The 56,438-nt window shown below is 63.9% G+C and carries 56 protein-coding genes and 1 tRNA gene (1 of these 57 running past the window's edge); 29 read left to right on the plus strand and 28 right to left on the minus strand.

All coding sequences use genetic code 11. The features are described from left to right. The first annotated feature begins 101 nt into the window (after window positions 1–101). Window positions 102–176 (plus strand) — tRNA-Gly (locus LIG30_RS09610). Between the two features lie 149 nt (window positions 177–325). After that, the gene (gene trmB, locus LIG30_RS09615) at window positions 326–1,090 is read left to right on the plus strand and encodes a tRNA (guanosine(46)-N7)-methyltransferase TrmB (protein ID WP_038711638.1); all 765 of its coding nucleotides are present in this window, start codon (window positions 326–328) and stop codon (window positions 1,088–1,090) included. Window positions 1,091–1,250: 160 nt separating this feature from the next. Here trmB and LIG30_RS09620 read toward each other — a convergent pair whose 3' ends face one another. From LIG30_RS09620 to LIG30_RS09630, 3 genes are all read right to left on the minus strand, one after another. Continuing rightward, on the minus strand, window positions 1,251–2,081 hold the full coding sequence (locus LIG30_RS09620) for an undecaprenyl-diphosphate phosphatase (protein WP_038711639.1): 831 nt from the start codon (window positions 2,079–2,081) through the stop codon (window positions 1,251–1,253). 76 nt (window positions 2,082–2,157) lie between these two features. Further along, the gene (locus tag LIG30_RS09625; RefSeq protein WP_038711642.1) at window positions 2,158–2,739 is read right to left on the minus strand and encodes a DUF1439 domain-containing protein; all 582 of its coding nucleotides are present in this window, start codon (window positions 2,737–2,739) and stop codon (window positions 2,158–2,160) included. Further along, window positions 2,736–3,068, minus strand: coding sequence for a YkgJ family cysteine cluster protein (locus LIG30_RS09630; protein ID WP_038711644.1), 333 nt, complete (start codon window positions 3,066–3,068; stop codon window positions 2,736–2,738). Before LIG30_RS09630 ends, LIG30_RS09625 begins: the two co-directional genes overlap by 4 nt. Window positions 3,069–3,217: 149 nt before the next feature. On the opposite strand from LIG30_RS09630, the gene hemN reads away from it, so the two are divergent. From hemN to LIG30_RS09650, 4 genes are all read left to right on the plus strand, one after another. After that, window positions 3,218–4,600 carry an oxygen-independent coproporphyrinogen III oxidase gene (gene hemN, locus LIG30_RS09635; protein ID WP_038711645.1) on the plus strand — a complete coding sequence of 461 codons (1,383 nt, stop codon included), beginning with the start codon at window positions 3,218–3,220 and terminating at the stop codon, window positions 4,598–4,600. A gap of 74 nt (window positions 4,601–4,674) precedes the next feature. Next, window positions 4,675–4,932 (plus strand): hypothetical protein, encoded by a 258-nt coding sequence (locus LIG30_RS09640; RefSeq protein ID WP_038711647.1) that lies wholly within the window; start codon window positions 4,675–4,677, stop codon window positions 4,930–4,932. Between the two features lie 102 nt (window positions 4,933–5,034). Next, window positions 5,035–5,688, plus strand: a complete 654-nt coding sequence (locus LIG30_RS09645) for a protein-L-isoaspartate O-methyltransferase family protein (protein ID WP_038711648.1) — start codon at window positions 5,035–5,037, stop codon at window positions 5,686–5,688. 10 nt (window positions 5,689–5,698) lie between these two features. Then, on the plus strand, window positions 5,699–6,022 hold the full coding sequence (locus LIG30_RS09650) for a rhodanese-like domain-containing protein (RefSeq protein WP_038711649.1): 324 nt from the start codon (window positions 5,699–5,701) through the stop codon (window positions 6,020–6,022). 83 nt (window positions 6,023–6,105) lie between these two features. Here LIG30_RS09650 and LIG30_RS09655 read toward each other — a convergent pair whose 3' ends face one another. Further along, window positions 6,106–7,434, minus strand: coding sequence for an aspartate aminotransferase family protein (locus LIG30_RS09655; RefSeq protein ID WP_038711728.1), 1,329 nt, complete (start codon window positions 7,432–7,434; stop codon window positions 6,106–6,108). Between the two features lie 321 nt (window positions 7,435–7,755). On the opposite strand from LIG30_RS09655, the gene urtA reads away from it, so the two are divergent. The 18 genes from urtA (at window position 7,756) to LIG30_RS25220 (ending at window position 23,501) form a co-directional block, all read left to right on the plus strand. Next, window positions 7,756–9,063, plus strand: a complete 1,308-nt coding sequence (gene urtA, locus LIG30_RS09660) for an urea ABC transporter substrate-binding protein (RefSeq protein WP_038711651.1) — start codon at window positions 7,756–7,758, stop codon at window positions 9,061–9,063. A 97-nt stretch (window positions 9,064–9,160) separates the two neighbouring features. Further along, window positions 9,161–10,777 (plus strand): urea ABC transporter permease subunit UrtB, encoded by a 1,617-nt coding sequence (gene urtB, locus LIG30_RS09665; protein ID WP_083493975.1) that lies wholly within the window; start codon window positions 9,161–9,163, stop codon window positions 10,775–10,777. Between the two features lies 1 nt (window position 10,778). Next, window positions 10,779–11,966, plus strand: coding sequence for an urea ABC transporter permease subunit UrtC (urtC, locus tag LIG30_RS09670; protein ID WP_038711654.1), 1,188 nt, complete (start codon window positions 10,779–10,781; stop codon window positions 11,964–11,966). Next, the gene (gene urtD / locus LIG30_RS09675; protein ID WP_038711656.1) at window positions 11,963–12,832 is read left to right on the plus strand and encodes an urea ABC transporter ATP-binding protein UrtD; all 870 of its coding nucleotides are present in this window, start codon (window positions 11,963–11,965) and stop codon (window positions 12,830–12,832) included. The genes urtC and urtD overlap by 4 nt, the downstream gene beginning before the upstream one ends. Before the next feature lie 4 nt (window positions 12,833–12,836). Continuing rightward, complete coding sequence (gene urtE / locus LIG30_RS09680) at window positions 12,837–13,529, plus strand: urea ABC transporter ATP-binding subunit UrtE (protein WP_038711657.1); 693 nt, start codon at window positions 12,837–12,839, stop codon at window positions 13,527–13,529. A 252-nt stretch (window positions 13,530–13,781) separates the two neighbouring features. Further along, complete coding sequence (locus LIG30_RS09685; protein ID WP_038711659.1) at window positions 13,782–14,867, plus strand: type IV toxin-antitoxin system AbiEi family antitoxin; 1,086 nt, start codon at window positions 13,782–13,784, stop codon at window positions 14,865–14,867. Next, window positions 14,855–15,724 carry a nucleotidyl transferase AbiEii/AbiGii toxin family protein gene (locus tag LIG30_RS09690; protein WP_038711660.1) on the plus strand — a complete coding sequence of 290 codons (870 nt, stop codon included), beginning with the start codon at window positions 14,855–14,857 and terminating at the stop codon, window positions 15,722–15,724. The genes LIG30_RS09685 and LIG30_RS09690 overlap by 13 nt, the downstream gene beginning before the upstream one ends. A gap of 35 nt (window positions 15,725–15,759) precedes the next feature. Next, a complete protein-coding gene (locus LIG30_RS09695; protein WP_038711662.1) occupies window positions 15,760–16,641 on the plus strand; it encodes an urease accessory protein UreD in 882 nt (293 codons plus the stop codon). A 212-nt stretch (window positions 16,642–16,853) separates the two neighbouring features. After that, window positions 16,854–17,156, plus strand: coding sequence for an urease subunit gamma (gene ureA, locus LIG30_RS09700; RefSeq protein ID WP_006406310.1), 303 nt, complete (start codon window positions 16,854–16,856; stop codon window positions 17,154–17,156). A 10-nt stretch (window positions 17,157–17,166) separates the two neighbouring features. Next, complete coding sequence (locus LIG30_RS09705) at window positions 17,167–17,472, plus strand: urease subunit beta (RefSeq protein WP_038711665.1); 306 nt, start codon at window positions 17,167–17,169, stop codon at window positions 17,470–17,472. A 26-nt stretch (window positions 17,473–17,498) separates the two neighbouring features. Next, window positions 17,499–19,205, plus strand: a complete 1,707-nt coding sequence (gene ureC, locus LIG30_RS09710) for an urease subunit alpha (protein WP_038711666.1) — start codon at window positions 17,499–17,501, stop codon at window positions 19,203–19,205. An 18-nt stretch (window positions 19,206–19,223) separates the two neighbouring features. Further along, entirely contained in the window at window positions 19,224–19,865 is a 642-nt protein-coding gene (gene ureE / locus LIG30_RS09715) for an urease accessory protein UreE (protein ID WP_038711668.1), read from the plus strand. Further along, window positions 19,852–20,532 carry an urease accessory protein UreF gene (locus LIG30_RS09720; RefSeq protein WP_038711669.1) on the plus strand — a complete coding sequence of 227 codons (681 nt, stop codon included), beginning with the start codon at window positions 19,852–19,854 and terminating at the stop codon, window positions 20,530–20,532. The genes ureE and LIG30_RS09720 overlap by 14 nt, the downstream gene beginning before the upstream one ends. A gap of 17 nt (window positions 20,533–20,549) precedes the next feature. Further along, window positions 20,550–21,197, plus strand: coding sequence for an urease accessory protein UreG (ureG, locus tag LIG30_RS09725; protein ID WP_038711671.1), 648 nt, complete (start codon window positions 20,550–20,552; stop codon window positions 21,195–21,197). 147 nt (window positions 21,198–21,344) lie between these two features. Beyond that, complete coding sequence (locus tag LIG30_RS09730; RefSeq protein ID WP_038711673.1) at window positions 21,345–21,830, plus strand: Hcp family type VI secretion system effector; 486 nt, start codon at window positions 21,345–21,347, stop codon at window positions 21,828–21,830. Window positions 21,831–21,843: 13 nt separating this feature from the next. Beyond that, window positions 21,844–22,362 carry a DUF2778 domain-containing protein gene (locus LIG30_RS25215; RefSeq protein ID WP_083493977.1) on the plus strand — a complete coding sequence of 173 codons (519 nt, stop codon included), beginning with the start codon at window positions 21,844–21,846 and terminating at the stop codon, window positions 22,360–22,362. A gap of 265 nt (window positions 22,363–22,627) precedes the next feature. Beyond that, window positions 22,628–22,900: a hypothetical protein gene (locus LIG30_RS09740; RefSeq protein WP_038711676.1), complete on the plus strand. Its 273-nt coding sequence runs from the start codon at window positions 22,628–22,630 to the stop codon at window positions 22,898–22,900. A 325-nt stretch (window positions 22,901–23,225) separates the two neighbouring features. Then, window positions 23,226–23,501 (plus strand): hypothetical protein, encoded by a 276-nt coding sequence (locus LIG30_RS25220; protein WP_083493976.1) that lies wholly within the window; start codon window positions 23,226–23,228, stop codon window positions 23,499–23,501. A gap of 197 nt (window positions 23,502–23,698) precedes the next feature. Here the strand turns inward: LIG30_RS25220 and waaA are convergent, their stop codons facing one another. The 4 genes from waaA to LIG30_RS09760 all read right to left on the minus strand — a co-directional run bounded on the left by waaA (window position 23,699) and on the right by LIG30_RS09760 (window position 28,608). Further along, window positions 23,699–25,048, minus strand: a complete 1,350-nt coding sequence (waaA, locus tag LIG30_RS09745; RefSeq protein ID WP_038711679.1) for a lipid IV(A) 3-deoxy-D-manno-octulosonic acid transferase — start codon at window positions 25,046–25,048, stop codon at window positions 23,699–23,701. A gap of 37 nt (window positions 25,049–25,085) precedes the next feature. After that, entirely contained in the window at window positions 25,086–25,970 is an 885-nt protein-coding gene (locus LIG30_RS09750; protein WP_038711729.1) for a Kdo hydroxylase family protein, read from the minus strand. A gap of 74 nt (window positions 25,971–26,044) precedes the next feature. Beyond that, complete coding sequence (gene waaC / locus LIG30_RS09755; protein ID WP_038711730.1) at window positions 26,045–27,040, minus strand: lipopolysaccharide heptosyltransferase I; 996 nt, start codon at window positions 27,038–27,040, stop codon at window positions 26,045–26,047. Between the two features lie 173 nt (window positions 27,041–27,213). Further along, on the minus strand, window positions 27,214–28,608 hold the full coding sequence (locus LIG30_RS09760) for a phosphomannomutase/phosphoglucomutase (RefSeq protein WP_038711680.1): 1,395 nt from the start codon (window positions 28,606–28,608) through the stop codon (window positions 27,214–27,216). A 268-nt stretch (window positions 28,609–28,876) separates the two neighbouring features. Between LIG30_RS09760 and LIG30_RS09765 the strand changes: the two genes are divergently transcribed. From LIG30_RS09765 to LIG30_RS09785, 5 genes are read left to right on the plus strand one after another with little or no spacing between them, the layout of a single operon-like run. Continuing rightward, window positions 28,877–30,133, plus strand: coding sequence for a membrane protein (locus LIG30_RS09765; protein WP_038711683.1), 1,257 nt, complete (start codon window positions 28,877–28,879; stop codon window positions 30,131–30,133). Further along, the gene (locus tag LIG30_RS09770) at window positions 30,130–30,966 is read left to right on the plus strand and encodes a glycosyltransferase (protein ID WP_038711685.1); all 837 of its coding nucleotides are present in this window, start codon (window positions 30,130–30,132) and stop codon (window positions 30,964–30,966) included. The genes LIG30_RS09765 and LIG30_RS09770 overlap by 4 nt, the downstream gene beginning before the upstream one ends. Before the next feature lie 32 nt (window positions 30,967–30,998). Next, complete coding sequence (locus LIG30_RS09775; RefSeq protein WP_038711686.1) at window positions 30,999–32,135, plus strand: glycosyltransferase family 4 protein; 1,137 nt, start codon at window positions 30,999–31,001, stop codon at window positions 32,133–32,135. A gap of 15 nt (window positions 32,136–32,150) precedes the next feature. Further along, window positions 32,151–33,173, plus strand: a complete 1,023-nt coding sequence (gene galE, locus LIG30_RS09780; RefSeq protein ID WP_038711688.1) for a UDP-glucose 4-epimerase GalE — start codon at window positions 32,151–32,153, stop codon at window positions 33,171–33,173. Between the two features lie 27 nt (window positions 33,174–33,200). After that, the gene (locus LIG30_RS09785) at window positions 33,201–34,319 is read left to right on the plus strand and encodes an MraY family glycosyltransferase (RefSeq protein ID WP_038711690.1); all 1,119 of its coding nucleotides are present in this window, start codon (window positions 33,201–33,203) and stop codon (window positions 34,317–34,319) included. Window positions 34,320–34,582: 263 nt separating this feature from the next. Here the strand turns inward: LIG30_RS09785 and LIG30_RS09790 are convergent, their stop codons facing one another. The 20 genes from LIG30_RS09790 to LIG30_RS09895 all read right to left on the minus strand — a co-directional run. Beyond that, the gene (locus LIG30_RS09790; RefSeq protein WP_038711691.1) at window positions 34,583–36,529 is read right to left on the minus strand and encodes a polysaccharide biosynthesis protein; all 1,947 of its coding nucleotides are present in this window, start codon (window positions 36,527–36,529) and stop codon (window positions 34,583–34,585) included. 2 nt (window positions 36,530–36,531) lie between these two features. Then, window positions 36,532–37,089 (minus strand): hypothetical protein, encoded by a 558-nt coding sequence (locus LIG30_RS26180; RefSeq protein ID WP_152986055.1) that lies wholly within the window; start codon window positions 37,087–37,089, stop codon window positions 36,532–36,534. 178 nt (window positions 37,090–37,267) lie between these two features. After that, window positions 37,268–37,819, minus strand: coding sequence for a sugar transferase (locus LIG30_RS09800; protein WP_038711692.1), 552 nt, complete (start codon window positions 37,817–37,819; stop codon window positions 37,268–37,270). Next, window positions 37,803–38,738 carry a UDP-glucose 4-epimerase family protein gene (locus LIG30_RS09805; protein ID WP_038711694.1) on the minus strand — a complete coding sequence of 312 codons (936 nt, stop codon included), beginning with the start codon at window positions 38,736–38,738 and terminating at the stop codon, window positions 37,803–37,805. Before LIG30_RS09805 ends, LIG30_RS09800 begins: the two co-directional genes overlap by 17 nt. Further along, window positions 38,735–39,496, minus strand: a complete 762-nt coding sequence (locus tag LIG30_RS09810) for a glycosyltransferase family 2 protein (RefSeq protein WP_038711696.1) — start codon at window positions 39,494–39,496, stop codon at window positions 38,735–38,737. The genes LIG30_RS09805 and LIG30_RS09810 overlap by 4 nt, the downstream gene beginning before the upstream one ends. A gap of 3 nt (window positions 39,497–39,499) precedes the next feature. After that, window positions 39,500–40,474, minus strand: a complete 975-nt coding sequence (locus LIG30_RS09815) for a hypothetical protein (protein ID WP_038711697.1) — start codon at window positions 40,472–40,474, stop codon at window positions 39,500–39,502. A 404-nt stretch (window positions 40,475–40,878) separates the two neighbouring features. Next, window positions 40,879–42,015: a CgeB family protein gene (locus tag LIG30_RS09830; RefSeq protein ID WP_038711699.1), complete on the minus strand. Its 1,137-nt coding sequence runs from the start codon at window positions 42,013–42,015 to the stop codon at window positions 40,879–40,881. A gap of 120 nt (window positions 42,016–42,135) precedes the next feature. Then, the gene (locus tag LIG30_RS09835; protein WP_051994945.1) at window positions 42,136–43,173 is read right to left on the minus strand and encodes a hypothetical protein; all 1,038 of its coding nucleotides are present in this window, start codon (window positions 43,171–43,173) and stop codon (window positions 42,136–42,138) included. After that, on the minus strand, window positions 43,170–44,312 hold the full coding sequence (locus LIG30_RS09840) for a CgeB family protein (RefSeq protein ID WP_038711701.1): 1,143 nt from the start codon (window positions 44,310–44,312) through the stop codon (window positions 43,170–43,172). The genes LIG30_RS09835 and LIG30_RS09840 overlap by 4 nt, the downstream gene beginning before the upstream one ends. A gap of 2 nt (window positions 44,313–44,314) precedes the next feature. Further along, window positions 44,315–45,796, minus strand: a complete 1,482-nt coding sequence (locus LIG30_RS09845) for a glycosyltransferase family 2 protein (RefSeq protein WP_051994946.1) — start codon at window positions 45,794–45,796, stop codon at window positions 44,315–44,317. A gap of 50 nt (window positions 45,797–45,846) precedes the next feature. After that, window positions 45,847–46,512 carry an acyltransferase gene (locus tag LIG30_RS09850; RefSeq protein ID WP_051994947.1) on the minus strand — a complete coding sequence of 222 codons (666 nt, stop codon included), beginning with the start codon at window positions 46,510–46,512 and terminating at the stop codon, window positions 45,847–45,849. A 141-nt stretch (window positions 46,513–46,653) separates the two neighbouring features. After that, window positions 46,654–48,078 carry an FkbM family methyltransferase gene (locus tag LIG30_RS09855; protein WP_160326689.1) on the minus strand — a complete coding sequence of 475 codons (1,425 nt, stop codon included), beginning with the start codon at window positions 48,076–48,078 and terminating at the stop codon, window positions 46,654–46,656. A 16-nt stretch (window positions 48,079–48,094) separates the two neighbouring features. Next, the gene (locus LIG30_RS09860; protein WP_038711702.1) at window positions 48,095–48,985 is read right to left on the minus strand and encodes a hypothetical protein; all 891 of its coding nucleotides are present in this window, start codon (window positions 48,983–48,985) and stop codon (window positions 48,095–48,097) included. Window positions 48,986–49,018: 33 nt separating this feature from the next. Further along, complete coding sequence (locus LIG30_RS09865) at window positions 49,019–49,771, minus strand: ABC transporter permease (RefSeq protein WP_160326690.1); 753 nt, start codon at window positions 49,769–49,771, stop codon at window positions 49,019–49,021. 34 nt (window positions 49,772–49,805) lie between these two features. Next, a complete protein-coding gene (locus tag LIG30_RS09870) occupies window positions 49,806–51,221 on the minus strand; it encodes an ABC transporter ATP-binding protein (RefSeq protein WP_160326691.1) in 1,416 nt (471 codons plus the stop codon). A 5-nt stretch (window positions 51,222–51,226) separates the two neighbouring features. Next, on the minus strand, window positions 51,227–52,330 hold the full coding sequence (locus LIG30_RS09875; protein ID WP_038711706.1) for a DegT/DnrJ/EryC1/StrS family aminotransferase: 1,104 nt from the start codon (window positions 52,328–52,330) through the stop codon (window positions 51,227–51,229). Then, a complete protein-coding gene (locus LIG30_RS09880) occupies window positions 52,323–52,691 on the minus strand; it encodes a sugar 3,4-ketoisomerase (protein ID WP_038711707.1) in 369 nt (122 codons plus the stop codon). The genes LIG30_RS09875 and LIG30_RS09880 overlap by 8 nt, the downstream gene beginning before the upstream one ends. 108 nt (window positions 52,692–52,799) lie before the next feature. Further along, complete coding sequence (gene gmd / locus LIG30_RS09885; protein ID WP_268760696.1) at window positions 52,800–54,098, minus strand: GDP-mannose 4,6-dehydratase; 1,299 nt, start codon at window positions 54,096–54,098, stop codon at window positions 52,800–52,802. 406 nt (window positions 54,099–54,504) lie between these two features. Further along, window positions 54,505–55,482: a GDP-L-fucose synthase gene (fcl, locus tag LIG30_RS09890; RefSeq protein ID WP_038711709.1), complete on the minus strand. Its 978-nt coding sequence runs from the start codon at window positions 55,480–55,482 to the stop codon at window positions 54,505–54,507. Further along, window positions 55,479–56,438 carry the 3' portion of a mannose-1-phosphate guanylyltransferase/mannose-6-phosphate isomerase gene (locus LIG30_RS09895; RefSeq protein ID WP_038711711.1) on the minus strand. It continues 495 nt past the right edge of the window, so the window shows 960 of its 1,455 coding nt (coding positions 496–1,455); its start codon lies beyond the right edge, outside the window; the stop codon is at window positions 55,479–55,481. The genes fcl and LIG30_RS09895 overlap by 4 nt, the downstream gene beginning before the upstream one ends.

The following is a 56,438-nucleotide window of genomic DNA, read 5'->3' on the forward strand; positions in this document are numbered from 1 at the left end:
AACGCGACCTGCCCGGGCAGGCGACGTTTGCGTATTTTGCGGCACACCCCGGACGCACAGATTGCACGAATGACCGAATTCCCTGTAGAATTATCCGTTCTGCGGGCGTCGTATAATGGCCATTACCTCAGCTTCCCAAGCTGATGACGTGGGTTCGATTCCCATCGCCCGCTCCACTTTCTTCAGGCTGCCTCGCAGCCGCGCGCAAGCCGCCTCGTCGAAGGCGGCTTTTTTGTACCGGGCGCCGCATCGCGCGCCGCCCCGGCCGCGCGGCATGCGACACGCGCACCGGGCTCTCGCCCGCAACCGAGCCTTTCTGTCACCGATGATGCACGATCCGAACGAAGCCGGCCTGCCGCCGCACGACGACGCAAGCCCTGACGAAGCCGCCGCCGGCAACGACGATGTCAATCCGCTGCACCACCGCCGCATCCGCAGCTTCGTCACCCGCGCCGGCCGCGTATCGACCGGCCAGCGCCGCGCGCTCGACGATCTCGGCCCGCGCTTCGTCGTGCCCTACGCACCGGAAGCACCCGACTGGCAAGCGGTGTTCGGCCGCCAGGCGCCGCGCATCCTCGAAATCGGCTTCGGCATGGGCGCGTCGACCGCGGAAATCGCCGCGCACCGTCCCGGCGACGACTTCCTCGGCGTCGAAGTGCACGAGCCGGGCGTCGGCGCGCTGCTGAAGCTGATCGGCGAGCAGGATCTCACCAACATCCGCATCATCCAGCACGACGCGGTCGAAGTGATCGAGCACATGCTCGCGCCAGAAAGCCTCGACGGCGTGCACATCTTCTTCCCCGATCCGTGGCACAAGGCGCGCCATCACAAGCGCCGGCTGATCCAGCCGCCGCTTGTCGCGCTGCTCGCATCGCGCCTGAAGCCCGGCGCATACCTGCACTGCGCGACCGACTGGCAGAACTATGCGGAACAGATGCTGGAGGTGCTCGGCGCCGATCCGTCGCTCGAGAACACCGCCGACGGCTATGCGCCCCGCCCCGATTACCGGCCGGTCACGAAGTTCGAGCGGCGCGGCCTGCGGCTCGGCCACGGCGTCTGGGATCTCGTTTTCCGGAAGCGCGCCGGCTGAACGCCGCGCAACGGCGCCCGACGCAACGGCGGCCGGCAACACGGCCGCCCCGTCCCGAGCCTGTTCACGCCAATGACAGACAAAAACACAACGGCCCGACCGGCATCCCTCTGCCGATCGGGCCGTCTGCTTTTCCGCACCGGGCTGCGCCCGCTCCACCTCAACCCCAGTCCAGCCAGCCGCTGTACCCGACGAGCAGCACGAGCAGGCCGAACCCGATCCGGTACCACGCGAACACGGTGAAATCGTGCGCGGCGACGTAGCGCAGCAGCCAGCGCACGCACCCGAACGCGCTGACGAACGCCGCCGCCAGCCCGAGCCCGAACAGCCCGAGCGAATCGACCGAGAACGCATGCCAGTCCTTGACCGTCTCGTAGAGCGTCGCACCGAAGATGATCGGAATCGCCAGGAAGAACGAGAATTCGGTCGCGACGCGCCGCTCCAGCCCGAACAGCATGCCGCCGATAATCGTCGAGCCGGAGCGCGACATGCCCGGAATCAGCGCGAAGCACTGCGCGAGGCCGACTTTCAGCGCGTCGGCGGGCGTCAGCGCATCGATCGACTGCACGCGTGGCGGCTCGCCGCCCTCGCGCTGCCGCGCCTCCGCCCACAGGATCACCGCGCCGCCCGCGACGAGCGCGAACGCCACCGGCACCGGCGAAAACAGCACCGCCTTGATCTTCTTCTCCAACAGCAGCCCGAGCGCGACCGCGGGAATCGTCGCGATCACCACGTTGAGCGCGAAGCGCCGCGCATCCGGGCGGCTCGGCAGGCCGGTCACGACCGACGCGATCCTGCGGCGGTATTCCCAGCACACCGCGAGGATCGCGCCGAACTGGATCACGACGTCGAAAGTCTTCTCGTGCGCATCGTTGAAATCCAGCAAACTGCCCGCGACGATCAAATGGCCGGTGCTCGACACCGGCAGGAACTCCGTCAGGCCCTCGACGACGCCGAGGATCAATGCCTTGCAGATCAGTATCCAGTCCATCCGTGGCCCAGTTTCGAAGTGGTCGGAAATGGGCCGCATACGTGCCGCGGCCCGCCCGGCCGCGCGCGGCGCGACGTCATTTCTCGACGATCGCCACGCGTATGCCGTTTGTAAGGATGGTGATTGTACCGGGTTCGTAATTCACGCCGGCGAATTGAAGCTGTTCCGGCTTGAACGTGTAGACCGGGTAGTCGGTCAGCAACTGGGTGGCGATCATGCCAGCCGCCGCGCCGACCTGCTGCGCGAACGCCTGCGCGTCGCCGTCAAGGGTCAGGCCGTCGACCGACGGCGACTTCAGCACGACGGAGCGGCTCGGTGCGTCGTACGCGAGCTGGCCGGACACGGTGAACTTGCCGGTCACCGGCGCGCGCAGGAACGGGCTCGCGAAATGCGCGTCGAGTTGCACCGCGACGCGGTTCTGCTCCGGCTGCAGGCCGACGACCGGATTCGCGAGCGCGACGTCGACGAACTGCGCGACGGTCTTCTGATACGGGAACTTGCGCCCGACCGCCTTTTGCACGTCGCCGCGCGAGAACGTGTAGTGATCGGGGATGAACGGGAACGTCGACGCGCATGCGCCGAGCGAGACGGCGACGCCGGCAGCGGCGGCGCAGGTGACGAGAAAGCGGCGCCGGCTGAGCGTGCGACGGATGGTCATGCGGATTCTCCTGCGAACGGGCGCGACGGTTGCGTCGCGGTTTCGAGCCGGGTGAGCCACGCGAGCGCGTCGGCGCGCGACGCGCCGCACATCGGCTGCTGCGGCTGCAGCCCCGAGCAGCACGCGGGACGCTCGGGCCGGCCGAAGATCAGGCAGCGCAGGTCGTCGCCGAGCTGCGCGCAGCGCACGCCGGCGGGCTTGCCGCCGGGCATGCCCGGGATCGGGCTGGAAATCGACGGCGCGATGCAGCACGCGCCGCACCCTTCGCGGCACGCGTGCGGCGACGGTTCGCCGCCCGACGCCCGCTGGGCAAGCTTTTCTTCAGACACTCGACTCTCTCGAACGGATCGCGGCACCGCACACCGCGTCCGGCCGCCGCACCCGCATTGTGCCATCGCCGGCTGCGACGTTATTACACAATCCATAACAATCGGCCATTTATATACTCGAAAGTATCTAGAAAACGCGCGAGCCCGCGATGACCTCTGCCGACACCCTGTTCCGCCCCGATCTCCTCGCGAAATACAGCACGAACGGGCCGCGCTATACGTCGTATCCGACGGCCCTGCAGTTCACCGACCAGTTCGATCCGGCCGATTACGTCCGCGCGGCGGTCGATCCGGGCGCGTCGTCGAGCGAGCTGTCCCTGTACTTCCACATCCCGTTCTGCGCCACCGCGTGCTTCTACTGCGGCTGCAACAAGATCGCAACCAGCAACAAAAGTCGCGCGCGCCCGTACCTGGAGCAGCTCAAGCGCGAGATGAAGCTGCAGGCGTCGCTGTTCGACCCGGCGCGCACGGTCACGCAGCTGCACTGGGGCGGCGGCACGCCGACCTTCCTGTCCGACGACGAGACAGCCGAGCTGATGGCGGCGACCCGCGAGCACTTCTCGCTCGCGCCCGACGCCGAAGCCGAGTTTTCGATCGAGATCGATCCGCGCACGGTCACGCCGGCCACGCTCGGCCACCTGCGCACGCTCGGCTTCAACCGGCTGAGCCTCGGCGTGCAGGATTTCGATCCGGTCGTGCAGCAGGCGATCAACCGCATCCAGCCGCTCGAAATGACTGCCGACCTGTTGAGCGCGGCGCGCACGACCGGCTATCAGTCGATCAGCGTCGACCTGATCTACGGCCTGCCGCACCAGACGGTGGCGGGCTTCGGCCGCACGCTCGAGAAGATCGTCGAGCTCGCGCCGGACCGGCTGTCGGTGTTCGGCTACGCGCACATGCCGCACCTGTTCAAGATGCAGCGGCAGATCGACGACGCGACGCTGCCGCCGCCCGCGACCCGCCTCGCGCTGCTCGGCCTCGCGATCGAGACGCTCACCGCGGCGGGCTACGTGTACATCGGCATGGACCATTTCGCGCGGCCGACCGACGAGCTGGTGCGCGCGCAGCGCAACGGCACGCTGCAGCGCAACTTCCAGGGCTACAGCACGCGCGCGGACACCGACCTGATCGGCATCGGCGTGTCGTCGATCGGCAAGATCGGCGATGTCTACGCGCAGAACGAGAAGGATCTGCCCGCGTACGGCGCGGCGCTCGATTCGCACCGGCTGCCGATCGCGCGCGGCGTGCGGCTCACCGCCGAGGACCGGCTGCGCCGCGACGTCATCACGCAGCTGATGTGCAACCTCGAGCTGCCGTTCTCGCATTTCGACGCGGCCTACGGCATCCGCTTCGCCGATCACTTCGCACGCGAGCTGGAAACGCTGCGCGAATTCGAGCGCGACGCGCTGCTGACGGTGTCGGGCGACCGCCTCACGATCCACCCGGCGGGCCGGATGTTCGTGCGCAACATCGCGATGGTGTTCGACGCGTACCTCGCCGGCGCGCAGCAGCGCTACTCGCGCACCGTCTGAGCCGCGCCCGGCCGCGCAGGCCGGGGCGGTTGTTGGTACAGTGTCGCCTTGAGCCTCCCTGCCGGATCCGCACGATGCGCACCACCAAAGCGACCCACGCGGTCGAACGCCTGAAGACCCGCTCCGGCAACCCGCACTTCGCAGCGGTCGCAATGCCGGGCGGCCTGTTCTATCTGGTCGACCGCTCAAGCGGCACCGCGGACAAGCGCTGCGACCCGCTGCCGCTCGACGATTTCGTCGCATTCGTCGACGGCTTCGGGCCGAAGAAACCCCGCAAGGCCAGCAAGCTCGACCTCGCATTCGAGGCGCAGATCAAGAACAGCAAGCGATAAGGTGCTTTGCAGGCTTCCCGAAGGCATCCCGCGTGCCCCGTTTGATACAATTGGAAAGTTTTTCTATCCATCGCTGACGGCCGATCCGGCTGCATGACTACCATGAATATCGAACAAGCGCGTTTCAACATGATCGAACAGCAGATCCGTCCGTGGGACGTGCTGGATCAGGAGGTCCTCGGCCTGCTGTCGGTCGTCAAGCGTGAGAATTTCGTGCCGGCCGCGTACCGCGACCTGGCGTTCGCCGATCTGGAACTGCCGCTGCCGGGCGGCCACAAGATGATGTTCCCGCGCGTCGAGGCCCGCATCCTGCAGGAACTCGCGGTGAAGAAGCACGAAAGCGTGCTCGAGATCGGCACGGGCGCAGGCTACATGGCTGCGCTGCTCGCACATCGCGGCCATCACGTCACGACGGTCGAGATCGATCCGGCGCTGGCGAAGCTGGCTGAAGAGAACCTGCGCAACAACGGCCTGACGAACGTCGAAGTCGCGATCGGCGACGGTTCGCGCGGCTGGCCGGCGAAGGCGCCGTACGACGTGATCTGCATGTCGGGCGGCCTGCCCGTCGTGCCGCAGGAACTGCTCGAGCAGCTGAAGATCGGCGGCCGTCTCGCGGCGTTCGTCGGCGGCCGTCCGGTGATGAAGGCGCAGATCATCACGCGCATCGACGAGAAGCAATACCGCGTCGCCGACGTGTTCGAAACCTACGTCGACCATCTGGTCAACGCGATCGAGCCGTCGCGCTTCACGTTCTGAGAGCGGCACGATGCAGATCCTGACCGCCGCGATGCTCGCGGCATGGCTCGCTGACGGAAACCGCCCCGCGCCCGTCGTGCTCGACGTGCGCGAGCCGTGGGAAGTCGACACCGCGAAGATCGCGGGCAGCGTATCGATTCCGATGCAGCAGATCCCCGCGCGCAGCGAGGAGCTCGACGACGACGCGGAAATCGTCTGCGTGTGCCATCACGGCATGCGCAGCGCGCAGGTCGCGATGTTCCTCGAATCGCGCGGCTTCACGAAGCTCTACAACCTGCAGGGCGGCATCGACGCGTGGTCGCGCGACGTCGATCCGTCGGTTCCGCGTTACTGAGCCTCGGCAGCCGCACCTCGCCGGCCTGCCACACCTGACCCGCCACACGGGCGCGCGATGCGCGCCCGTTCCCGGCTCCCGCGTTACTCCGTTTCCTTCAGCACGTCGGCAACCGTCGAGAACAGCTCGACGATCTGCGCCTCCTCGACGATGAGCGGCGGCGAGAACGCCAGGATGTCGCCGGTATAGCGCACCATCACCCCTTTCTGGAAGCACTTGACGAACGCGTCGTACGCGCGCGCGCCCGGCTTGCCGTCGCGCGGCTTCAGCTCGACGCCACCGACGAGGCCGAGGTTGCGCACGTCGATCACGTGCCGCGCGTCCTTCAGCTTGTGGATCTCGCGCTCGAACACGGGCGCCATCTGCGCCGCGCGCGCGAACAGCTGCTCGCGCTCGTACAGGTCGATCGTCGCGCAGGCCGCCGCCGCCGCGAGCGGGTGGCCGGAATACGTATAGCCGTGGAACAGCTCGATGCCGGCCGGCGCACCGTCGACGATCGCGTCGTGGATCGCGCCGCTCGCCGCGACCGCGCCCATCGGCGCCGCCGCGTTGTTGGTGCCCTTCGCCATCGTCAGCAGATCCGGCGTGACGTTGAAGAACTGCGCGGCGAACGGCGCGCCGAGCCGCCCCCAGCCGGTGATCACCTCGTCGAAGATCAGCAGGATGCCGTAGCGGTCGCATAGCGCGCGCAGGCGTTCGAGATAGCCCTTCGGCGGGATCAGCACGCCCGTCGAGCCGGCGATCGGCTCGACGATCACCGCCGCGATCGTCGATGCGTCGTGAAGCGCGACGAGCCGCTCCAGCTCGTCGGCAAGATGCGCGCCCCATGCAGGCTGGCCCTTCGAGAAGGCGGCTTCCTTCAGGTTCAGCGTATGCGGCAGATGATCGACCGACGGCAGCAGCGCGCCGGAAAACGCCTTGCGGTTCGGCGCGATCCCGCCGACCGAGATGCCGCCGAAGCCGACGCCGTGATAGCCGCGCTCGCGGCCGATGAAGCGCGTGCGCTGCCCTTCGCCGCGCGCGCGGTGATACGCGAGCGCGATCTTCAGCGCGGTGTCGACCGCTTCCGAGCCGGAATTCGTGAAGAAGATGTGCTTGAGGTCGCCCGGCGTATGGCGGGCGATCTGCGTGGCCGCCTCGAACGCCACCGGATGCCCCATCTGGAAGGTCGGCGCGAAATCCATTTCGCCGGCCTGCGCGCGCACCGCGGCGACGATCTCGTCGCGTCCATGCCCGGCGTTCACGCACCAGAGGCCCGCGGTGCCGTCGAGAATGCGCCGGCCGTCGTGCGACGTGTAGTACATCCCCTTCGCGGCGACCAGCAGGCGCGGCGCCTCCTTGAACTGGCGATTGGCGGTAAACGGCATCCAGAAGGCGGACAGGTCGGGCGTGCTTGCTTCGTGCGGGCTCATGGCGGGCTCCTCGGAACGAACGGTCGACGCGGCGGTGCGGCGGTGCGGCGGTGCGGCGGTGCGGCGGTGCGGCATCGTAGAGCGCAAGTCGAATACCGAGTGTAGGCACCGCAACGGGGATGCACAACCGTGCACCACGGTGCCCCCGATACTGCACCGCAACGGACCATGTGCGCCGCACGCCGCGCCGCACGCACCGCCGCTCTGCCCGTGCCGGCACGCGTCGGCGACGATTGCCGCGCAACTGGCACATGCCTTGCGTAACCCCTTCCGGTCCGCGCCGTTTCGGCGCACTCATCCAACAACGTCAAGGGGAACTCGATGAATCGTCGCAGTCTGTTGAAGTTCGGATCGATGGCCGGCGCGCTCGCGCTCGCGGGCAAGACCCCGTTCGCCCGCGCCGCGGACGCCGGCACCGGCCCGATCAAGGTCGGCATTCTGCATTCGCTGTCCGGCACGATGGCGATCTCCGAGACGTCGCTGAAGGACACGGCGCTGATGACCATCGCCGACATCAACCGCAACGGCGGGGTGATGGGCCGCAAGATCGAGCCGGTCGTCGTCGATCCCGCGTCGAACTGGCCGCTGTTCGCCGAAAAGGCGCGCCAGCTGCTGACCCAGGACAAGGTCGCATGCGTGTTCGGCTGCTGGACCTCGGTGTCGCGCAAGTCGGTGCTGCCCGTCTTCGAGGAACTGAACGGCCTGCTCTACTACCCGGTGCAGTACGAAGGCGAGGAAATGTCGCGCAACGTGTTCTACACGGGCGCCGCGCCGAACCAGCAGGCGATCCCGGCCGTCGAGTACCTGATGAGCGCGGAAGGCGGCGGCGCGAAGCGCTTTTTCCTGCTCGGCACCGACTACGTGTATCCGCGCACGACCAACAAGATCCTGCGCGCGTTCCTCAAGTCGAAGGGCGTGAAGGATGCCGACATTCAGGAGGTCTACACGCCGTTCGGCCACAGCGATTACCAGACCATCGTCGCGAACATCAAGAACTTCGCGCAGGGCGGCAAGACCACCGTGATCTCGACGATCAACGGCGATTCGAACGTGCCGTTCTACAAGGAGCTCGGCAACCAGGGGATCAAGGCGACCGACGTGCCCGTCGTCGCGTTCTCGGTCGGCGAGGAGGAGCTGCGCGGCATCGACACCCGGCCGCTCGTCGGGCATCTCGCCGCCTGGAACTACTTCATGTCGGTGAAGAGTCCGGCCAACACGAAATTCAAGGAGCAGTTCGCCGCGTGGGTGAAGGCGAACAACCTGCCCGGCGGCGCGAAGCGCGTCACCAACGACCCGATGGAGGCGACCTTCGTCGGCATCCATATGTGGAAGCAGGCGGTCGAGAAGGCGAAGAGCACCGACGTCGACAAGGTGCGCGCCGCGATGATCGGCCAGAGCGTCGCCGCGCCGTCGGGCTTCACGCTGACGATGGACGGCAACCACCATCTGCACAAGCCGGTGATGATCGGCGAGATCCGCGGCGACGGGCAGTTCAACGTCGTGTGGAAGACCAAAACCGCGGTCCGCGCGCAGCCGTGGAGCCCGTTCATCGCGGGCAACCAGGGCAAGCCGGACATCGTCAGCTCGATCCCGGCGTTCCTGCGCCGCTCGCGCGCGGCGCTCGTCTGACGGCCGGGGGCCGTTCGCCCGCGGACGCCGCGCGACGTGCGGCGTCCTTCCCGCGCGCGGTGCGCCGCGCGCCCTTCCCGCCCGCGAGGATCGATCGATGCCCAAGCCCTTTCGCCGCGCCGCCGTCATGCTCGCCACGTGCTGCGCGCTGGCCGGCCTCGCGCCGCCCGCCTTCGCGCTGACGGCCGCCGACACCGCCGCGCTTGCCGGCGACGATTTCGACGCGAAACTCGCCGCGGTCGGGCGGCTCGCCGCCGTCGGCGACGCGCCGTCGGTCGCGTTGCTCGACGCGCTGTCGAGCGGCGATGCGCTCGCCGCCGCCAACGGCCGCCTGCTGATCCAGACCGGCGACACCGCGCGCGATGCGCTGACGCAGGCGCCCGTGCCGGCCGGCGACGCGCAGCCGGTGATGCTGAACAACCTGTTGCGCGCGAAGATCGCCACCGCGCTGTCCGGCCTCGCGCTCGCGTCGCCCGACCCCGCCGCGCGGCGCGACGCGATCGACGCGCTGCTGAAGTCGCCCGATCCGGCGCTCCAGCCGATGATCGACCGGGCCCGCGCGAAGGAAACCGACCCGGCCCTCAAGCGCCGCCTCGACGCGCTGTGGGCGATCGCCGCGCTGCACGATCCCGATCCGGCGAAGCGGCTCGACGCGGTGCGCGTCGTCGCCGCGCGCGACGACCTCGACATGATCGAGCAGCTGCGCCCGCTCGTCGCGAAGAATGCCGACGGCAGCTTCGCGGAAACCGATCCGCGTGTGCGCGATGCGGCGCAGCGCGGACTCGACGCGCTCCATGCGCTGCAGCGGCGCGGCGAGATCGCCGGCACGCTGTTCGCGGGGCTGTCGCTCGGCAGCGTGCTGCTGCTCGCCGCGCTCGGCCTCGCGATCACCTACGGGCTGATCGGCGTGATCAACATGGCGCACGGCGAGTTCCTGATGATCGGCGCCTACGCGACCTACGTCGTGCAGACGCTGTTCCAGCGCTACGCGAGCGGCGCGTTCGACTGGTACCCGCTCATCGCGATTCCCGCGTCGTTCGCCGCGGCCGCGCTGGTCGGCGCGGTGCTCGAACGACTCGTGCTGCGCCATCTGTACGGCCGGCCACTCGAAACGCTGCTCGCGACGTTCGGCGTCAGCCTGATCCTGATCCAGGCGACGCGGATGCTGTTCGGCGCGCAGAACGTGCAGGTCGTCAACCCGTCGTGGATGAGCGGCGGCGTGACCGTAATGCAGAACCTGATCCTGCCGTACAACCGGCTCGCGATCCTCGCGTTCGCGCTCGCCGTCGTCGGCATCGCGTGGGCCGTGCTGACGAAGACGCGCCTCGGCCTGTTCGTGCGCGCGGTCACGCAGAACCGGCAGATGGCCGCGTGCGTCGGCGTGAAGACCGCGCGGGTCGACGCGTATGCGTTCGCGTTCGGCGCGGGCATCGCCGGCCTCGGCGGCTGCGCGCTGTCGCAGATCGGCAACGTCGGCCCGGATCTCGGCCAGAACTACATCATCGATTCGTTCATGGCGGTCGTGCTCGGCGGCGTCGGCCAGCTCGCCGGCACGGTGCTCGGCGGCTTCGGTCTCGGGCTCGCCAGCAAGGCGATCGAGCCGTTCTGGGGCGCAGTGCTCGCGAAGATCGCGGTGCTCGCGATGATCGTGCTGTTCATCCAGAAACGCCCGCAGGGCATGTTCGCCCTGAAGGGGCGCAGCGCGGAGGCCTGACATGACTTCGATCACCGATTCGCTGTCGAACGCCGCGGCCGCGAAACCGCCGTCGCCCGCCGCCGCGAGCGCGGCCGGCGGCTTCGCGCTCGGCCTGCCGCCCCGCCCCGCGCTGCTGTCGCGCCGCGCGTGGCTCGCGCTCGTCGCGCTGTGCGTCGCGATCGGCGTCGGCGTGCCGCTCGCCGCGCTCGTCGCGCCCGAATCGAGCGCGTTCCACCTGTCCGCGTATGCGATGACGCTCGCCGGCAAGCTGATGTGCTACGCGATCGCCGCGCTTGCGCTCGACCTCGTGTGGGGCTACTGCGGCATCCTGAGCCTCGGCCACGGCCTGTTCTTCGCGCTCGGCGGCTACGCGATCGGCATGTACCTGATGCGCGAGATCGGCCGTGACGGCAAGTACGGCAGCGACCTGCCCGACTTCATGGTGTTCCTCGACTGGCACCAGTTGCCGTGGTACTGGCACGGCACCCAGCATCTCGCCTATGCGCTCGCGCTGGTCGTGCTCGCGCCCGCCGCGCTCGCGTGGGTGTTCGGCTTCTTCACGTTCCGTTCGCGCGTGAAGGGCGTGTATCTGTCGATCATCACGCAGGCGATGACGTTCGCGGCGATGCTGCTGTTCTACCGCAACGAGACCGGCTTCGGCGGCAACAACGGCTTCACCGACTTCAAGCGCATCGCGGGTTTTCCGGTCACGTCGCCGGGCACGCGCACGGTGCTGTTCCTGCTGACCTTCGCGACGCTCGTGCTCGCGTTCGTCGCCGCCCGCGCGATCGTCACGAGCAAGCTCGGGCGCGTCGTCACCGCGGTGCGCGACGGCGAGACCCGGCTGATGTTCCTCGGCTACGGCCCGCTCGCGTACAAGCTGTTCGTGTGGACCGTGTCCGCCGCGCTGTGCGGGATCGCGGGCGCGCTGTACGTGCCGCAGGTCGGCATCATCAACCCGGGCGAGATGTCGCCGGGCAACTCGATCGAGATGGCGATCTGGGTCGCCGTCGGCGGACGCGGCACGCTGATCGGGCCGATCGTCGGCGCGTTCGCGGTCAACGGCGCGAAGAGCTTCTTCACCGCGTACTTCGCCGAATACTGGCTGTTCTTCCTCGGCCTGATCTTCGTGCTGGTGCCGCTGCTGCTGCCGCGCGGGATCATGGGTCTCGTCGACGCCGCGCTTGCCCGGGGGAAACGCGCATGAACGGAACCGCGCTCTATCACTTCGTATATCCGGGCGACGAGGAGCGGCTCGCCGAAGCGTTCTCGGTCAGCGGCACCGCCGCGATGTCGCGCGTCGTCACGCCCGGCATCGACACGTCGCACGGCACGATTCTCTATCTGGAGGACATCGAGGTCAGCTTCGACGGCTTTCGCGCGCTGAACAAGCTGTCGCTGTCGATCGACGCGGGCGAGCTGCGCTGCGTGATCGGCCCGAACGGCGCGGGCAAGACGACGATGATGGACGTGATCACCGGCAAGACGCGCCCCGATGCGGGCAAGGTGTTCCTCGGCCAGACCATCGACCTGTCGCGGATGCGCGAGCCGGAGATCGCGCGCGCGGGCATCGGCCGCAAGTTCCAGAAGCCGACCGTGTTCGAGCAGCATCCGGTGTGGGAGAACCTCGAACTCGCGATGCAGACCGACAAGGGCTGGCTCGCGTCGCTGCGCGCGCGGCTCGACCGCGCCGCGCAGGCGAAGATCGAGGAGACGCTCGCGCTGATCGGCCTCGACGCGCATGCGTTTCGTGCGGCGGGGGAACTGTCGCACGGCCAGAAGCAGCGCCTCGAGATCGGCATGCTGCTGATGCAGCGCCCGGCGCTGCTGCTGCTCGACGAGCCGGCGGCCGGGATGACCGATCACGAGACGATGGAGCTCGCCGAGCTGCTGAACGCGCTGCGCGGCACCTGCTCGATGATGGTGGTCGAGCACGACATGGAATTCGTCGCGGCGCTCGCGGGCGACACCGGGCGCGTGACGGTGATGGCCGAAGGCGCGGTGCTCGCGCACGGCACGCTCGATCAGGTCAAGCGCGACGACGCGGTGATCGAGTCTTATCTCGGACGATGATGCGATGCTGAAGATCGACGCGTTGAACCAGTATTACGGTGGCAGCCATATCCTGCGCAACGTGAGCCTCGCCGCCGACGACGGCAAGCTCACGGTGCTGCTCGGCCGCAACGGCGTCGGCAAGACGACGCTGCTGCGCTGCCTGATGGGCGTCGTCGCCGCGAAGAGCGGCACGGTGTCGTGGCGCGGTACCACGCTCGGCGCGATGCCGCCGTATGCGCGCGTCGCGGCGGGGCTCGCGTACGTGCCGCAGGGCCGCGACATCTTTCCGCGGCTGACCGTGGAGGAGAACCTGCTCGTCGGCGCGGCGAGCCGGAAGGCGCCGTCGAAAGTGCCCGACCGGATCTACGCGCTGTTCCCGGTGCTGAAGGACATGCGCGCGCGGCGCGGCGGCGACCTGTCGGGTGGCCAGCAGCAGCAGCTCGCGATCGGCCGCGCGCTGATGAGCGAGCCGCAGCTGCTGATCCTCGACGAGCCGACCGAGGGCATCCAGCCGTCGATCATCCAGGACATCGGCCGCACGCTCAGGCAGCTCGTCGACGAATCGAAGATGACGGTGCTTCTGGTCGAACAGTATTACGATTTCGCGCGCTCGATCGCGGATCGCTACTGGGTGATGAGCCGCGGCGAGATCGTCGCGGGCGGCGACGCGCAGCACATGGAGCGCGACGGCGTGCGCGAGTTGATCGCGGTGTAGCCGAAAGGAGCCGGACTTCCCGTCCGCCTTGCCCGGCGCGCTTCGTCCGCGAGCGTTCGCCCGTTGCTCGAGCGCTCGCGAATCGAGGGGGGAGGCACCACAACGCGCCCCCGATCGGGAGCTCGACGTAGCGCTCCGAAACGCGCTCATTCTGTGAGAATTTCAAAGAAATCAATCATTTCAGCATTTGTTGAAACCGTCAATTTCAATGAAAGTCTTGACGGATTTCACTGCATCAACCATATTCAACAAATGCTGAAACTCGACTCCCCAATGAACGAGACCGGACTCCAGAGCCGTACGGCACTGGAGCAACTTCTTTCGCGGGTGCCGATCATCGAGGTCGATGAGGTACGAGTCGAGCAGCCTGCCGGCGACCGCAACATCGACCTCGTCGTGCAGATTCGGACGGCCGGGCAGCCGTATCGACTCCTGTGCGAAGTGCTGCCGAACGGGCAGCCGCGCTATGTCAGTCATGCGCTGCTGAAGTTACGCGACTACCAGACAAACGTTGCGCCGGACATGGTGCCGATCCTCATTGCCCCTTATTTCTCTCCGGGTACGCGAGCGATCTGCCAGCAAAGCAACGTCGGCTATCTCGATCTCGAGGGAAATGCATCGATTTCGTTTGGCGGCGTTTTCATCGATCGTCAGGTTGCCGACCATCCTGCGGCAGAGCGCCGGGAACTCAGGTCCTTGTTCAAACCGAAGTCGGCGCAGGTGCTTCGCGCGATGCTGCGCGAGCCGCGCCGAACCTGGCGTGTCGCGGAACTGGCGAACGCAACCGGCGTAAGCCTCGGCCACGTCAGCAACGTGCGTACCGGGCTACTGGACCGCGAATGGGCAGAAACCGGCCGCGACGGACTCCACCTGACACAGCCGGATGCGCTGCTCGACGCGTGGCGCGACAGCTACGACGCACCCGCGGGCGAACGAAAGCTGTTCTATACGGCGCTGCACGGCAGTGCCTTGGAACATGCCGCGAGAAATGCGCTGGGCGCGCACGATACGGCGACGCGCCACGCAGCGTTCGCGTCATTTTCGGCGGCCGCCTGGATTGCGCCGTATGGCCGAACCGCCACCCAGTATTTCTATGCGACCGAGGCAGGACTCGACGCACTCAAGGCGGCGCTGAACCTGATGCCTGTCTCGAACGGCGAAAACGTCGTGATCACGCTTCCCAAAGACGACGGCTTGCTGCGGGATACGATCGAACCGGCGCCGGGCGCCATTTGCACCAGCCTCGTCCAGACGTATCTCGATCTCGCCCTCGCCGGCGAACGTGGAATGGAAGCCGCCCGGCATTTACGCGAGGAAAGGATGAGATGGCAGGCATAGTTCCGCAAGATCCCCAGTCCGCAACCGATTACGACGATCGCACCACCGCCGCGGTGAAATCCGTGCTGATCGAGATCGGCCAGATTCTCGGCAGCTTCCGCGGCAAGTTCGCGGTCGTCGGTGGCGCCGTGCCCTGGCTGCTGCTCGATAACGACGAGATGCGTCACGTGGGCACGATCGACGTCGACCTGAGTCTCGATGCCGAAGCGCTGGCCGAAAGGGAATATGCGAGCCTTGTGGCAGCCCTGATGGGAAACGGCTACCGGCAACGAGAAGGCCTGCGACGCTTCCAGCTCGTCCGTCGGGTCCAGACGAACGATAGGGGATCGCCAATCGACGTCATCGTCGATTTCCTGATGCCTCGCCACGCCGAAATCGAACGGAACATTCCCCCGCTGCTCGATAATTTCGCGGTTCAGCGGGCAGACGGTGCCGATCTTGCGACGCGCTTCCATCAAATGACGGCGATCTCCGGATCGATGCCGAACGGCGGCACGAACAAGGTGGAAATCGCGGTGTGCTCCATTCCCGCGTTGCTCGCGATGAAGGGCTACGCGTTGAACGGCCGGCTCAAGCAAAAGGACGCGTACGACGTCTATTTTTGCGTGCGCAATTATCCGGACGGCATCCCGGCCCTGGCAGACGCTTGCCGCCCGCTTCTCGAACTTGAAAGCGGTGCAATCGGGTTTGGACACATTGCCGAGAAATTCGATGTGCCGGACGGCTTCGGCCCGACTTCCGTCAGACGCTTTGTCGAGGACTCACGGATTCTGGGGGAGCGCACGCCCGAACAATGGCAACGAGACGCGTATGGGCAAGTGGACGCATTGTTGCGAGAACTCGGGTTGCGCGGATAGGCATGAATAAGCGCGCCAACTCCCCCATTCAATCGATGTCCGCCCCAAATCCCCACGCCTCGCTCACGCGCGCCGCCAACCCCGCCCCCAAATCCTGGCACGCCCGCCTCGAACTCGGCTTCGACACGCAACACGCGCGCACGACGCTTCGCCACCGGCTGCACGAAGGCCCGTTGCGCGTGCAGCGCCCGCTCTACCCGGAAGGCGACGCGATCTGCCATGCGGTGATCGTCCACCCGCCCGGCGGCGTCGCAGGCGGCGACCGGCTCGACATCGGCATCGCGCTCGGCGACGGCGCGCACGCCGTGTTGACGACGCCCGGCGCTACCAAGTGGTACAAGTCGAACGGCCTCGACGCCGCACAGTGCATCGACATCAAGCTCGGCGACGGCGCGAAGCTCGACTGGCTGCCCCAGAACAACCTGTTCTTCGACGCCGCGCACGCGTCGCTGGATTTCACGCTGACGCTCGGCGCGGGCGCGAGCGCACTCGGCTGGGACGCGACGCAGCTCGGCCGCGTGGCGGCCGGCGAAGCATGGTCGGCGGGCCGCATCGCGTCGACGTCGGCGATCGTCGACGCGCACGGGCGGCCGCTCTGGGCCGAGCGCGCCCGGCTCGACGCGCACGACACGCTGCGCGGCGCGTTGCAGGGGCTCGGCGGCTTCCCCGTCTACGGCACGCTGTGGGCGGCCGGCGCCGCGTGCGACGGCGCGCTCGCCGAGGCGCTCGCGGAACGGATGCCGTTCGACGACACGCTGCGCGCGGGCGTCACCTGCGTCGCGCCCGGCGTGCTGCTCGTGCGCGCGCTCGCCACGTCGATGGAAGACCTGCAGCGGTTTTTCGTCCAGTGCTGGCTGCACCTGCGCCCGATCGTGCACGGTGTCGCGCCGCACCCGCTGCGGCTCTGGCAGACCTGAACGCGCACCACCGCGAGGCATCGCGCACCGGGCCGTGCGCCGCACGCACCACGACGATGCACCCATGCGCGCGGCACGCGCATGGCACATGCCTTGCTGCATCGTTCGCACCCGTCACGCGGCCGCCGGCGCGGTGCTACGATGACCGCGCACCGGTCCGGCCGCGCGAGCGGCACGGAACGAACCCGACGCTTTCCTGAACGATCGCCCACATGAAGCTCACGCCACGAGAAAAAGACAAGCTGCTGATCTTCACCGCCGCGCTGCTCGCCGAACGGCGCCGCGCGCGCGGCCTGAAGCTCAACTACCCGGAAGCGGTCGCATTCATCACCGCCGCGCTGATGGAAGCGGCGCGCGACGGCAAGACCGTCGCCGAAGTGATGCACTACGGCACCACGCTGCTGACCCGCGACGACGTGATGGACGGCGTGCCGGAGATGATTCCGGACATCCAGGTCGAGGCGACCTTCCCGGACGGCACCAAGCTCGTCACGGTCCACCATCCGATTCCGTAAGGAGAACGCGATGATCCCCGGCGAAATCCTCACCGACGACGGCGAGCTCGAACTGAACGCGGGCCGCGCGACGCTCACGCTGACGGTCGCGAACACCGGCGACCGCCCGGTGCAGGTCGGCTCGCACTACCACTTCCACGAAGTCAACGACGCGCTGTCGTTCGACCGCGCGGCCGCGCGCGGCTTCCGGCTCAACATCGCGGCCGGCACGGCCGTGCGCTTCGAGCCGGGCCAGACGCGCACCGTCGAGCTGGTCGCGCTGGCCGGCGCACGCGCCGTCTACGGTTTTCAGGGCAAGGTGATGGGGCCGCTCTGAGCGCCCCGGTCTTCAGGAATCCACACATGACACTACGCTTGAGCCGCCGTGCATACGCGGAAATGTTCGGCCCGACGACGGGCGACCGCATCCGTCTCGCCGATACCGAGCTCCTGATCGAGATCGAACGCGACTGCACGATCTACGGCGAGGAAGTGAAATTCGGCGGCGGCAAGGTGATCCGCGACGGCATGGGCCAGTCGCAGCGCGTCGCCGCCGAGGTCGCGGACACCGTCGTCACGAACGCGGTGATCCTCGATCACTGGGGCATCGTGAAGGCCGACATCGCGATCAAGCACGGCCGGATCGCCGCGATCGGCAAGGCCGGCAACCCCGACATCCAGCCGGGCGTGACGATCGCGATCGGCGCGGCGACCGAGGTGATCGCCGGCGAGGGCCTGATCGTGACGGCCGGCGGCATCGACACGCACATCCACTTCATCAGCCCGCAGCAGATCGACGAGGCACTCGCGTCCGGCGTCACGACGATGATCGGCGGCGGCACCGGGCCGGCCACCGGCACCAACGCGACGACCTGCACGCCCGGCCCGTGGCACCTGGAGCGGATGCTGCAGGCGGCCGACGGCTGGCCGGTCAACCTCGGCTTTCTCGGCAAGGGCAATGCGAGCCTGCCGCAGCCGTTGACCGAGCAGATCGCCGCCGGCGCGATCGGCCTCAAGCTGCACGAGGACTGGGGCACGACGCCCGCCGCGATCGACGCCTGCCTGTCGGTCGCGGACGACACCGACACGCAGGTCGCGATCCACACCGATACGCTGAACGAAGCCGGCTTCGTCGAATCGACGGTCGCCGCGTTCAAGGGCCGCACGATCCACACGTACCACACCGAGGGCGCGGGCGGCGGCCACGCGCCGGACATCCTGAAGGTGTGCGGCGAGGCGAACGTGCTGCCGTCGTCGACCAACCCGACGCGGCCCTACACGATCAACACGCTCGACGAGCACCTCGACATGCTGATGGTGTGCCATCACCTCGATCCGTCGATCGCCGAGGATCTCGCGTTCGCCGAATCGCGGATCCGCCGCGAGACGATCGCCGCCGAGGACATCCTGCACGATCTCGGCGCGCTGTCGATGCTGTCGTCCGATTCGCAGGCGATGGGCCGCGTCGGCGAGGTGATCATCCGCACCTGGCAGACCGCGCACAAGATGAAGGTGCAGCGCGGCGCGCTGCCCGGCGACAGCGCGCGCCACGACAACTTCCGCGCGAAGCGCTACGTCGCGAAATACACGATCAACCCGGCCATCACGCACGGCATCGCGCACGAAGTCGGCTCGATCGAGCCGGGCAAATGGGCGGACCTGGTGCTGTGGGAGCCGGCGTTCTTCGGCGTCAAGCCCGCGATGATCGTCAAGGGCGGCATGATCGCGATGGCGCAGATGGGCGACCCGAACGCGTCGATCCCGACGCCACAGCCCGTCCACTACCGCGAGATGTTCGCGACCCGCGGCGGCGCGCTCGCGCGCACGTCGCTGACCTTCGTGTCGCAGATGGCCGCCGACGCGGACATCGCCGGGCGCTACGGCCTCGCGAAGCGGATCGTGCCGGTGCGCAACTGCCGCCACGTGACCAAGGCCGACATGATCCACAACGCGTGGCGGCCGGCGATCAGCGTCGATCCGGAAACCTACGACGTGATCGCCGACGGCCAGCTGCTCACCTGCGAGCCGGCCTCGGTGCTGCCGATGGCGCAGCGCTATTTCCTGTTCTGACCTGACGATTTCCGACTCATGCGCACGATCGACAAACGCATCGCCCCGAACGTAAAACTCGCCGCGTCGCTCGTCGCGCGCGCGCCGACGCTCACGCTGACCTACGACGCGCGCCGCCGCAGCCGGCTCGCGGCGACGCTCGACAGCGGCGAGGACGTCGCGCTCGTGCTGCCGCGCGGCACGGTGCTCGCCGACGGCGACGTGCTGGTCGCCGACGACGGCGCGCTCGTGCGGGTCGTCGCCGCGCCCGAAACCGTGCTGCTGGTACGCGCGCCCGATCCGCTGACGTTCACGCGCGCCGCCTATCACCTCGGCAACCGCCACACGCCGGTCGAGATCGGCGACGGCTACCTGAAGCTCGAAACCGACCCGGTGCTCGCCGACATGCTGCGGCGGCTCGGCGCGCAGGTCGAAACGGTGGACGCGACGTTCCAGCCGGAAGCCGGTGCGTATGGCGGCGGCCACCGGCACGGCCACGACGCAACGTTCGCCGAGGACTACGCACTGGCGCAGCAGGTATTCGACGAGCACCACGGCGACTCGCACTCGCACTCGCACGATCACGATCACGATCACGATCACGATCACGATCACGATCACGATCACGATCACGATCATCAGCATGGTCCGGGATGCGGACACGGCCATGAACACCACTGAACTCGTCGCGCTGCTGCACCTCGCGTCGCCCGCGCTGCCGATCGGCGCGTTCAGCTACTCGCAAGGGCTCGAGGCGGCGCTCGACGCCGGCCTGATCCGCGACGCCGACACCGCGCGCGACTGGATCGGAAGCGGCCTGTCCGATGTGCTCGCGCGGGGCGAGCTGCCGTTTCTCGCGCACCAGCTCGAGCGCTGGCGAGCCCAGGACGCCGACGCGCTCGCATACGAGAACGCGTGGTTCCTCGCAAGCCGCGAATCGGCCGAGCTGCGCCGCGAGACCGAGCAGATGGGCTGGTCGCTCGCGCAGCTCTGCACATCGCTCGAATGGGGCGACGCCGCGCGCCGCGCGACGCTGTCGGCGCTGCGGCCAGTCGCGCTGCCGACCGCGTTCGCGTATGCGGCGGTCGCGCACGACGCGAGCGCCGACGCGACGCTCGCCGCCTACGCGTTCGGCTGGGTCGAAAACCAGACCGCCGCCGCGTTGAAGGCCGTGCCGCTCGGCCAGCTCGCCGGCCAGAAGATCATCGTCGCGCTGCGCGGCGCGATCGACGCGGCCGTGCGCCGCGCGCTCGCGACGCCGCCCGATCGCATCAACACGTTCGCGCCGCAACTCGGCATCCTGTCCGCGCGGCACGAAACCCAATACTCGCGGTTGTTCCGCTCCTGACTTCGACACGACTCTCCATGAACGCACCGCTCTCCCCGCCCGCCCGCCGCACGAAGAAACTGCCGCCGCTGCGCGTCGGCATCGGCGGCCCGGTCGGCTCCGGCAAGACCACGCTGCTCGAAATGCTCTGCAAGGCGATGCGCGGCCACTACGACCTCGTCGCAATCACCAACGACATCTACACGAAGGAAGACCAGCGCCTGCTGACGGTGGCGGGCGCGCTGCCCGAGGGACGGATCATGGGTGTCGAGACGGGCGGCTGCCCGCACACCGCGATCCGCGAGGACGCGTCGATCAACCTCGAGGCGGTCGACCGGATGCTTGCGCGCTTTCCCGACGCGGACATCGTGTTCATCGAATCCGGCGGCGACAACCTCGCGGCGACGTTCAGCCCCGAGCTGTCGGACCTGACGATCTACGTGATCGACGTTGCGGGCGGCGAGAAGATTCCGCGCAAGGGCGGCCCGGGCATCACGAAATCCGACCTGCTGGTGATCAACAAGACCGATCTCGCGCCGCTCGTCGGCGCGAACCTCGACGTGATGGCGTCCGATACGAAGAAGATGCGCGGCGAGCGGCCTTACGTGATGACGAACCTGAAGGCGCTCGAAGGCGTCGCAGACGTCGTCGCGTTCATCGAAAAGAAGGGATTGTTGACGGTTTGAATAAGTGTCCAGGCAGAACGACATAGCATTTGCGCACGCAAGAGCGAGCCCGCTGCCGAAAAGCCTCCAGCGGCTTTGCGAAGCCAATTGACTCGGCCAGCATCGATTCCTTACATTACTCTTTCTTCGTGAGTGAGGATTTTCGATATGCCGATTCCCGCACATATGTGGCTTAAGGATGACGGCGGCGCAGACATCAAAGGCTCGTCAACCGTCCAGGATCGTGAAGGAAGCATTGAAATCATCAGTTTCGGCCACGGTGTAAATCTGCCGGTTGATAGTGCTGATGGCAAGATCACCGGCAAACGTACACATTCACCGATTGCGTTCGAAAAGGAATTCGACTCGGCGACACCCTATCTCTACAAGGCCGTGGCGAAGGGGCAGACGCTGCAATCGGCCGAAATCAAGTGGTATCGCATCAACGATGCGGGAAGAGAGGAAGTGTATTTCGTGATGCTGCTCGAAGGCGTTAAGGTCTGCGGCATCAATCCCGGCATGGCGAATACCAGACTGTCGCAGGCGTCCGCGCTCAATCACGTTGAAGCCGTCTCCATGATGTATGAGCGCATCACGTGGCACTACCTTGACGGCAATATCAAATTCACCGATTCATGGAATGACATCGGATAAGCGGGAGTGGTCGATGGCTTATACCGGCAGATTTCTGGTGAATAACACCTTTTTGTCACCCCTTACCATTGATGGTTTGGGTACGTTCGATGCGTTCTCCGGCAACGGCATCTATCGGAATCGAGGTGGCTGTACGGCGGTGCCCGATAACGGCCCGATTCCTGCCGGCAAATACTGGATCGTTGACCGTCCTAGAGGCGGTGTTGGGTCTCGCGCTTGGGCTTCGATAAAGGACACAGTTAATTCAGCGATTGGGAGTCCGGTGGACCATAGCGAATGGTTCGCGTTGTATCGAGATGACGGAATGATTGACGATGAAACGCGTATTAATGGCGCCAAGCGCGGACAGTTTCGATTGCATCCGGCAGGTGGTCAGGGCATTTCAATTGGCTGCATTACACTGCCTAGTCGTGTCGATTTCCTGAGAATCCGCACGGCGCTGCTGCATACCAAGAAAATTCATGCCGGCAATTCAGGGCTTAACGCATACGGAACAATCGAGGTCGTCACGTATGGCAACACTTGTCCGTAGACTGTTCAAGGTGACTCTGTTCGTCGGCCTGTTCTGTCTCTCCGTACCGTACGTCCACACATATCCTATACCAATGCCAGAAAGCCAAGCGCTCGCTTGGCTACACGTTGCGAATCGGCTTGGCATTCGCGACCCCGACGATCTATACATTCCGCTCGTCCTGCTGACTAATCTGCTCGTGGCAACGTTCGCTTATATGGCGATCATGAAGCTGTGGGGGCACTATCGCGGGAAAAAAAGCCATGTTGAGAAATAGCGTCCGAAAATGGTCTCCCTTAATCGCATAATCTTGAAGGTTGCGCTGTTTATCGGTCTACTCGCTCTATCGCTTCGTTATGTCCGACCATACCCGTATGAATGGACAGAAATCCAGATGCGCACGTGGCTGCACACATCACAAGCGTTAGGTATCCGTGACCCCGAAGATTTGTATTTCGTGGTGTGGGTAACTATCGAACTGATCGTAGCAGTGCTGGCCTACATAGCGGTCATGTGGGTGTGGCGCTACTATCGCTGGAAAAAGCATGTCGAGAAATAGTGACTGAGAGTGACCGAATTCGTAGATCTTTCAAAATCGCGACATTTCTCGACCTGCTCGCTCCATCGCCTCGCCATGTTCACCCAATATCCCCATCGCAGTATCGGAGAGACGGTTTAATCGACGATTTCACCTGAATCAATGGTCTCCAGCGCGGCCAGTTCCGGTCGCATCCAATGGGTAGCGAGGGGATTTCGCCAGGGCTGCATTACTCTACCGAGCCGTATGGATTCCCGGAGAATCCACACTGCATTGTTGGCCACCAAGACAATTCCGGCTGGCGATTCAAAATTTAGCGCATATAGAACAATTTAGGCCATCACGCATGGCAACATTTTCCCTTAGGTTACTTAATATTTTTCTATTTATCGGGCTATTTCTTATTTCAGCTCGTTATATTCCACTATCCAATGAGTGGACACCAGCCGAAGCGCGCGCATGGTGGCGTGCTTCAGAATGGCTCGGTGTTCGCGATCCCGATGACTTGTATTTCGTAGTGTGGGTGACTATCGAACTGATTGCGGCAGTGTTCGCCTATGTAGCGATTATTTGGCTGTGGCGACACCATCGCAAAAAAAGCATGTCGAGAAATAGCGACTAAGAATGGCCGCACCCATAGACCGTTCAAAATCGCACTGTTTTCGATCTGTTCGTTCTATCGCTTTGCTCTGCCCCCTCTATGGGTAGAAAGAAAGCCGCGCACTTACCCGACTCAAGGCTTACTGGACACGATCTTGCCCCTTCAACTGGTTGCAGGTCATTCGAGCACGACGCGCTCGAATGCAAGTCGCGCTACACCTACTCGTCCGGCGGCGCGTCGTGCATCGCACGCTCGCCGCGCTCCACCGGCGGCAGCAACGCCGCGAGCACATCAACCGAGCGCGCCGTCGCGCCACGATGGCGCGCGGCGAACGCCGCACCCGCCGCGCCCATCGCGACGCGCCGCGCCTTGTCGGCGAACAGCGCGTCGAGTGCGCGTGCGAGATCCAGCGGGTCCTGCACCTGCTTCGCGGCGCCGGCCGCGACCGCATCGGCCGTCGCCTGCGTGAAGTTGAACACGTGCGGCCCGATCAGCACCGGCACGCCGACCGCGCATGCCTCGATCAGGTTCTGCCCGCCGAGCGGCAACAGGCTGCCGCCGATGAACGCGACATCCGACGCCGCGTAATACGCGCCCAGTTCGCCCATCGAGTCGCCGAGCAGCACCGTCACGTCCGGCGGCAGCGGCTGCGCGGCGCGCTGGCCCGCGGCGGGCGCAGCGGCATCCGCCGCCCATGCCGAGCGGCGCACGCACTTGAGGCCGCTGCGCGCGACGAGCGCCTCGACCTCGCCGAAGCGCTGCGGATGGCGCGGCACGAGCACCAGCAACGCGCCCGGCGTGTTCATCGCCGCGAACGCCTGCAGCACGAGCGCCTCCTCGTTCTCGCGGGTGCTGGCCGCGACCCACACCGGACGCGCGCCGATCGCTTCGCGCCACGCGCGGCCGCGCGCGGCCAGCTCCGGCGGCGTCGTCATGTCGAATTTCAGATTGCCGAGCACCGTCACGTCGCGCGCACCGAGCGCCGTCAGGCGCTCCGCGTCCGCCGGGCTTTGCGCGAGCACGCGCGCGAAACCGCCGAACACGTCGTGCACCGCGTCGCCGAACTTCGCGGCACGCTTGTACGAGCGCGCCGACATCCGCGCGTTGGTCAGCACGAGCGGCACGTCCGCGCGGCGGCATTCGTCGATCAGCGTCGGCCACACCTCGGTTTCCATCACGAGGCCGAGCGCCGGACGCCATGCGCGCAGGAAGCGGCGCACCGCGCCCGGCATGTCGTACGGCAGGTAGCAGCGCAGCACGCGCGCACCGAAGATCTGCTCGCCGGTCGCGCGACCGCTCGGCGTCATGTGGGTGAGCAGGATGCGCGCGTCGGGCCGCGCCTTCATCAGCGCGTCGACGAGCGGCTGCGCGGCGCGCGTCTCGCCGACCGACACCGCATGCACCCAGATCAGCGGCGCGGCATCGTCCGGCGCGCGGCCGGCCCCATGGCCGAAACGCTCGCCGATATGCTCGCGGTAGCCGCGCTCGCGGCGCGAGCGCACCAGCAGACGCACGACGGCGAGCGGCGCGACGAGCCACCACAGCGCACGATAGATCGTCCTCAACATACCCGCGTCACCCCGCGTCGTCGCATCCGGCGCGCGCTCAAACCAGCGCCCTGCCCTGCAGGCGCTCGAGAATGCCGAGCGGCGCGCATTCCGGCCGCACCATCGCGTCGACCGGCAGGAAGAACGTCTGTTCGAGCATGAACTGGCCGGACATCACCGCATGCGATGCCTGGTCCGAGAAACAGATCCACACACTGCCCGGCGGGAACGGCTTGGTTTCCTGCGGGGAATGCTTCTGGTAATCGAGATCCGCCTTCATGCAGTCGTGCAGGTTCAGCATCAGGTGGTCGTACGCGCTGCGCGGCGTCTTCGTGATGTGCAGCAGGTCGAGCAGCCACGCCGAGCCCGGCAGTTGCGGCTTGATGTGCGGCAGGAAGCGCTTCGCGACGTCCTCGAACGGCTCGCCGACGCGCCACACGCGCGGCACGCCCGCCGGGTTCACGTTCGTGAACACGCGCAGGATGCGTTCGCCGTAATTCGGCCGCGACGGAAACGCGTCGACGTGCAGGCGGCTGTCGTCCTTGCGCCACGACGTCTGGCGCGTCTCGACCTGCATCAGGCGCAGGCTGGTCGGCGCGGCGCGCAGCTTGCCGCGATATTCGGGAAACAGGCCGTCGACGAGCGCGCAGGCCTGCTGCTGATAGCGTCCGACGAGCGCGCGCACCGCCGACTGCGCGACATCGTCGCCGAGCACGCCGGCGAGCGCGCCGCCGTTCGGCCCGAGACTGATGTTCTTGCGCTTCGGATCGGCGACCTTCGGATCGAGCAGCGCTTCCTCGCCGCCTTCGATCGCAAAGCGCAGATGCGGAAAGAACAGCACCTTGCCGTCCTCGACCGCGGCCAGCAGTTGCTCGCGCGGCACCGACAGGTTTTGCCCGCGCCAGTCGGCGGACGGGATTTCGATGATCTGGGATTCGCTCATGATCGCTTGCCGTATGAGGACCGACTGACGCGACGAACGCGCGTGCGCCATTCGTGTCCTTCGTCCTTCGTAGCCTAGAGGAGACCGAAGCCCGCGAGCGCCGACTTCACCTGCGAAATCGACGGCGGCTGCCCGGCCGTACCGAGGTTGACGACGTTCGGCGACCAGTAGCCGCCGGTACGCCACGCCGTCGCGAAATTGTACAGTTCGACCGTCGGGCGCTTCAGTGCCGCCGCGATGTGAACCAGACCTGTGTCAACCCCGACCGTTGCCGCCGCGCCGTCGATCAGCCCGACGACCGCCGGCAGCGACAGCTTCGGCGGCACGATCGCCGCCGCGCCGAACTCCTTCGCGAGGCGCTCGCTCGTCGCGCGTTCCGCATCGTTGCCCCACGGCAGCACGAGCGACGCGCCGCGCTTCACGAGCGACTGGCCGAGCTCGATCCATGCGGCGTCCGGCCATTGCTTGTCGGCGCGCGACGTCGCGTGGACGAACACCACGTACGGCACCGGCAGGTTCAGGTCGAGCGCGGACAGCGCATGCGCCGCCGCCCGGGTATCGAGGCCGAAATCGACCGGATCGTTCGGCGCGGGCGCCGGATCGCCGAGCGCGGCCGCGACCAGTTGCCGCGAGCGCTCGACGACGTGCGTGCGCGGCGCGATCGGCACGCGCTTGCGATAGAAGAAGCGCACCGGCCATTCGTAGCCGGCGCCGTCGGTGCGATTGCCGAGGCCGACGAGCGGCCCGCGCGCCCAGCTCGCGACCCATGCGGTCTTGATGAGGCCCTGGCAGTCGATCACGAGGTCGTACCGCTCGGCCGCGAGCCGCCGCCTGAACGCGCGGATCTCCTGCCAGGTCGCGCCCGTGAACGGCCGCTTGCGCCAGCGGCGCAGCGAGAACGGCAACACGTTGCGCACGCCGTCGACGAGCCGCACGAGGTCGGCGAAGCCCTCCTCGACGAGCCAGTCGATTTGCGCATCGGGATGATGCCGGCGGATATCGGCGATCACCGGCATGTTGTGCACGACGTCGCCCAGCGACGACACGCGCACGATCAGGATCTTTTGCACGCTGAAAGAACGCCGGCGAAGCGCCGGCACAGGCATAAAGATGCGATTTTATCGCGGCCGGCGGCGCGGATAGACAAAAAGCGGCCACGCGCTTTTCGCGCGTGCCGCTTTTCGGTGAACGCATTGCGATAGCGCAACGCGGCGGCCGCCGGCCGCCTCGCACGCCACCCCGCTCAGAACGGCAGCTGCACGTCCGGCTTCGCGGCCGTCAGCACGCGGCGGAAGTCCGCCTTGATGCGCTCCAGGCCGGCCTGCGTCTCGGCCTCGAAGCGCAGCACGACGACCGGCGTCGTGTTCGACGAGCGCGCGAGACCGAAGCCGTCCGGATACTCGACCCGCAGGCCGTCGATCTTCACCACCTCGTCGGCGCCGTCGAACGTCGCTTCCTTCTGCAGGCGCTCGATCAGGCGGAAGTTCTCGCCCTCCTCGAGCTTGAGCTGCAGTTCCGGCGTCGACATCGCGTTCGGCAGGCCGTTGAGCAGCGCGCTCGGGTCCGCCACCTTCGTGAGGATTTCCAGCAGGCGCGCGCCGGTGTAGAGGCCGTCGTCGAAACCGTACCAGCGATCCTTGAAGAACACGTGGCCGCTCATCTCGCCCGCGAGCGGCGCGCCGGTCTCGCGCAGCTTCGCCTTGACGAGCGAATGGCCGGTCTTCCACATCAGCGGCTGGCCGCCCTTCTCGCGCACCCACTGCGCGAGATGGCGCGTGCACTTCACGTCGTAGATGATCTGCGCGCCCGGATTGCGCGACAGCACTTCCTCGGCGAACAGCATCAGCTGGCGGTCCGGATAGATGATCTGGCCGTCCTTCGTGACGACGCCGAGGCGGTCGCCGTCGCCGTCGAACGCGAAGCCGATCTCGGCGTCGGTTTCCTTCAGCGCGCGGATCACGTCCTGCAGGTTTTCCGGATGCGCGGGGTCCGGATGGTGGTTCGGGAAATTGCCGTCGATCTCGGTGAACAGCTCGACGAGCTCGCAGCCGAGCGCCTTGAACAGGCGCGGCGCGAGCCGGCCGGCGACGCCGTTGCCGGTGTCGACGACGAGCTTCAGCGGCCGCGCGAGCCGGATGTCTCCGACGATGCGCTCGATGTACGCGTCCTCGACGTCGCATTGCTCGTAGCTGCCGCTGCCCGACTCGAAGCGGGCGTCAACGATGCGGCGATAAAGCGCCTGGATCTGCTCGCCATAGATCGCGGCGCCGCGCAGCACCATCTTGAAGCCGTTGTAGTCGGGCGGGTTGTGGCTGCCGGTGACGACGATGCACGAATCGATGCGGCGCTCGCCGCCCGCGAGCGCGAGCGGCACGCTGGCCGCGAAATAGCCGACCGGCGTCGGCACCATGCCGACGTCGACGACGTCGACGCCCGCCGCGCGCAGGCCGTCGGCGAGCGCGCCGACGAGTTCAGGGCCGGACAGGCGGCCGTCGCGCGCGACGACCACCGCGTCGCCGCCTTGCGCGCGCACTTCACTGCCGAACGCGCGGCCGATTGCGCGTGCGGTGTCGGCGTCGAGTGTCTTGCCGACCACGCCGCGAATGTCATATGCCTTGAAGATGGATTGGGAGATCATCGATTCTCTCTCAGTTACCTGCACAGGGAAATTTGGCCGCTTCGCCTTTGGCCGCTTCGCCGCCGGCGCGAGAACGCCGCCGCACCGCCGATTCCGGAACCGCTCCGCCACACGCGGCGGCGACGGATGCGGTCCGGATACAACTTATAATCGCTGGTTTTCCAGAAGCGGATTTCCTCATTTTAATGCCTAGCCGTCCCGCCGCCGCAATGTTGCCGCCTTCCCGCATCGTCCCGGCCACCTCGCGCGCCTGCCGGGACGCCGCATCATGCTGAAGCGCATCGCGAATCCGGACGTCGCGAAGGCGCTCGCGAACCTCGTCTGGCTGGGGCTCGAACGGGTCACGCAGATCGCCGTCGCGATCGCGGTCAGCGGCCTGCTGGCCCGCTACTTCGGCCCCGACGTATTCGGCAAATGGCAGTATGCGAACACGCTGCTGCTCGTGCTCGCGCCGCTCACCTGGGTCTGCGGCGCCGAAATCCTGGTGCCGACCATCGTGCAGCGGCACGGCGCGCCACTCGGGCCGGTGCTCGGCAGCGCGTTCGCATTGCGGTTCGCGGTGTCCGCCGCCGCGCTCGCGGCGACCTGGATCGCCATCGCCGCCGGCGCGTTCGATCCGCTCGTCGGCGCGATGCTCGCCGGCCTCGCGGTCACGATGATTTTCCGCGAGCCGTTCGTCGGCGTGGTCAACGCGTGGCTGCAAAGCATGACGTACAGCAAGCCGCAGCTCGTGACCAGCATGTTCGTCGCGCTCGCGAAGGCGGCGCTCGTCTGGCTGCTGGTGCGCGCCGCGGCCGCGCCCGCACGATTTTCCTGGCTCTGGGCGCTCGAAGCCGCCGCGATCGGCATGGTGCTGCTGCTGTATTACCGGCGGCGCAACGGCGGCACGCTCGGCTGGACGATCGAACGCCCGCTGTTCCGGCACTTCGCGACGGCCGGCACCGTGTTCTGGCTCGGCCTCATCTGCATGTACCTGTTCCTCAAGCTCGACCGCCTGATGCTCGAGCGTCACGTGTCGTTCGCCGATCTCGGCCGCTATTCGGCCGCGCAGCAGCTGAACGAGAACTGGATCGCGCTCGCGCTGATGCTCGCGCAAACCATCGCGCCCGCGTTCGTCTACCGCGTGCAGGACGTCGTCCGGCTGCGCCGCAACATCGTGCGCCTGACCGCGATGACCGCCGGGCTGATGGTCGCCGGCGCGCTCGTGCTCGACGCGCTCGCGCCGCTCATCATCGGCAAGGTGTTCGGGCCCGGCTACGAGGCGTCGGTCGACATCCTCCGCTGGGCGGTCTGGCTGTCCGTGCCGGCCGGCATCGAGGCGATAGGCAATCTCGTGCTGCTCAAATATCAAGCCAAATTCGTGTTGTTGACGAAATGGCTGCTCGCGCTCGCGATCGCCGCCGTCGTCAACCTGCTCGCGATCCCGCGGCTCGGCCTGTACGGCGCGCTCGTCGGGCTCGCAGGCGGCTACCTGGCCGCCGCCGCGGTCAACTTCTACTACATCCGTCTCAAGCTGCGCTCATGACGTCCCTTACCCCCTCGCCGCACGAAGCCGGCCCGCTCGACGACGTCGCCGTGCTGATGCCGGCCTACAACGCGCAGAACGACGTCGTGCGCTCCCTCGCGTCGTTCAGCGAGGACGCCCCGGTGCACGTGCTGATCGTCGATGACGGCAGCACGCCGCCGATCGCCGCGCCGGCCATCCCGGGCCTCGCCATCGACGTGCTGCGGATGCCGACAAACGTCGGGATCGAGCGCGCGCTCGAGGCCGGCATCGACGCGCTCGCGGCGCGCGGCTTTCGCTATGCGGCCCGCATCGACGCGGGCGACCTCGCCGCGCCGCGGCGGCTCGCGAAACAGATCGCATACCTCGACGCGCATCCGCGCGTCGCGTGCGTCGGCATGTGGACCCAGGTCGTGTCGCGCGACGGCACGCCGCGCTTCATGCTGACGCCGCCCGCCGACCCGCGCGCGCTGCGCCGCACCCGCTTCCTGCGCTCGCCGCTCGTCCATCCGTCGGTGATGCTGCGGATCGATGCGGTGCGCGAGGTCGGCAACTACCGCGCGCAATACCGCGCCGCCGAGGATCTCGACCTGTTCCTGCGGCTGATGCAGCGCTACGATTGCGCGAACCTGCCCGAGCTCGGCCTCTATTACGAGCTGAACGAAGGCGGGATCAGCGCGACCAAGCGGCGGCGCCAGCTGATGTCCACGCTCGCGCTGCTGCTGCGCCATTTCAACGCGCTCAATCCATACGACTGGGCAGGTCTCGTCAAGAACCTGCTGCACTTCGTGACGCCCTACCGCACGCTGCAGCGCGTCAAGCGCGCGCTGTTCGCCGGCCGCACGTCCGCGTGATGCCTGATCGATCGGTTCATTCGCCTTCATCCATGACTTCGTCGTCCCCGCTGCGCATCGCGCTCGTCTGCAACACCGCCTGGGCCATCTACACGTACCGCCAGGGGCTGATCCGCATGCTCGTGTCGCGCGGCTGCGAGGTGCTCGTCATCGCGCCGCACGACCGCACCGTCCCGCTGCTCGAGCAGATGGGCTGCCGCTACGTGCCGCTGTCCGTCGCGTCGAAAGGCACCAGCCCGCGCGAGGACCTCGGCACGCTCGCCGCGCTCCGCCGCCATTACCGCGCGCTGCGGCCCGACCTCGTGTTCCATTACACGATCAAGCCGAACATCTACGGCTCGATCGCCGCATGGCTCGCGCGCGTGCCGTCGATCGCGGTGACGACCGGGCTCGGCTACGTGTTCATCCAGAAGAGCCGCGCGGCCGCGGTCGCGAAGCGCCTGTACCGTTTCGCGTTCCGCTTCCCGCGCGAAGTCTGGTTCCTGAATCGCGACGACCTCGCGACCTTCTCCGACGAGCGGCTGCTCGCGCACCCGGAGCGCGCCCGGCTGCTGCATGGCGAAGGCGTCGATCTCGAGCAGTTCGCGCCGGTGCCGCTGCCGGGCACGGATGCGCCCGTGTTCATCCTGATCGGCCGGCTGCTGTGGGACAAGGGCGTGCGCGAGTACGTCGAGGCCGCGCGCGCGGTGCGCGCGCGCCATCCTCACGCGCGCTTCCAGCTGCTCGGCCCGCTCGGCGTCGACAACCCGAGCGCGATCGGCGGTGCGGACGTCGACGCGTGGGTGAACGAAGGCCTCATCGAGTATCTCGGCGAGGCGCACGACGTGCGGCCGCACATCGCCGCGGCCGACTGCGTCGTGCTGCCGTCGTACCGCGAGGGCGTGCCGCGCACATTGATGGAAGCGTCGGCGATGGGCCGGCCGATCGTCGCGACCGACGTGCCGGGCTGCCGCGACGTCGTCGCGGACGGCGAGACCGGCCTGCTGTGCGCGGCGCGCGACAGCGCGAGTCTCGCCGACCGGCTCACGCAAATGATCGAACTCGGCCCGGCCGGCCGCGAAGCGATGGGCGCGCGCGGCCGGCGCAAGGTCGCGGCCGAGTTCGACGAGCAACAGGTCGTCGCCCGCTACAGGCATACTATCCATGCGCTAACGGGCATCACACTCTGAGGGGGTATACCGATCATGGCGGAAAAAGGCACGATTCTCGTCACTGGCGGTGCCGGTTTCATCGGCTCGCATACGGCAGTCGAACTGCTCGATCACGGCTATGACGTCGTCATCGCCGACAATCTCGTGAACAGCAAGCGCGAAGCGGTCAACCGGATCGAACGGATCACCGGCAAGACCGTCGCGTTCCACGAGATCGACGTGCGCGACGAAGCCGCGGTCGGCCGGCTGTTCGACGCGCATCCGATCACCGCGGCGATCCACTTCGCGGCGCTGAAAGCGGTCGGCGAGTCGGTCAGCAAGCCGCTCGAGTACTATCAGAACAACATCGGCGGCCTGCTCGCCGTGCTGAAGGTGATGCGCGAGCGCAACGTGAAGGACTTCGTGTTCAGCTCGTCGGCGACCGTCTACGGCGTGCCCGAGCGCTCGCCGATCGACGAATCGTTCCCGCTGTCGGCAACCAACCCGTACGGACAGAGCAAGCTGATCGCCGAGCAGGTGCTGCGCGACCTGCAGGTCGCCGATCCGTCGTGGCGGATCGCGACGCTGCGCTACTTCAATCCGGTCGGCGCGCATGCGAGCGGGCTGATCGGCGAGGATCCGGCGGGCATCCCGAACAACCTGATGCCGTACGTCGCGCAGGTCGCCGTCGGCAAGCTCGACAGGCTGCGGGTGTTCGGCTCCGACTACCCGACGCAAGACGGCACCGGCGTGCGCGACTACATCCACGTCGTCGATCTCGCGCAGGGCCACATCGCCGCGCTCGATGCGCTTGCGCGCCGCAATGGCAGCTTCGTCGTGAACCTCGGCACCGGCCGCGGCTACAGCGTGCTCGAGGTCGTGCGCGCGTTCGAGCAGGCGTCGGGCCGCAAGGTGCCATACGAGCTCGTCGCGCGCCGGCCGGGCGACGTCGCCGAATGCTACGCGAACCCGCAGGCGGCGGCCGAGATCATCGGCTGGCGTGCGAAATACGGCCTCGACGAGATGTGCCGCGACCATTGGCGCTGGCAGGAAGGCAACCCGCGCGGTTTTGTATAATCCGCTGTCCTCGTTCCGGGCTGTTTTATGCTCAGCTTCGCATCCGGCTTCATCGTTTCCCTGCTCGTCACGCTTTTCATCGTGCGGTACGCGCATTTGCACGAGAAATTCTCTGTCGACAGCGATCTGGCCGGCGTGCAGAAGTTCCATGCGCGCCCGGTGCCGCGAGTGGGCGGCATCGGCATCCTCGCCGGCGTCATCGCGTCGGCGCTGCTGCTGATCGGCCGCTACCCGACGATCGCCGGCAGCGTGCTCGGCCTCGTCGCATGCGGCGCGCCGGCGTTCCTGTCCGGGCTCGTCGAGGACCTGACCAAGCGCGTGTCGCCGCGCGCGCGGCTGATCTGCACGATGGGCGCGGCCGCGCTCGCCTTCTTCACGATGCATGTCGCGGTGACGCGCATCAGCGTGCCGCCGCTCGACTTCCTGCTCGGCTATGTGGCGATCTCGGCGTTCGTGACGGTGCTCGCCGTCGCCGCGCTCGCGAATGCGGTCAACATTATCGACGGCTTCAACGGGCTCGCGTCGATGGTGAGCTTCATGATGTTCGCGTCGCTCGCGTACGTGTCGTTCCAGGTCAGCGAGCCGGTCGTGCTGTCGGCGTCGTTGATCATGATGGGCGCGGTGATCGGCTTCTTCCTGTGGAATTTTCCGGCGGGCCTGATCTTCCTGGGCGACGGCGGCGCGTACTTCATCGGCTTCATGCTGGCCGAGCTGTCAATCCTGCTCGTGATGCGGCACCGCGAGGTATCGGCGTGGTATCCGGTGCTGCTGTTCATGTATCCGATCTTCGAGACGTGCTTCTCGATCTACCGGAAGAAATTCATCCGCGGCATGTCGCCCGGCATCCCCGACGGCGTGCACCTGCACATGCTGGTCTACAAGCGGCTGATGCGCTGGGCGGTCGGCACGAAGGCCGCGCACGACCTGACGAAGCGCAATTCGCTGACGTCGCCGTACCTGTGGCTGCTGTGCCTGCTCGCCGTCATCCCGGCGACGCTGTTCTGGCGGCATACGGTGCATCTGTTCGCGTTCGTGATCGTGTTCGCGGTTGCGTACGTGTGGCTCTATATGAGCATCGTGCGGTTCAGGACGCCGAAGTGGATGGTGGTGAGGAAGGGGCCGCGGCAGCAGGCGCACAAGCACTAAAGTCGCCGCCCCTGTTTCAACAGCAACGCCGCGAGCGTGCGGACAATCCCGATTTGCCCGGAATCAACTCCGTATCCTTTCCCTGCGCTTGAGCGGCAGGGCGTCAGTCGGTCGCTTGGGCACCTTCGGAATTCCTGTTCTTTCTTGTTATTCTTGTCACGTCGGTCATGGAGGCGTTCCTTTCGGTATCGTCTCGTAACCTCGGCACACTTGAAATCTGACAGGCATCCAGCATGCCGTCCGAATGAGCGCGGCGACTCCCGCTAGCGCCCCAGACCCAGCGCCTGCGCTTCGGCTTCCTGCTCCAAATACACCCAATCGACGATCTCGTCACTGGGCGTATAGCCGGAAACCAACTCCTCCATCATCAACCGGATGACGCCGACATCCTTGACATTGAGCGCCATCTCCAAGGCGTTCAGCCTGCCCTCGAGCTCGACCCACGGGATGAAGTCCTCGTGTGCCTTCATGATTCTGGGATGCGAGGTGGATTTGGGGTTGTCGCCGATCAGCAGCTCCTCGTAGAGCTTTTCCCCGAGACGCAGGCCAGTGATCGCGATTTCGATGTCGCCATCCGGGTTCTGCTCGTCTTTGACGGTCAAACCGGAGAGCTCGATCATCCGGCGCGCCAGATCCACTATCTTCACAGCCTGGCCCATGTCGAGCACGAACACGTCCCCCCCCTTGGCCATCGCTCCAGCCTGAATGACCAACTGCGCCGCTTCAGGAATGGTCATGAAGTAGCGGGTGATCTCCGGATGGGTCAGCGTGATCGGCCCACCATCGCGAATCTGTTGGCGGAACTTCGGCACCACCGAGCCTGACGAACCCAGCACATTGCCAAAGCGCACCATCGTGAATTTAGTGCTAGGATTCGTGGCGGCCAAAGCCTGCAACGCCATTTCCGCCAGGCGTTTACTGGCTCCCATGATGTTGGTGGGGCGCACGGCCTTGTCGGTGCTGATCAGCACAAAATCAGGCACATCGTTCTCAATCGCAGCCTGCGCCGTATGCAGGGTGCCCAGTACGTTGTTCTTGATGCCTTCGGCCGGGTTGTGTTCAACCAGAGGCACGTGCTTATAAGCTGCTGCATGGTAAACGGTGTCCGGATGCCAGGTAGACAAGATCTCTCCCATCCGGTCGCCATCTTGAACCGAGCCCAGTAGCGGCACCAGCGCGATTTGGCGTTCGGCTATCTTTTGCTCCAGTTCCTGGTGAATCGCGTAGAGGGCGAATTCACTCTGCTCGATGAGCAGCAACTTGGCGGGCCCCACGGCGAGTATCTGGCGACAAAGCTCGCTGCCAATCGACCCGCCTGCCCCCGTCACCAATACCACCTTGCCGACGATGTTCTTCGCGAGCAGGATGTGATTAGGTATGACCGGCTCACGGCCGAGAAGGTCATCGATGTCCAGTTCTCGAAGATCCGAAACACTCACCTTGCCTTGCGCCAAATCCGTCACGCTGGGGAGCGTGCGCACCGAGACATGCGCACTCCGAATCTGGCTCAGGATTTCGTTCCGGCGTTTGCGGCTGACGCTGGGCAACGCCAGCAGCACGTCACTGATGTTCAGAAACACAACCAGGTTGGTCAAATCGCCCGGATTGTAGATAGGCTGACCATTGAGCACGTGGCCATGCAATCGGTCATCGTCATCCAGAAACCCCACCACCTGCATTTCGTGACTGTTGGCCATAGCGGCAGCCAGTTGACGGCCCGTACGACCTGCGCCATAGATGAGCACCTTGGGACGAGACGCCTGTTTCTGAATGCTCTGGTACTGGTCACCCAGCCATACACGAGCCAGCGCTCTCGACGCTCCCACAAACAGAAGCAGAAGGATGGGCTGGATAATACCGACAGTGCGAGGAACGCCGGTGCCCCCAATCGCAGTAAAGATCGACGCATAGAGCAGCCCGTAGATACCCACGGCCCTCGCGACGGCCAGCAATGCGGGCCAACCGCTGTAGCGGAAGATGGCCCGATAGAGTCCAGAGACGATAAATACCGGTAACGCCATCGCCATCGACACACCGACAGCAATCAATGCGCTGCCAGAGAGTGCGACAAACTCACCCAAGCGCAGGTAGTAGGCAAGCCAGACCGTCAGAACACAGAGGCTCATGTCGACCAGCAGAGCGATGATCCGCTTGGTTACCCTTGGCAGACCCAACACTGGGACAACAAGTCGGGACAATATTTTTTTCATAGTTAGATCCCTGTTGAATCGATGTGTGTCACGTTGGTAAGTGTTAACGAGAAACGGATTTCAAACTTGGAGCCAGAACCGTCAAGCAGCGTGCCGAGCTCGACACCGACGGTTTCCCTGACCAAGGTGATGAAGCGCCGCCAGTAGTCGATCGCGTGCTTCCGAGCGATTTCGCTCGAGTTCAGTTCGGGACTATTGGGTGGCAGACGGAAGGACATCAATGTGCTGTCAGATGAGCCGTCGATCCAGCGCCTGCTGATCAATGTCATGATGCATTTTCGCATTGTTGCCGCCCCGCGTCGGCTGATTGGGCGAGGCAGCGTGGACAGCCTCCGGTCCACGAAAGCGCCGAACGCTGGACGATCGATGATCGCTTTGCAAGCCTGGCGACTGATAACATTCGCGCTAAAATCAAACGCACCCGGGAATGTGCGCAGGACCCCGACGGCGGTCGCGATCAGGGCATCTGCCAGCAAACAGGGGACCGCCCTGCTGGTCAGCCGGCACGCCGTACCGGCATCGTCCGCACCAAGCATGGGTCCGGTTGTGGACGGATTCATTGCTCACGTCGAGTTTCAGTTCGATGTCGCGGCCCTGCGCCGGCCGCTACCGAGTTGCGGCAAGGCTCCCTTCCCGCCTCGGGGCAGCTTCTGCACTTCATCGACCATGCCCCGTCAGGCTGAATCGCCTATTTGCCCATCCTCGTCAAATTCGCCTACTTGAGGCACTTGGAACTCGCTACGACTTGATACGGTCGCCCCTGCCCGACCCGGCAACTGTTTGCAGGATGTACCTGAAGTACGCGATCGCATTCAGAGTTTCCAGCATGCGGGCGTCGGTTTCCGCCAGGAGCTTCGGCGTGGACATGTCGATGCCCTGGACCTGAGCCAGCCCGGTAATGCCGGGACGCGCATCGAAGACACCGCGCGCGGCGCGTTCGTTTATCAAGTCCTTTTGATTGGGCAGACAGGGACGCGGGCCGACGAGACTCATATCGCCGAGCAGGACATTCCACAACTGGGGCAGTTCATCCAGCTTGCTGCGCCGAAGGAATCTCCCCAGGCGCGTGACGGCGGAAGGATCGACCAGATGCGTGGCCACCGAAGTGGTGTGCGGCTTCATGGTGCGGAATTTGACCAGGGTGAAAAGCCTCTTGCCGCGGCCCACACGCGTCTGGAAAAACAGTGGAGAACCGGTATCCGCCAATCCGAGGATCAGCAGGAAGAGCAGGACCGGCAGGCCACAAATCAGGCCGAAGGCGGCCAGGAGGAAATCAATCAGTCGCAGCATTCGCCATCTTTCGCAGTTGTTCACCCATGCTCACTTGCGGACGCCATCCGAGCAGATCACGCGTCTTCGAATCGTCTACTGCCAGCGATCCCAGCAGACGATCAGTCGTGGCGGTCTTGCCCAAAAGGCGAGCCCCCAAGCATATCAAACCGACCGGTACCGGAATCAGACGCAGGCTGCGGCCGTAAGCGCCGGCGATCGCGCGCAGCAATTCCGTGGTCGACACATCGCGGCCGTCCGAAACCAGGAAGATCTGGTTGGCGGCCGCTGGCGAGGCGGTGCGATCCGCACACAACGCAGTGAGGCTCAGCAGATTGTCCAGCGCGACCAGCGAACGACGGTTATGCACCGCGCCCAGAGGCAGAGGCAGGCCCTTCCTTACGCATTTGACCAGCGTGGCGAAATTGCCCTTCGCGCCAGGCCCGTACACCATGGGCGGACGAACGATCACGACCTCCAGCTCCGAGGCTCTTGCGATTTCGAGCAGGCCCTCCTCCGCCTCCCATTTGGAACGTCCATAAGGATCTTCGGGCGCCGGAGCATCGGCGGGCCCGAAACTCGTGCCGGGTGCCGTGTGTTCACCATTGACCTTGATCGTACTCATGAAAACGAAGCGGCGCACGCCGGCCTTGGCGGCAAGGTACGCCAAGGCCAACGTGGCGTCCACATTGGCAGCACGAAAGGCCTGCAGCGGATCGACCGCCTGGTCGCGCATCACATGGGCACGGCCGGCCAGATGCACGACGCTGTCGCAGCCCTCCAGCGCGTCCTTCCAGGAAGCCTCATCGCCGACGACATGCGCGCCCGCCATGTCGCAGGGCCGGCGCACTGCCGGCACCACTGCGTGCCCCAGAGACGACAGATACGGACACAAAGCACGACCGATAAAGCCGTTTGCACCACTGACCAGAACCTTCATGGGTGGAGCAGCTCCAGCAGCTTGGCCGGATACTTGGACAATATCTTGAGCATATTGGTGCGCAAACCGTTCTCGCGACAGGCGCGCAGCACTTCCTTATTGAGTTGGATCTTCGCCCGCCAGCCGGCAGTGCTTGCACCGCCGGTCTGCATGTGCACCAGCACCTCCGGCTGATGGCGATAGCGCAACGCGTGGCCATGGAAGGCACGCACGATAAATTCGAAATCCCCGGCTATGCGGTAATCAGACTTGAAGCGGCCAACGCGGCGCACCACTTCCTTGCGCAGAAACAGCGCCGGATGGGCTGGCATCCAGCCCCAGGCCAGCCGCCCCGGATGGAATCGGTCGGAGCGATAGCGCCGCACCATGCGGGCGGGGTCTTTTTCATGGAAGAACCCCACATCGCCCATCAAAGCATCGAGTCTGTATTCGCGCATCTGCGCTGCGACTCGGGACAAGACCTGAAGCGACGCATACTGATCGTCGGCGTTGAGAAAACAGACGATGTCGCCGCTGACGCGATCCAGGCCTTTGTTCATGGCGTCGTAAATGCCCTTGTCGCGCTCGCTCACCACATGCGCCAGACGCGGGCGAAAACGTTCCAAGATTTCAAGGGTGCCGTCCCTCGAACCGCCATCGATAACGACGTGCTGGACCCTTGGCCAATCCTGCTCGGCCACGGACTGCAGCGTACGCTCCAGCGTCGCCGCACTGTTGTAACACACCGTGATGACGGAGATGACTGGATCTGGACTCATGGATCAGTAGCGCAGGAAACGGCGCGCGACTTCCTTTGCCCACATGGGCACGAACTGCTGGACAAAGCGGCGGCCATGCACTTTGGAAGCCGGCCTCAGTCCGCCCCTGAAACCGGGAACCACGGCCCGCACGTCGACGAGGCATTGCTTCAACTCGGTTTCATAGGCTTCATAAACCGCAGCCGGCTCACGGCACTCGGAGGTGTAGAAGGTGGAAAGGCGGTCGAACTTGCCGTTGTCCAGTAGCTGGAACTGATGGAAATGATAGAAAACGAGAGGGGCGCCTTCCACCTTGATCCTCCCGGCCTCATCCTTGCCGAAATGGTATTGCGCGTAGTTCCAGGGCGCGATGCCAGCGCCCGGGTGCATGAGGATGTGGCAGGCCGAATAGCGGCCCGGCCATTCGTCCAGGTACTTCTGGTCGCCCATCTTACCGTCCTCGAGGCGGTAGTAGCACCATTCGATGCACTGCTCGCGCCAGCGCGAAAGACACGCCATACCCTGCTCATCGCGGCGGAAGCTGACCCACTCGACGCAGAAGCGACCGTTGACATCACGGTCCCGGAGTCGTTCGGTGAAGCGGTGCTCGATGATGGCAACGGAAGCGTCGCCGATCTCGTCGAACAATGGCAGCACATTCGAATAGAAGAGCAAGTCCGCATCGAGATAGGTAAGGAAATCGACCTCTGGATGCTGCTGCATGACATACCAGGGCAGGCAGGGCGAGAGCGTCCAGCAGTACTCTGCCACGCCACGGTCGGCCTTAGCCTTGCGCAGTGCCTCGTCCTCAATATCGGCCAAGGAGATGCAGGAAACAAAGGGCAGGTCCAGGCGCTCCAGGATGCACCGGGCCTGGTCATCCATGCACAGCACGAATACTCTGGCGCCGGGACAGAAGCGGGCCAGGCTGCGCAGCATGGCCACCCCCTTGAGCAAATAGCCGCTGTCAAACAGCGTGCAAAAATAACGCGTGGTCATTGGGCTTTCTTCCTGCACACATAGGTGCTGTTGGATCCATCGCTGCGCCGGACCTGTTCGTCCAGGGTATGCGACGTGGCGATCGACTCCTGGCCATGGCGTGACAGCAGCTTCAGGAACTGGAACTCGTTGAAATTTATCCCCACCGCCTCGACTCGGCTGGCCTGCTTGCGGCAGGACGTGCTAGGGTGGCCAAACCCCACCGGGGGGGCGGTTAAAGGATGGGGAGCCCGCGCGGCCACTGCAACGGCCACCTGACACCGGGAAGGCAGCAGCCCGAGATCATCATGCCGAACGCATCGCCACCGCACCTCAGCGACGCGGCATTACCGATATCGAAGCGAAGCGCGGGGTATTTTCGCCGTACCAGCTTGATGAACGCATCAAAGGCCGGATTGACAGGCTCATCGGCGGTCGGCGCCAAGATGCCGCTCGAGAATCGGCACCAGTTCTTCCATGCGGTGCCGGTAGGTGTGTTCGCGCAACGTCCGGGCCTGACCGGCACGGGCAATTGCCTGCGCCTCCTCCGGGTGGGCCAGGTAGTAGCGGATCAGTTCAGCGGCCTCTTCCGCGCTTGAATAGGTCACGACTTCCTTGCCGATTTCGAACAACTCGCCCAGGTTGTCCTTGCGATCAGTCAGCAGCAACGCGCCAACGCCGGTGGCTTCGTAAAGACGCATGTTGTTGGCATTGTTCTCCGCCACATTAATATGGCGGTTCAGCGTGATGCGGCTGCGCGCCTGTGCCCGGTACATGTCCAGGCCCCAGACCTCGCCGTAGTGGCGGGCACGAATAGGTGAGCCGGCGTCCAGGCTGGCCGCACCGTAGCCGAAGAACTTCATGGGGGTGTTGCGGGCCAAGTACTCCAGCACCGGAATGGCCTTGCCATGATGCCTGCTGATGCCGCCGACGAAACTTGCGTCCAGGTCCTTGGGCACATCCCCCAGCTTCTCCAGCACGCGGGTGTCGAAGCCGATGCGGAAATACTCCGACGCCACACCCAGCGCACGCAACTGCGGCACAAAGTGCGGAAAGGAGGTCAGGATCAGGTCGTAACCCTTGAGAAAGGACTCTGGCGGCAACGGGCACGCGATCTGCCCGACGATCATGCGCACATGCTTACGCAGCCGGGCCAGCACCTCCGGAGGGAAAAAGCTCAGGTCCTGGCAATACAAGACGTCAGGAGCAAAGGCTTCCACCTGCGCGACGGCGATCTCCACCAGCCCTGGCAAGGCCGCGAGTCGACGCCCAATCCAGGGTAGCCGGAAGAAACGATGGGGCACCCTCAGGGCCAGCGCGCTGTAGCGGACCCGATGCTCCCGCGCCCACGCTTCCTGCAGCGGCACGCAGTTGACGATCAGATCCTGTGCATCGCACCCGAGCGCCTTGAGGTGGCGAGAATAGAAATCCGACGTGCCAAAGCATCGGTCCAGCAGTTCATCGCGCTGCTGACTGTACGGCGCGTCTTTCAGGTGAGGCCGGTCAGCATAATGGGCCGCCAGGAAAGCCGGGTAGTAGGTATCGACAATTGCGATCCTCATACTTCGGACAAGTATAAAAAGCCCAGGGTCAACATTCCTCTATCGCCTTTGCCTAAATTAAGGGGCACACAACCATGCGACATGCCGATACACGTCCAATGGTTGCAAAAAAATGCGGCGTTACCGGTTCCTGAGTGAACGCCATAAAGACGACAGCTTGGCCCGGATCCGCCCTCCGGCAACTTGGGCACCATGATCAGGCGAATGCGTACTCTTGGTCGTGTGGACCGCGCGAAGTGCTTCTCCGGGCGCATCGATGCCACAGGAGAACGCCGGATCGACTTTCCGGATAGTGTCCAACGAATCCAGGATGGCCGAATCGTACCGATCAAAGATGGGCTTCGGGAAGACCACGCCTTCCATATAGGCGGCAGGCATCGGGATGGACTGGCCGTCCGGCAGGATGCGGTAGCTGTGGAAGTGATAGAAGACCAGTGGCACATCATCGACCCACACTTGGCCTCCTTCGTCACGAATGCGATAGTTGGCGTAGTTCCAGGGACCGGTGCCGGCGCCCACGTGCTGCAACTCATGGACGCCCTTGAACTTGGTGGTCCAGCAGTCAAGGTACTTCTGGTCCCCCATGCGGTCGTCTTCCAGGCGATAGAAGCACCATTCGATGCACTTGTCGCGCCACCAGTAGAGAGTCTCCAAACCAGCGGCATCGCGCCGGAAGCTGACCCACTGCACGTTGTAACGTCCATTGACGATGGCCGACGCGAAGCGCGGCGAAAACCGGTGCTCCACGATCACGCTGGAGGCCGAACCAATCTCCGCGTAGAGCGGCTCCAACGACGAGTAGAACAGCAGATCGGCATCGAGGTAGGTGATGAAATCCACCTCGGGATGGCGCTCCAGCATGTAGACCGGCAGACATGGCGCGCACGTCCAGCAATATTCGGCCACCGTGCGGTCGGCCTTGACGGCGAGCAGGGCCTGGTCTTCAAAGTCAGTTAGGCGAATGAGTTCGGCGCGGGGCAGCGCAAGCCGCGCCAGCAGGTCGTAAGCATGATCATCCATGCACAGGATGTGCAAGCGAAAATCGCCGGCATGCCGCTCAAGCGACTGGTACATCGCCAGTCCCTTGATCAGGTAGTTGCGATCGAACAGCGTGCAGTAGTGCCGCACGCGCGACCGGTCGGTGGAGATGTCGTTCATTTCGTGCGGCGCTTGCGCAGGTAGGGCGTGAGGATATCCACCAATTCGTCCATCCGATGACGATAGGTGTGCTCTCTCAAGGTACGGGCCTGGCCGGCGAGTGCGATAGCGCTCGCTTCCTGGGGGTGGTCCATGTAGTAGCGAATCTTCTCCACCGCCTCCTGCGGGCTGCGGTAGGTGACCACTTCGCGCTCCGGTTCGAACAATTCGGCCAGGTTGGCCTTTTCGTCGGTCACCAGCAGCGCGCCACAACCGGTAGCTTCGTAAAGGCGCATGTTGTTGGCGTTGTTTTCCGCGGCGTCGATATGGACATTGACGGTAATCCGGCTGCGTGCGAGGGCCGTGTACATGCCCAGCGACCACGCCTCGCCTTGATGGCGAGGGCGGATCGGCGAGTTGCGGTCCAAGCCATCCGCGCCGTAGCCATAGAAGGTCATGTCGACCTCGCGCGCCAACTGCTCCAGCAGGTTCAGACGCCCCGCATGGGCCGCGCTGATTCCCCCCACGAAAGTGCATGCGTGGTCACGCGCGGGCTTGCCGATTTCATCGAGCACAATAGGATCAAACCCGATGCGGAAGTACTCGGAAGCAATGCCGCGCTCACGGAAGCGGCCGACGTAATGCGGGAAAGATGTCAGGATCAGATCGAGGCCGTCGAGGTATTCCCACTCCGGCATCGGGCACGCGATCTGCCCCACCGCGATCCCGATCGAGCCTTCGTCACGCAGTTGCTGCAACAAGTCGCGCGAAAACAGGTTCAGATCCTGCAAGTACAGGATGTCCGGCCGGGCGTGGCGAATTTGCTGCAACGCAATTCCCAGCATCGAATCGTTGGCACGCGCAAAACGCCGCACCAGCGGCCAGCGCGCGATGCGGGTGGGCACGCGCAGGCCCGCACGCAGGGGCGTGACGCCGTTTTCCAGCGCCCATTGCTGCTGAAGCGGCTCGCAGTTGAAGATCAGGTCCTGCGCGTCATGTCCGAGGGCTTGCAGGTTACGCGAATAAAAATCCGCCGTGCCAAAACGGAGGCGCAATACCTTCTCGAGCAGGCTTGCATAGTCGCCACCGCCAGACATCACCTGCGGCATGGCCGCGGTGAGAAAGCGCGGATAGTAGGTATCGACGATCAGTAATTTCATAGTCACCGCAACCGTACGGCTGCGAAAAAATGGGGCGGCACAGTCTTGCCACCGACCGGCCTGGCACCGTCGAACGCGCCGGCGGCGGTCAGCGGCACGAACCCGCGCGCAACGGATGGATTGGTCAACGTATCGGCAAGAATCTTGAGTTCCGGCATTCGGGCCAACTCTTCCACCAAACGCATGAGGTCATCCGGTGCCTGCGCCGTATTATTCACACAGCACAGGATGCCGCCGGGTCGGGCCAATTGCACAAGCGCATCGGACATAGGCAAGGGTTCATCCACCTTGCCACCGCCAGCGGCGCAGAAAACCAGGTCGGCACCGGCGGCCTTGGCAGGCAAAGCCCCAGTCGCGGGCAGCAGTTCCGCAGAGACCCGCAGCGGTCGGAAGAATGCGAGGTGACGTGACGCGTCAGGCCCCAGCAGCAGCACCCCCCCCCGCCGCAATTCAGTTAGCGAGGCCGAGGCATAGACATGGCGGGCAGCCAGGAGACGCGCTCGCACGGCGCTCGAGGGCGAGGCCGCCGCCAGAAGCCTCAGCAATCGATCGCACAGCAAAGCATGCCGCCTTCTACGCAGGAGAATGTGGACGGACGTCGAGATCGACCTGCGTACGATCCAGAAGGCTCGCACCTTGACCGGGTGGAGCGCTCTGTTCACTTGCGCCGTCAGCAGCCGCGGTATCGCCGAGAGCCGTTGCGCCGGTGAGCCGACCAAGCAGAAGAACGCCACCTTCTGCAAGGTGTTGTCGGGCGAGCCCTTGCCAAACTTGCGACGCCAGAACGAGGCGACCTTGCGCTGGTTCCCGAAGGCATCGGTTGAATAGGTTACGGCAGCGGACGCCACCAGCAGCGGGAATCCGGCGCGGCGCGCACGATCGGCAAACTCGTAGTCTGCGTGATAGTGAGGCAGCAGCCTGGGACGCATGTAGCCGATCCGGTCCAGCACCTCGCCGGGATACAAAGTACCGCGCCCCGGCAGGAAATCCACCTCGTAGACTTCGCGCGGCTGCGCGCGCTCATCCGCCGGCAAGTCGCGGACAATGTCCCAGATCGCCATGTTCCACAAATCACCCTTCGGACCGATATCCAGAAGTTCATGCGGAGGCTTGGCGTCGCGCACGATGCTGCCGACCACCGCGCGCCCATGAATCTGGCTGGTCGCCGCGAGTACCGACAGAAAATCGTCGTCGACCTTCGTGTCGTTGTTTACGAAGACGAAGAAGTCGCCCGGCCGCAGCAGCGGGTGTATGGTCCGCAGCGCCAGATGAATTGCTCCGGCCCACCAGAGCTGCCCATTGCCCTCGAGCCTCATTACGTCCGCTTGCCCGGCCAGGAACTCGGCCGTTCCATCCGTGGACCCGTCGTCGACGATCACGATCTGGATGGAGACGCCTGTTTGGCGGCGCAGGCAATCGATGATCTCCCGCGTGTGCTGGAGCCGATTGAATACCGGGATAAGAACAAATATCTTCGAGTTCACAAATCGCTATTCAATTATTTAACGTTTAAGCAACAGGAATAGAAGAATAACTACAAGGGAACCGAGCCAATTACCTTTGCCGGATTGCCAGCCAGAATGACACGCTCTGGAAAGACGCCATGTACCACGGAACCGGCGCCCACCACCGAATCATCACCGATCTGCGTACCTTTCAAAATGATGCTGCCGACGCCGATGAACACATTATTCCCGATCACGACCGGAGCAACGCCGATTTTTTCAATATCGTCGGAGTGTCTCCGGTTGGTTGCCGCGATCGGATGAAAATCAGTATCAAAAACACTGACGTTCGCCCCCATCAGCACTTCGTTACCAATGGTCACGCTCTTGGCAGCAACAATGGTGCCGCCGCTGATCCCGGTGGACTTGCCAATGGTGATCTGCGCCCCCGGCCGAAGGGTGGATAACTTCAGCGGATGATTCAGCGCAAGCGCGGTAAAGTTGGAGTCGGAACACAACACCACCTCGTCTCCAAGTTCGATAACGCTGCCTTCCGCCATCTTGACAAGTGGAGCGCCGTAGAACGTGCCCTGTCCTTTGAATACAACCCCTTTTTTCGCGAGATCTTTCGCGATTTCCGCCGACGTCATTTGCCTAGCATGGCCTCCTGTCTCCACGGAACCCAAAGCCCGGCGCACGCCATTCAGGACGCGCCGCATTTGCAGGAATACGCCCTTGGCAAAGTCATAGATCATCGTCAAGACTCCGCGAACTCCCGGGCAAATCGATCGCCCAAATCAAATCATGCTGTAGCGCTTGACGCTTGCCAGCTTTGCAAGTGAAAACGGCGGCAATCATGTCGTCGGTCGGAAACTGCATAGTAAGTAATTCAAGAATCAAGCGTGTTCGCGCAGACGAAAGAGCACATCGTGATGAGAAAGCTCGGCCACGGCATCGTAATACGGCAGCAGCCGCGCATCGACGTCCGCGCGATAACGCGCTTCCACCAGGATGTAGGTCGGCCGGTGGCGCGACAGATCCAGGCCGGCGAGCGCCTGTGCCTCGAAACCCTCGACGTCGAGCGAGAGCAGGTCGACATGCGAGATGCCGCACTGGTCCAGGATGCCGCTGAGCGTGGCGCAAGGTGCTTCGGTTTCGTAGGCTTCCAGCTTTTGCACCTCGCAGCCCGCATCGATATGCGCGTCTTCTTCCTCGATGCTGCGCATCCCCCCCCTGACGACGGACATCAGGCCCGCATATCGGATGGTCACGTTGCCGGGCACCTGCTCTGGCGAGGCCAGCGCCGACCACACGACCTGTGCATGCGGCCGGTGACGACGACACTCCTCGTACAGGGCGGGCACGGCCTCGACAAGGATGCCGCGCCAGCCACGCTTGCTCTCGAAATGCAGGCTGTTGCTCTGGCGGATGCCGTCATTCGCCCCCGCCTCGACAAATACGCCGTTGTCGAAGTCGAGATACGCGGCAAGCTGACGGTCCAGGTCGTTGAGAGCGAACCACTGCTGACTCCGACGCAGGAATATCGTGCGCCAACAGTAGTCATTGTAAGGCCCCGGCCCCCAGAACTCCTGAACTTCGAACCCCAGCTTGACAGCAGTCTCTTCGATGAACGCGTACGACTCGCGCTCAGCGTTGTCCAGGATGACGTAGCCGCCGAAGCGAACCTTGCTCATCGCATGCAGGAAACACGATGGACGCGCCCTTCCGTCGACCAGCACCACGTCAAAGTACTGATCTGGGTACTCGTCGATCAGAGTGGCGTACGCATGGAATGAGAGTCCGGCCAGCGTCTCGTCGGATGTCGTGTAGGAAAGCGGATCGTCAAACGGCAGCGTGATCGGGTGATCAGGTTGCGTTGGAGCGGCCAGGACACCGCGCCACCGACATCCGTGCTGCTGCTCGCGCTCCTTCATCACTGCCTGGGTCTGCTCGAACCAGTACGGATCATGCTCGACGCTGACCAGTTCGCCCACTCGTGAAGAAAAGAACACCGAAGAGCCCCCGGCGCCAAATTCGAAGACCCGCGACTCCTTGGTCAGCAGCGTCTCCAGGAACTTGATCGCAGGAAACGGCATCCACGGCCAGCCATCGCGCAAGGGACCCTGGCTGAATGCCATCGACTTCAGCCACGGCTGCAGCGATGCCTCGGCATCCTCACGGCTGAAGCTGTTTTGGTGTGCAGCGAGAACCGGCTCGACTGCGGCCCAGTAGCGTTGTTTGAACTCACGCCGTCCGGGCAAGCCGCGCAGGGTACGCCACGCCCATTGAATTTCCCTGCACGTCCATTCGACAAATCCCACTTCGCAAGACACCATCCTAGCCACGCCTCTCCCACAGGGAATTATTTGTATACAGATTCAGTCCCTGGATATTTTCCAGCCCCGACTCGTCGCTCAGCAAAAGGATCCGGGTATAACCTAGCGGATCAATGACGCTAGCCACTTCTGACCACTTGAAGTGCCGCTTCACGTAGCGAGCCACGTTGTTCTCAATATCGGTCATGCCTACGTCGATTTGAGCACCGTGCTCTCTGTACCTGGATTCCTGGATCGTGAACGCCTCCTCCTGCTGATAGGACTCGGGCAGGAATGAGGTGCGGCCAAAGTAGACGAACTCCGGCGGCGCCTTCTCGATATTGCGATACACGGACTGGACCAGAAAGCGATTCAGATACGGCAGCACGCTCGACAGGATCAGCAGGTCGCAGGCATCGCCGTCGTACACGTCAAAATACTCGCACCGCTCGCGCCACGCCGCTGGCACCTTCTGCACGAAAGCCGGGCTCTCGATGATTCTGTAGCTGTCCAGTGAAGCCGACAGCCCCAATTGATGCATCAAGAAGGCGATTGTGGGAGCGCCACCGCCGAAATCGAGAATGCGTACCGGACGACCAAGCCGGGAGTGCACGACTTGAATCACCCACAACAGGTTGCATAAGTGGGGCGGCAAAACAAACTCGTCGACACGCAGCCCATCCAGCCAGCGCGTGGACTTGGCGATGATGTACTCGTTGAGCGAGCCGTCCTGGTAGCCGCCGAGGTGGGCCTGCACCTCCGCCTCGCTGGAGAAGATCTCGTGCTGCTTCGGCAGGTTCTCTTCGCTCGACTGCTCGGCGTCTAGTTCATGCTTCAGGCGCGAACCGGCAGCCTGCTGAATGCGCTTTCCCGACAAGCGAGAAATGAGGTTGGAGATCAGGTTGGCTGGCATCGATTCCCTCTGCGAAGAATGCACTCATACCACTCAAAGCACATCCCCAAAACTCTTGGACAATCGCGTAAACACACGCGAACCAAACCACAACAAGAATGCTACCAGTGCCCAGAAGTACAGCGTGATCAGCCAGAAGTGCGCGCCGAAATCCATCGAAAGCACCGACGCGCGATAGCCGTGGATGGGGTAGTACAGCGGATTGAGGTACATCAGCAGGGCCACCGGCTTGGGGAAGCGTTCAGGCTCCCAGAAGACCGGACTCACCCAGAACTCTACCTGCAGGAAGATGCTGACCAGGTTGCGCATGTCCTTCCAGAAGGTCCCCAGTGCGGACAGCAGCCAACCCATCGCCACGAGCAGACAGCACATGGCGAAATAAAAATATACCACGCCGAGGGTCAGCCAACTGACGCGCACGTGCAGCAGCAGCGCAAGGGCCAGCAGCACGATAGCCATCAATATCACGTGCACGAACGAGCCCGACAGAATCTTGATGACCGCGACCAAGCGCATGTCGAAGCTGCGGTGCCGCATGAGGTAGCTGTATTCGCGCACCGAGCCGATGCTGGAGTTCAACACTGTATTGATGAAGGTCCAGAAGATGATGACGGGCATCACCCAGGCCACGTACGGCACGCCGCCTGTAGCGCCTCCCTTGATGGCGAACTGGAAGAACACGAGCGTCAAGACCACATACACCAATGGATCGATCACGACCCACAAGCTGCCCGCAACCGAGCCACTGTAGGCGGCCGTGATATCGCGCCGGGTCAGTCTCAGCAATAGCTCGCGATGTGCCAGAAGACTCCCAAAGAACTTATGCATGTTTCTTGTAATTGAAGGAACCCGCCGGCACGATCACGTAGCCGCCCTGACGGTCGGTTGCATCTGATTTTTCCCAGTTCACCTGCACGGCACTGTCGTAGTCGTACTTCTCCATCAGGACCCCCTCCCTGCCTTCTGAGCAGCCAAAGGAGATGGAATATTCCCCGCCAGCCAGCTGCGGCGCGTCGAAGCGGAACGCCGCCTCATAGGCGCCACTTGGCTCGGGCTCGAAAGCGCCGACGCCGAAGAATTCGGAATTCAGGTGCAGGGCGATCATGCCGTTGCGGTCATGCAGGGTGAACGCGAATGAATGCAGGACGCAGGGCTCGAGGGCGCGAAACACGATCTGGAACTCCAGCGTGCCGCCAGGACGCCAGCTCGTCAGCACCTCACGGGTCTGGTAGTCGATGAATCGGTAGCGCTCGATTTCGATCTTTCCATTGCTGACCGTTCGCCGACCGGCATTGGGCCGCAACCAGTCGATCTGAGACGAAGCAGCGGCGGCGACAGCGGCAGTGCCACCCTCGTCTGCCACGGAGGATTCCCCACTCGCTTCGCCATCACTGGTACTGAGGTCGCTGATCACGCCGTACAGCATGAAATTGCGAAAATCATCGGCCACCAGCTTGGCCGGGCCAAGCGTGATCATGCGGCCGTCGTTGAGCCATACCGCATGGTCGCAGAATGACTTGACTGCATTGACGTCGTGCGTCACCAGCACCACCGTCTTGCCTCGCTCCTTGAACTCGCGCATCTTGGCCAGGCATTTTTGCGAGAAGCTCATGTCGCCCACTGCCAGCACCTCGTCGGCGATGAGAATGTCTGGGTCGCCCGCGACGGCGGTAGCAAAACCCAAGCGCGAGTGCATACCCGAGGAATAGGTCTTCACCGGGTAATTGATGAAGTCGCCCAACTCCGAAAACTCGCGCACGAAATCTTCGATCTCCTCGAAGTCGCTGCTGAGATTCTGCAGCATGCGCGAGTGCCGGATGTTTTCCAGGCCGGTGAGCTCCGGATCGAACCCGAGTCCCAGTTGCAGCAGCGTCACACGGCCGGCACAGTCGATCGTTCCGCTGGTTGGCTGGAGATGGCCCGCCACCATTTTGAGCAGCGTCGACTTTCCCGAGCCGTTGCGGCCGAGGATGCCCCAGAACTCGCCCCGATGGATATCGAAGGACACGTCATGCAGCGCGTCGAATTCCTTATACTGAGCGGTCCAACCCATCGCATCGCGCATGCGATTCCAAGGGGTGGGATAAATGCGATAGCGCTTGGTGACATGCGAGATCCGAATCGCCGCATCACCCCGAGCACCGCTGCATACAGCCCGCGGCCCCAACGCCTCTGTTGCCGTGCCCTCGGCCCCGGGCAGCCCGCGTGAGTTATCCGCCGCCGCGCCTTGCTCCATGATTCTCATATGCCGAAAGCCTCGATCGCCCTGCAAACCGCCCGCACCTCGTCGGCTGTATGGCCGTTGGAAATCGGCAGGCTCAACTCGGTCGAGTGGAGCTCGTCGGCGATGGGATAGGTCCCCTCCAGAATGCCACGCATGGCTTCCTGCCGGTGCGGCGGGATGGGGTAGTGGATTTCGGTCTTGATGCCCCGCTCCAGCAGAAAGGCCTTCAGGGCATCGCGCTGCTTATGGCGTAGACCGAAGATATGGAACACGTCAAACTCGTCGGAGCGACGCACGGGCTTGACCACCCAATCGGGCAACTCCGAAAAATAGATCTCTGCAAGGGCACGCTTATGCGCGGTCATTTCGTCCAGATGCTTCACCTTCACACGCAGCATCGCCGCCTGCATTTCATCCAGGCGGGAATTGACGCCCGCGTAGCGATTGACGTATTTCTGCTTGGAACCGTAGTTGCGGAGGTGGCGCAGCCTGTCCGCCAATTCGTCGTCGTTGGTCACCACTGCGCCAGCGTCGCCAATCGCTCCCAGATTCTTGGTCGGATAGAAGCTGAAGCACCCCGCGTCACCAAACGTGCCAGTCATCTGGCCAGCCAATTGAGCACCGTGGGACTGCGCACAGTCCTCCACTACTTTGAGCCCATGTTCGCGAGCAAAGGCCCCAATGGCATCCATGCGGCATGACTTGCCGAACAAGTGTGTCACGCAAATTGCGCGCGTCTTTTCTGACAGCGCCGCCTTCAGCTGTGAAGGATCCATGTTGAAGGTATCGAGCACCGGCTCGACGAGCACCGGCTTATACCCCGCCCGAATAATCGCAAGAATGGTAGCGATGTAGGTGTTCGATGCAACCAGGACTTCGGAGCCCTTGGGCAAATCGAGAGCCTCAAGGGACAAAATCAATGCGTCGAGTCCATTGGCTACACCGATACAGTGACGCGCGCCGACCCACGCAGCAAATTCCTCCTCGAAGGCTGCGACTTCCTTGCCGAGCACATACCAGCCGGAACGGATGACCCGAGATGCTGCATCTTCGAGTTCCGCCATGAAACGGCTGTTGGAACGGGCCAGGCTCTCGTATTCAATGACTGCCGTATTACTCATAACGCTGATCTATGTAGTCACTACGATCGTAGTGGTGAGATGAAATCACCAGCAAAACGGAGTCTCGGCCAAAAGTCATGGTGTGCCAATCTTTCGGCTCGACCAGAAGACATCGACTGGGGCTGTCGAGTAACACGGTAGCCTCCTCGACACCGTCGTCCATAAATACGGACACGCTGCCGGCAACGGCGATAAGAGCTTGTCGCGTGACATGATGCCGGTGGCCGCCACGCGTCTGGCCGTCGGCCCCATAGATCCAATAGCTTCGGGCAATGGGAAACGGCAAGACATTGTCCAGCACAGTCAGTGAACCGCGATCATCGCTGAAGGTCGCCAGATCGAGTAGGGTATAGCGTTTCATTCATGGTCCTGTTTATTACCAACTGCTTCGAGACAGCCAGTGTGGCCGGGCGCAAGTGCTTCCCCAGGCCTCCTGCCAAATAATGCCTTTCCGATCCGCCATGACCGCCTATTCGCGATTGACCGTTATGGCATATCCGTGATGTTTGAGCAGGGCATGCTGGCGCGCCCGCTCCAGATCGTGCTCGACCATCTCGCGGCACATCTCCTGCACCGTGATAACCGGCTCCCAGCCAAGCTTCTGCTTTGCCTTGGCGGGATCGCCAAGCAACGTCTCCACTTCAGTGGGCCTGAAGTAACGCGGATCCACCCTGACGATGATGTCCCCAACCTTCACGGCAGGCGCGCGATCGCCCTCTACCGCGATCACCAGCGCGTGCTCTTCAACGCCCTGCCCACGGAATTCAAGATGGATCCCCAGCTCGGCAGCACTCCACTGAATGAATTGCCGCACACTGTACTGCTGGCCGGTAGCGATAACGAAATCTTCCGGTTCATCCTGCTGCAGCATAAGCCACTGCATTCGCACGTAATCCTTGGCGTGCCCCCAATCCCGCAGGGCATCCATATTCCCCATGTAGAGACAGCTTTCCAGACCCGTGGCAATGTTGGCCAAGCCCCGCGTAATTTTGCGCGTGACAAAAGTCTCACCGCGTCGCGGGCTTTCATGATTAAACAGAATGCCATTGCACGCGTACATGCCATAGGCCTCACGATAGTTAATCGTGATCCAATATGAATACAACTTCGCTACTGCGTACGGGCTGCGAGGATAAAACGGAGTCGTTTCCTTTTGAGGAATTTCCTGGACCAGCCCAAACAGCTCACTGGTGCTGGCCTGATAGAAGCGCGTTTTCTTTTCCAGACCCAGAATTCGAATTGCTTCCAGCAGGCGCAGCGTACCGATCGCATCCACGTCCGCCGTGTACTCAGGGCTTTCGAAACTCACCGCCACATGACTTTGCGCACCAAGATTGTAAATCTCGTCAGGCTGCACTTGCTGGATGATGCGCACCAAATTACTGGTATCAGAAAGATCGCCATAGTGAAGCGAGAAACGCTGATCCGTAACGTGCGGATCCTGGTAAATATGGTCGACCCTGTCTGTATTAAAGAGACTCGCACGACGCTTGATGCCGTGAACGACATAACCCTTTTCCAAAAGAAACTCGGCAAGATAAGAACCATCCTGCCCAGTAATCCCGGTAATCAACGCAATTTTAGTTTTTTCCGTCATTCCGTCCCCCTTCAGGGAATTGTCTTGTACACAACTCACGGAGTCGCCCATCCATAACGCATGCAAGATTTTGGCAGCAACATGAACGTCTTCGAGTCCGAACCAGATGGCTTTCGCGCCGGGTACGCCATTGGCTTTGCGGCAGAGGAAGCCGCCCGGGTGCGCGATCATGCGCAGCCCTCGCCACTGAGTTCGGGTTTGGCCGGCGGCTTGACTTGGGGTAGCAGGCAGTAGATACCCACCGCGAACCCCTACGGCGCAGAGGAACAGTTCGATCCGGATCCAGGCAGGCACGCTCCATACGCATCACGCCACCAGGATCAGGAACGGTGCCGACGCGCGTCGGATCCCATATCGGGCATGCAGAGCGGCACACGCTCGGACGTTACCAAGAGGTCCACGCCGGCAGATTCCGAGTCTGTCCAGCGGAGCGCACCCCAAGCCAGAATGTTCGCGCCATAAACAAGAACAAAGGCGAGGCATCCGAAGTTTAAAAGTGCTTACCGACTTCAGTGAGCCGAAAGCACTTCGTCGCACACAGCGCCATGCCTGCAGAATCGCGTACAAACCAACGCCATCAGAGTGGTGCGATTTGCTTTTCCAAGAAATCTGCGTAAGCCATTTCGAGCCCGGCCTCCAGATCAACCCTGGCCTGCCAACCCAAGGTGTTAATTCTGGAACTGTCCATTAGCTTGCGCGGGGTACCATCGAGCTTGCTGGAATCAAAGGCAATGTCGCCCTTATACCCAACAATCTTGCCAATGGTCTCCGCAACTTCACGAATCGTTATGTCGTAACCACACCCCACATTGATGTGGCTAAGCATGGATTTCGTATGCTGGTCGTATACAGCCTTATCAAGGCTCATGACATGCACACAAGCTTCCGCCATGTCGTCGACGTAGAGAAATTCTCGCTTCGGCGTGCCCGAGCCCCAAACGGTCACCAAAGGTAAATTGTTGACCTTGGCTTCGTGAAAGCGGCGAATCAGCGCCGGAATAACATGGGAGTTTTCCGGGTGGTAATTATCGCCTGGGCCATACAGATTGGTGGGCATGACGCTGCGGTAGTCCACACCACAGCTTTCGCCATATTGTCGGTTATAGCTTTCACAGAGCTTGATGCCCGCAATCTTGGCGATGGCGTACGGTTCGTTGCTGGACTCCAGCAGGCCGGTTAGCAAAGCATCCTCCCGCATCGGCTGCGGCGCAAGTTTGGGATATATGCAGCTGGAGCCGAGGAAGAGAAGCTTCTTTACGTCGTTTCGGAAAGCAGCATCGATGATATTGGCCTCGATCATCAGGTTCTGGTAGATGAATTCAGCCGGATAGGTGTTGTTGGCGTGAATACCGCCGACCTTGGCAGCCGCAATGTAAACCTGATCGGGCCGCTCGGTTTCGAAGAAACCGCGCACGGCTGCCTGGTCGGTCAGGTCGAGCTCAGCATGGCTACGGGTGATGATATTTGCCTGCGACCGAGCTTGCAGGGCACGGACAATAGCCGCCCCCACCATCCCTCGATGGCCGGCAACATAAATCTTTGGCTCTTTGCTCATTGACTGCTTCGCCCGTAATGGTCTTCGAAACGGACTATGTCGTCCTCTCCGAGATAGCTGCCAGACTGCACTTCGATAATCTCAAGAGGGATTGTCCCTGGATTAGCAAGGCGGTGGACTTCGCCCAAGGGGATATAGGTTGACTGGTTTTCACTAAGCAGGACAACCTTGTCGCCGCAGGTGATCTCAGCAGTCCCCTTCACCACGACCCAGTGCTCTGCGCGGTGATGGTGCTTTTGCAAACTCAAACTTGCCTTGGGTTTTACTTGAATCCGCTTTACTTTAAATCGGTGGCCATCGTCGATGCTGTCGTACCAGCCCCAAGGGCGATGAACCTTGCGGTGCAGCGTGTGTTCTTCGCGCTGCTGCCGATTAAGTGCGCTTACGATGTGCTTGACATCCTGGCTACGCGACCTGTCTGCCACCAAGACGGCGTCAGGGGTTTCAACGACCACTAGGTCCTTGACGCCAACCAGAGCGACCAAGCGGCTAGTGGCATGAACCAGGGTGTTGCAACTATCGTTGGTCAACACATCGCCAAGATGCGCATTTCCGACCTCGTCCTTAGGCGACATTTTCCAAACTGCGTCCCAAGCACCCAAGTCACTCCAGCCGGCGTCCAGCGGCACCATCGCAATGGGGAAGGCGCTGCCGGGGCAACGTTCAATGACAGCGTAATCCACCGATTCGCTCGGAATGGCCGCAAACTCATTCTTAGCCGGGCGCACAAAAGACGCATCGTTGCTACGCTTGCCCCAAGCCGCGCGCGTAGCTTCGGCGATGTCAGGCCGAAACTGCTCAAGCGCTTTTAACCAGATCGAGGCCTTGAGCACGAACATGCCCGCATTCCAGAAATAGCCACCCTCGGCGAGATAGCGTTCTGCCGTAGCCACGTCGGGTTTTTCAACGAAGCGCTCAACGGTGAAAACGGCAGAAGTTGCGCCTTCGCTCGAGCC

This window comes from Burkholderia sp. lig30 (genome assembly GCF_000687455.2).
In the GTDB taxonomy this organism is placed as follows: Bacteria; Pseudomonadota; Gammaproteobacteria; order Burkholderiales; family Burkholderiaceae; genus Burkholderia.

What these genes read in the sequence shown, in the direction of transcription:
- gmd (WP_268760696.1), bottom strand. Translation starts at nt 54,098, where the DNA reads ATGATCGCGCACCCGGGCGGCTTCCTCTGCCGCAAAGCCAATGGCGTA.
- hemN (WP_038711645.1), top strand. Translation starts at nt 3,218, where the DNA reads ATGACCTCTGCCGACACCCTGTTCCGCCCCGATCTCCTCGCGAAATAC.
- LIG30_RS09850 (WP_051994947.1), bottom strand. Translation starts at nt 46,512, where the DNA reads ATGATCTATGACTTTGCCAAGGGCGTATTCCTGCAAATGCGGCGCGTC.
- LIG30_RS09880 (WP_038711707.1), bottom strand. Translation starts at nt 52,691, where the DNA reads ATGAAACGCTATACCCTACTCGATCTGGCGACCTTCAGCGATGATCGC.
- fcl (WP_038711709.1), bottom strand. Translation starts at nt 55,482, where the DNA reads ATGAGCAAAGAGCCAAAGATTTATGTTGCCGGCCATCGAGGGATGGTG.
- LIG30_RS09875 (WP_038711706.1), bottom strand. Translation starts at nt 52,330, where the DNA reads ATGAGTAATACGGCAGTCATTGAATACGAGAGCCTGGCCCGTTCCAAC.
- LIG30_RS09840 (WP_038711701.1), bottom strand. Translation starts at nt 44,312, where the DNA reads ATGAAATTACTGATCGTCGATACCTACTATCCGCGCTTTCTCACCGCG.
- LIG30_RS09790 (WP_038711691.1), bottom strand. Translation starts at nt 36,529, where the DNA reads ATGAAAAAAATATTGTCCCGACTTGTTGTCCCAGTGTTGGGTCTGCCA.
- LIG30_RS09760 (WP_038711680.1), bottom strand. Translation starts at nt 28,608, where the DNA reads ATGATCTCCCAATCCATCTTCAAGGCATATGACATTCGCGGCGTGGTC.
- LIG30_RS25220 (WP_083493976.1), top strand. Translation starts at nt 23,226, where the DNA reads ATGGCAACATTTTCCCTTAGGTTACTTAATATTTTTCTATTTATCGGG.
- LIG30_RS09720 (WP_038711669.1), top strand. Translation starts at nt 19,852, where the DNA reads ATGAACACCACTGAACTCGTCGCGCTGCTGCACCTCGCGTCGCCCGCG.
- LIG30_RS09860 (WP_038711702.1), bottom strand. Translation starts at nt 48,985, where the DNA reads ATGCCAGCCAACCTGATCTCCAACCTCATTTCTCGCTTGTCGGGAAAG.
- ureA (WP_006406310.1), top strand. Translation starts at nt 16,854, where the DNA reads ATGAAGCTCACGCCACGAGAAAAAGACAAGCTGCTGATCTTCACCGCC.
- LIG30_RS09640 (WP_038711647.1), top strand. Translation starts at nt 4,675, where the DNA reads ATGCGCACCACCAAAGCGACCCACGCGGTCGAACGCCTGAAGACCCGC.
- LIG30_RS25215 (WP_083493977.1), top strand. Translation starts at nt 21,844, where the DNA reads ATGGCTTATACCGGCAGATTTCTGGTGAATAACACCTTTTTGTCACCC.
- LIG30_RS09830 (WP_038711699.1), bottom strand. Translation starts at nt 42,015, where the DNA reads ATGAGGATCGCAATTGTCGATACCTACTACCCGGCTTTCCTGGCGGCC.
- LIG30_RS09685 (WP_038711659.1), top strand. Translation starts at nt 13,782, where the DNA reads ATGCTGAAACTCGACTCCCCAATGAACGAGACCGGACTCCAGAGCCGT.
- LIG30_RS09765 (WP_038711683.1), top strand. Translation starts at nt 28,877, where the DNA reads ATGCTGAAGCGCATCGCGAATCCGGACGTCGCGAAGGCGCTCGCGAAC.
- LIG30_RS09730 (WP_038711673.1), top strand. Translation starts at nt 21,345, where the DNA reads ATGCCGATTCCCGCACATATGTGGCTTAAGGATGACGGCGGCGCAGAC.
- LIG30_RS26180 (WP_152986055.1), bottom strand. Translation starts at nt 37,089, where the DNA reads ATGAATCCGTCCACAACCGGACCCATGCTTGGTGCGGACGATGCCGGT.
- LIG30_RS09740 (WP_038711676.1), top strand. Translation starts at nt 22,628, where the DNA reads ATGGTCTCCCTTAATCGCATAATCTTGAAGGTTGCGCTGTTTATCGGT.
- LIG30_RS09810 (WP_038711696.1), bottom strand. Translation starts at nt 39,496, where the DNA reads ATGAGTCCAGATCCAGTCATCTCCGTCATCACGGTGTGTTACAACAGT.
- LIG30_RS09705 (WP_038711665.1), top strand. Translation starts at nt 17,167, where the DNA reads ATGATCCCCGGCGAAATCCTCACCGACGACGGCGAGCTCGAACTGAAC.
- LIG30_RS09645 (WP_038711648.1), top strand. Translation starts at nt 5,035, where the DNA reads ATGAATATCGAACAAGCGCGTTTCAACATGATCGAACAGCAGATCCGT.
- LIG30_RS09835 (WP_051994945.1), bottom strand. Translation starts at nt 43,173, where the DNA reads ATGAACGACATCTCCACCGACCGGTCGCGCGTGCGGCACTACTGCACG.
- urtE (WP_038711657.1), top strand. Translation starts at nt 12,837, where the DNA reads ATGCTGAAGATCGACGCGTTGAACCAGTATTACGGTGGCAGCCATATC.
- urtB (WP_083493975.1), top strand. Translation starts at nt 9,161, where the DNA reads ATGCCCAAGCCCTTTCGCCGCGCCGCCGTCATGCTCGCCACGTGCTGC.
- LIG30_RS09785 (WP_038711690.1), top strand. Translation starts at nt 33,201, where the DNA reads ATGCTCAGCTTCGCATCCGGCTTCATCGTTTCCCTGCTCGTCACGCTT.
- ureC (WP_038711666.1), top strand. Translation starts at nt 17,499, where the DNA reads ATGACACTACGCTTGAGCCGCCGTGCATACGCGGAAATGTTCGGCCCG.
- galE (WP_038711688.1), top strand. Translation starts at nt 32,151, where the DNA reads ATGGCGGAAAAAGGCACGATTCTCGTCACTGGCGGTGCCGGTTTCATC.
- LIG30_RS09775 (WP_038711686.1), top strand. Translation starts at nt 30,999, where the DNA reads ATGACTTCGTCGTCCCCGCTGCGCATCGCGCTCGTCTGCAACACCGCC.
- waaA (WP_038711679.1), bottom strand. Translation starts at nt 25,048, where the DNA reads ATGTTGAGGACGATCTATCGTGCGCTGTGGTGGCTCGTCGCGCCGCTC.
- LIG30_RS09805 (WP_038711694.1), bottom strand. Translation starts at nt 38,738, where the DNA reads ATGAAGGTTCTGGTCAGTGGTGCAAACGGCTTTATCGGTCGTGCTTTG.
- urtD (WP_038711656.1), top strand. Translation starts at nt 11,963, where the DNA reads ATGAACGGAACCGCGCTCTATCACTTCGTATATCCGGGCGACGAGGAG.
- LIG30_RS09655 (WP_038711728.1), bottom strand. Translation starts at nt 7,434, where the DNA reads ATGAGCCCGCACGAAGCAAGCACGCCCGACCTGTCCGCCTTCTGGATG.
- LIG30_RS09650 (WP_038711649.1), top strand. Translation starts at nt 5,699, where the DNA reads ATGCAGATCCTGACCGCCGCGATGCTCGCGGCATGGCTCGCTGACGGA.
- ureE (WP_038711668.1), top strand. Translation starts at nt 19,224, where the DNA reads ATGCGCACGATCGACAAACGCATCGCCCCGAACGTAAAACTCGCCGCG.
- LIG30_RS09870 (WP_160326691.1), bottom strand. Translation starts at nt 51,221, where the DNA reads ATGGAGCAAGGCGCGGCGGCGGATAACTCACGCGGGCTGCCCGGGGCC.
- urtC (WP_038711654.1), top strand. Translation starts at nt 10,779, where the DNA reads ATGACTTCGATCACCGATTCGCTGTCGAACGCCGCGGCCGCGAAACCG.
- urtA (WP_038711651.1), top strand. Translation starts at nt 7,756, where the DNA reads ATGAATCGTCGCAGTCTGTTGAAGTTCGGATCGATGGCCGGCGCGCTC.
- LIG30_RS09625 (WP_038711642.1), bottom strand. Translation starts at nt 2,739, where the DNA reads ATGACCATCCGTCGCACGCTCAGCCGGCGCCGCTTTCTCGTCACCTGC.
- ureG (WP_038711671.1), top strand. Translation starts at nt 20,550, where the DNA reads ATGAACGCACCGCTCTCCCCGCCCGCCCGCCGCACGAAGAAACTGCCG.
- LIG30_RS09750 (WP_038711729.1), bottom strand. Translation starts at nt 25,970, where the DNA reads ATGAGCGAATCCCAGATCATCGAAATCCCGTCCGCCGACTGGCGCGGG.
- LIG30_RS09800 (WP_038711692.1), bottom strand. Translation starts at nt 37,819, where the DNA reads ATGCTGCGACTGATTGATTTCCTCCTGGCCGCCTTCGGCCTGATTTGT.
- LIG30_RS09815 (WP_038711697.1), bottom strand. Translation starts at nt 40,474, where the DNA reads ATGACCACGCGTTATTTTTGCACGCTGTTTGACAGCGGCTATTTGCTC.
- LIG30_RS09690 (WP_038711660.1), top strand. Translation starts at nt 14,855, where the DNA reads ATGGCAGGCATAGTTCCGCAAGATCCCCAGTCCGCAACCGATTACGAC.
- LIG30_RS09620 (WP_038711639.1), bottom strand. Translation starts at nt 2,081, where the DNA reads ATGGACTGGATACTGATCTGCAAGGCATTGATCCTCGGCGTCGTCGAG.
- trmB (WP_038711638.1), top strand. Translation starts at nt 326, where the DNA reads ATGATGCACGATCCGAACGAAGCCGGCCTGCCGCCGCACGACGACGCA.
- LIG30_RS09695 (WP_038711662.1), top strand. Translation starts at nt 15,760, where the DNA reads ATGTCCGCCCCAAATCCCCACGCCTCGCTCACGCGCGCCGCCAACCCC.
- LIG30_RS09770 (WP_038711685.1), top strand. Translation starts at nt 30,130, where the DNA reads ATGACGTCCCTTACCCCCTCGCCGCACGAAGCCGGCCCGCTCGACGAC.